The sequence below is a fragment of the Desulfococcus sp. genome (assembly GCF_050178255.1).
GTDB lineage: Bacteria > Desulfobacterota > Desulfobacteria > Desulfobacterales > Desulfococcaceae > Desulfococcus > Desulfococcus multivorans.
Genome location: NZ_JBFXGG010000023.1, coordinates 1 through 44758 on the forward strand (window position 1 = coordinate 1; position 44758 = coordinate 44758).

Below are 44758 nucleotides of genomic sequence, written 5' to 3' on the forward strand. Positions count from 1 at the left end.
TTCATCGGCTCTCCCTCGTGAGGACTATTCACCACTGCCCGCTACGGCAAAGCCTTTGGGGGTCAGCCCGGTGGAGGAAGGTGTCCCGGCGATTTGGGCGAGGTATATATCCCCCAATTTCTGAATATGTTCATTGACGCTGTCAAAATAATTGTAGTGGGTCTGCTCTTCGTCAATGATGGTTTCAAAAAGTTTTACACTGATGCTGTCCCCGTTTTCCCGGCATACCAGGAGAAACTGATTGTAGACATCGATGGTGTCGTCCTCCAGTTCGGCGTCAAAGGGGAAAACCGTTTGGACCGGTTGACCTTTCTCCACCGTGCCCTCGTAGGTCGTGACCGGTTCACCCCCCAGTTCCTTGATGCGCTCCGCGAAATTTTCAGCGTGCCGCATCTCGTCGATGGCGATCAGCTTGATTTTGGCGGCCATGTCGCCGTAATCCATGTCATCCAGATTATAGTGCTGGTTCATATACTGATGGATGGCCAGAAGCTCCATGCCCCGCGCCTTGTTCAACACTTCGATGACCTTGTTTCTTCGATCTTCTTTCGTGTTTTTGATCGCTTTCGCCATTATCGATCTCCTTTGTGGGAATGTTGAGGTTTGATGTTTTCTCCATATTTAAATCAATATACGCCAAAATGCAAAAAATCGATGAAAAAAGGGATTCATCCGTCGCCGTTTGTCGCGGCCTCGTAGCCTTCCGGTGTCAGGAAAGCGACGGTCTTCGTTTCGTTGATGTCGACCAGACCCTCCTGGAACAGCGCCTTGAGGGCGGCGAGCGTATCGCCCGGCGACAGGGGCAGGGCCGCCACGATGTCGCTGATATCCAGGATGCCGGGGGGGCCTTTCAAGTCCCACTCCCTGGCGAGAAGCGCCAGAACCTTGTGGCTGTTGGATTCGGACATGGGGTTCTCCCAATGAATTTTTGTATAATGTGATGCGCTCCGGGTCGCTCTATCTGCCGTCTGAGTGCGGATCGCAGACCCGAAAGCGACATTTCACATTGATCAGGGGATACGATTCCGGTTGAAAAAGAGTCTGAGCTTGCGATAGGCCAGAGCCCCTGAAATGAGGAGCGCGATAATAAAAACAATATTGAATACAGGATAATGTGTATAATCTTTTTCCACCGTCTTCAGGCTCACGGCATTGGGAAACATGGAAAAAATCCGGACACGCCAGCCATAGTAGGTGATCCGGACAAAGGGTTTCGCGGGGTCGGTTGCGAAGGACTGGGCCTGGGCCGTAAGATCCGCGCTGTCAAATTTGAAATACGGCGGCCACCCCCAGCCCGTATCCTCATTCCGGAACACCATGATCTTGCCGTCTCTGGACAAGGCGTTGATAAAGCGAACGTCATGGGTCCGGACAAGGGGTCCTTTCCCGGGATCGCCGGTTTGAGGGGTCACGCCTCCGGTGCCGGCGCTGTCCGCCCGTTTCACATCCGTTCCCGTGATCTGAACGACCGCGGTTCGGGGCAAATTGTAATGAAGAAACAGGGCAATCACCACGACAGCGGCAACGCCGGCTACGATCTTGACTTTCTGCATGGCACCCATGGCAACTCCTTTGTCAATGAGGAAGCGAATATCGGGTTTTTTTACTCAACGTTCGACTTTCACAGGCCGGTGCCGGGAGGATACGGCACCGCTTTCCGGTCACCACACGAAAGTCGACAGTTGAATTTTTTACATCTCGGTGTAAGCGTGTCCCCCAGTTATGATATTTCCAGTATCTATCTGAAAGTGCCGGTTCTCTATACAGGTGGTTGCCGCATTGGCACATTTTGCTGCCGAGAAAGAATGTGCCGATATTACGCCGGCTCTCGAATACCGGGGCATTCGTCCTTTGGGGGACAATTCCGATAACGGTCCCAGAACGGAAAGGTGCGGCACTGCATCGGCCGGACCGGATAGATGCGGCAGCGAGCCTTGGGTGTCATCTCCAGAAAAACACATTGGAACCCTGTCCCGACCTGCCGTTCACCAATCGAAAGCCTGTTGTCAACCCGGCGGATACAGGCCTCCATGAAATCAATGGGATTGGCGCCCAAAAAGCGAATGATGGATTGAATCTCCCGTTGGTTGACCCAGATATATCCGGAATCTCCCCTGCAGCACCGCCCCCCGCAGTCGGCGCAGGCCCCAGGATCGAACCCGAAATCAAAGCCGCTTTTCAACATCATATCAGTGGTCGTCTCTGTCTTCATTTCGGGTCGATGTGTTTACAGACCGTCCATTTCCAGACGGTTTCCCTGGGCGTGCCGCAAACCTCAGGCATCCTTCAGGCGAATACCGTCATCCCGGATCTCAATGACGCCTTTTTTGTAGAGTCCCCCGATGGTTCGCTTGAATTCCTTTTTGCTCATGGCAAAGAGCCTCTCGATCTTCTCGGGGGTGCTCCGGTCATGACAGGCGATGAAGCCGCCCGATCGTCTCAAGGCATCCATGATCTTCCGGCTCGATCCGGACACTGAACCATATCCCGGCGGTTTCAGGGAAAGGTCCACCTTGCCGTTCTCCCGGATCCGATTGATGTAGGCGACGCGCTCGTCGCCGATGGTCAACGGCTCGTAGGTTTCACTTCGGTAGAGGAGCCCCGTGTAGCGTTGATCGACAACGGCCATGATACCGATCCGGGTAAGGCTGTAAACCAGAATCCGCACCCGCTGTCCACGGACCAGGTCTCCGGGCGGCGGCTCACAGTTCGCCGCGATCCGGGTAGTACCGTAGACGCGGTTCGTCCGGGCGTCGAGGCAGACCTTGACGACATACTTCCGACCGACCTTCATTCGCGCCTGCTGCTCGCTCCTGGGGACAAGAAGGTCCTTTTCGAGTCCCCAGTCCACGAAGGTACCGAAGGGCACCGTCGACCTCGCCTCGAGAAAGGCGAATTCCCCCACGATCGCACGGGGCGCCAGGGTTGTGGCTATCGGTCGATCCTCGGAGTCGGTGTAGACGAAAACCCTCAGACGGTCCCCTACCTTCACATTTTCCGGAACGTATTTGGACGGCAGTAAAACCTCTTCCGCTTTAGGGTTGAGATAAAGACCGAAATCGACCTTTCTCTCCACGATGAGTTCGTTGTATCTGCCGATCTTGAGCATGTATCCTTCCTACCGATCTTCCAAAATATGTATCAACGCCTGAGAGAGTTGAACAGTCTCCTCGTCGGTGCCGATGGAAATCCTGATGAACTGATCGATGCGATGCCCCTGGAAGTGTCGCACCAGGATACCCTTCTCCCGCAGGCGGCCGGCCAGGACTGCGGCATCCCATTTCGGGTGGCGGGCGAAAACAAAGTTGGCGGCTGACGGCAGAACCGTAAACCCCATACCCCGGAGGGCCGCCGTCAGCGCCTCCCGTGTACGGATCACGGTCTGTCGGGTCCTGTCGAAATGGTCCTGATCTTCCATTGCCGCCACGGCGCCGGCGATGGCAAAACGGTCCAGCGGGTAGGAGTTGAAGCTGTTCTTGATCCTTTCCAGAGCTTCGATGAGCTCCGGGGATCCAACGGCAAACCCGACCCGAAGACCCGCCAGGGACCGGGACTTGGAGAGCGTCTGAATCACCAGAAGATTGGGATATCGCGCCACCAACGGAACGGCGGTTTCTCCGCCGAAATCGATATAGGCCTCGTCCACCACCACCACGGATGTAGTATTCCGAATCAAAAAGGCCTCGATAACGGAAAGCGGCATAAGCCGCCCCGTGGGTGCATTGGGGTTGGCGAAGACGACGCCGCCGTTGGGTCTCAGATAATCCTCGAGATCGATGTCGAAATCATCGGTCAAGGGAACGGTCTCATACGTGATCCCATAAAGCCCGCAGTAGACCGGATAAAAGCTGTAGGTGATGTCCGGAAACAGGAGGGGATCAGCGTGCTTCAACAAGCCCTGGAAAGCGTGGGCCAGGGCCTCGTCCGAACCGTTGGCCGCAAACACCTGGTTGGGATGAACGCCGTAATACGCGGCCACCGCTTCCTTGAGCCTATCGGCATTGGGATCGGGATAGAGGCGCAGCGTATCCGCCGCCTCGGTCCGGAGGGCCTCCAGAACCCTGGGCGAAGGTCCGTAGGGGTTCTCATTGGTATTCAATTTGATCAGGTTCGGAACCTTGGGCTGCTCCCCGGGAACATAGGGTTTGAGCTCCCGAACGGTTTTGCTCCAGAAACGACTCATGATGCCTTCAGCGATAAAGGGGTTGAAGATCTTGCCGGGATCGGCGGGGATTTCGAATACGCATGACCCCCGGCGATTCAAAAAATTTTATAATAACAAACTCAGTCTAAAAAAGCAATGTTCCAGAAACCGGACACCGCTATCCGCTCACCATCATGAAAGTCGAAAGTTGAAGATTTAAGAAAACAGACGTTCCAAGGCTTTTCGACTCTCCACCAGGGTAGTCCGATCCGGATCGAATATTTCAAGCGTCACGGTGCCGTCGTAACCGGAGCGTCTCAAGGCTTCGGCTGTCGCATTGAAGTCCAGGCTCCCCTGCCCCACCGGCAGGTGTTCATCCCGACGGCCGTTGTTGTCGCTGATGTGCAGATGGTGAATACGGTCGGCAAATGTCTTGATGAATTCCAGAATTCGCGGCATGCCGTCTTCGCCGATATGGGCGTGGCCGATGTCGAGGGTCATGGCCAGCTCCGGAAATCGTTCAAACACATCGCCGAAAACTTCCGGCGTGCTGAAAGGAGAGATTTTAGGAAACAGGTTTTCAAGGCAAAGCTGAACGCCGAAGGACTTTCCCGCGCTTACAATGCGCTCCAGGCTGTCCAGAGCATGTTCCCGCCAGAGTTCCGGTACATGGATGGAAAGACCGTTCATATAACTGGGATGAAGAACGGCTTTAGCGGCACCAAGCTCGGCGGCAAGCGCCAGGGAGGCCGTGGTCTCCTCCACCGAAACGCGGCGAAGGCTTTCGGTCAGGTCGGCCGTGGACAGGAATGTGGGGAGATGACAGACGATACCCATGCCATATCGATCAAGGGCCTCGCGAACAGCGGCCTGCTCCCGACGCACCTGGGTATGATGGGCCAGAGGGGGATCCATGGCCAGTTCAAGGTAGTCGAACCCGAGACGACCGAAGACGGCTATCTCTTCCAGAACAGGTTTTACCGGAAAATTAGTGGCACCGTATTGCATCGATGTTGTCAAAACCTCTCATGTGCCCGCCTTGAAACGTTCGACGGGGTTGGGGGCGAGTATTCGTTTTTGCGGCCCGTTATTTGACGATGGGGAGGATTCTCCGGAAAGTGTCCGTATTGGAGCGGTGCGCCCACTGAAAAATAACGGTTTCAGCCGAACTGATCACCGCGCCCGCCTGCCGCAATATATTGACGGCGATATCCCGGTTTTCGGTTGTTCGGGAGGCCACGGCATCAGCGGCGAGATGCACCTGAAAGCCTGCGTTTATCAGGTCCAGGGACGTCTGAAGAACGCATACATGCGTTTCCATGCCGACCACCACGATCTTGCGACGATGAAATCCGTGAATGGTTGACAGGAAGTCCGGTTCCAGACACGCGCTGAAAGCCTCTTTCTGAAACACCATGGGCGTTTTGATTTTCCGGATGACTTCCGGAATGGTTCCGCCGAGCCCTTTTCGGTATTGCTCCGTCAGCAGAACAGGAACGTGGACAATCTGGGCGATCTCTATCAGCCGGATGACCTCGCGGGCGATCTTTTCCCATGAGGAAATCACATTGAGCATTGCCTGTTGAAAATCGATGATCAAGAGCAGACTGTCTTCATGGGTCGCCACCAGGTCGTGTCGAATCAAAATAATGACCTCCTATCCAGTTTTTCCGCATTCACGAAATCCCGCAAATGCCGTATGCATGTCTTCCCCGCATGGAACCCGGTGACCGACGCGGCATCCCAGTCGCCGGAACATTTCTTCAAGAGCCGGATCCCTCCGCCACATCGATCTGGAGAACCTTCGCTCCCCGAATTCTCCTCGTTCTGAGCTCCATCAGGGCCTGGTTGACACCTGCCAGGGGGAATACCTGCACCTCGGGCCGAAGCGCCATTTCCGCAGCCAGGGAAAGAGATTCCACAACATCCCTGCGGGTCACGTTGGCCACGCTCTTGATCTCCTTTTCCATCCAGAGATGAGTGGGATAGTCCAGCGATAAGAGACGATCCTGATCGCCTTTTTCTTTTCCAATGGCGTTGATAACGAGACGCCCGCCGGGGGCGAGATGCTTCAACGCTTCCAGCACCGGAAACCAGGCGGGTGTGGTATCGATGATCGCGTCTGGAGGCTCCGGAGGCGCAGCCGCCGTATCTCCGACCCATGACGCCCCAAGTTCCAGAGCAAAGCTCCGCTGACGCTCGCTCCTTGCGAAAACAAAAACCTTCACGTGGGGATACCGGTACCGGACCATCTTGAGGACGATGTGGCCTGATGCGCCGAATCCGGTCAGCCCCAGAATTCGAAGGTTTTCGGGGCCCGCCAGCATCAGGGACCGGTATCCCACGGCCCCCGCACACAGGAGCGGCGCCGCCGCAATATCTGAAAGATCCTCGGGAATTCGGCAGGCAAATGCCTCGGGCACCGTCATATACTCGGCGTAGCCACCGTTTACGTCCCTGCCGGTGGCCCTGAAATTCCGGCACAGATTCTCGAGGCCCGACCGACAGTACCGGCATGTGCCGCACGCGGAATGAATCCAGGCCACGCCGACCCGGTCCCCGGGACGATAGCGACCGGCGCCGTGTCCGATCGCCGCCACCCGACCGACGACCTGGTGCCCCAACACGACAGGCAGAACAGGGGGAGGCGTGCGGCCCTCGATTTCGTCCAACTCCGTATGGCAGACCCCGCAGGCGGAAACCCGGATAAGGATCTCTCCGGCAGCGGGATCGGGAACCGGCAGTTCCGCCGGTTTCAGGGGCGCCGGATTTTCCCTGAGATCGACCAGCTGTTCCAGCAGCATTGCTTTCATCATCATGGCGCTTCTCCCATCAGCCCTGTTCCGTATCGCTTTTTTCGGTGCCCTGCCGCCCCGTCAGTCCGTCGGGTCTTCAAAGATCGTGTAACGAATCTCCCCGTTTACTTTGCAGGCCCTTGCCAGCGCCATGTGTCGCAACGTTACGAAATTGTCACGAAATTCCGCTTCAGAGATGGCGAGTTCGCCGCAGATTTGCGCCTGGCTCAAAGGGCCGCGCACCTTGATGGTTTTCAGTATTTTTTCCTGAAGGGGCGTCAGCCGCATATCCTGGGATGCCGTTCTCGTCGCGCTGTAAACGGCCCACGGGTCACAGGCTTTGGGGGCCGTCATGACATCCATGTAACAATCCTCGCACAGTTTGCTGCCGGCATGGTCATAGGTATCCTCGGGCGTCATTTCAGCCCCGCATTTTTCACATTTCATGACATTCCTCCATCACTCGATGTCCGTCACAAATTTGAGTATACCGCTTTTCCCTGCCTGAAACCTACTGGAACGAAACGCGTTTTTCAAGACAGAAATCCCCGACAGGCAAATAAACACAGTCTTATCCGCCGGCGCGACGAAACCCCCGATGGGTCCCACGGCCGTAAGCATGACCATCACCGCAAGAATAACGGCTGCAGCCATGGGGGAGAATGGATTATCCTCATTTATACAGCCCTTCAGGCCGCCTCCCGGCATGCCGATATGGTGAGGCAACCTCAAGCGAGCGTCTCCCGGGGCTTCATCTTTTCAGCATCCATGGTCTCTTTCATGTCCATGGCCCGGTCGAAGTCATGGACCTGGTCCTGGGTCAGAAGCAGGTCCTTCATGCTGTATAGCTGCATCCGACAGGATTGCGTGAAAAGTCGATTGACGAGGAGAAGGGAGGCGATTTCCATCTCGTGAATCTTCTGATCGGCCACCGCTTTTTGGGTGTTTCGGATGAATCCCTCGTCGGCCTCCTCGATCAGGGTATAAATTTTCAACAGGCTTCGATACATTTCCTCGCGGTCGGTCATGGAAAGAATGCGGAACATACCGTGGTAGAGTTCGACGAGCCGCTTGCGGAACAGCTTGTACTGGGCGTTGAGATAGGGATTTTCCGAGGCGTCGAATTCTTCCATATTCAACCGGATGCCCTTGAAATTCTTGATGGAATTCATGATATTGCGCGAGGCGTAGATCACTCGTTCCAGTTCCTTGGCTTCGGACTCGTGAAGCTTCTGGGCCTGAACCTTCGAATAGAAGGTGAATATGGCGGCGTGGAGCAGCTTGATGTTCTCGTAGAGCTCATCCAGGGTGTACTTCCGCTTCTCGTTTTTTTCAAAGGGGGTGTCCTCGTCGAACACCAGTTTTTCGTCGATCTGGAGCAGCCGGAGATTGTATAGCTGGCACTCCTGCAGGAGATGGCCGACCTCTTTCCTGAGGGCGGCATCGGCGGCATCGGTGACCTCCGCCGGGGTCTTGTCGAGATATTCGGTAAGAATCGTCTTGTAATCGGGATACAGTCGGATGAGCGCCCGGGAAAGCAGCCCTACAAAAGGAAAGAAGATGATGACCCCCAACAGATTGAACAGGGTATGAAAAAGGGCCAACGCCGTCAGGCTGTCGGCACCGACGTCCACCAGTACCCCGATGAACCGGATCAGCCCCGGCAGATTGAAAAAGGCCACCGCCCCGGTCACGGCATTGAAAACCAGGTGGCTCAGCGCCACCCGTTTCTTGGCCTGCACGCCCCCAATCGCGCCCAGAAGAACGGTGATGGTCGTCCCGATATTGGCGCCGATGACCATTGCGGCTCCGATGTCGAAGCTGATCAGCCGGCTGTGCAGTGCCGTAAGTACGATTGCGACAGCAGCGGCGCTGGCCTGCATGAGGGCCGTTGCCATAGCGCCGGCCAGAAGATAGAACCACGGTCCGTAGTCGGGGATTTGGGTCAGGCTGAAGGTCTGGGCGAAATTCTCGACGCTGCCTTTCATGTAGTCGAGACCGAGAAACAGAAACCCGAACCCGATGACCAGACGGCTGACGAAGAACAGCCGGGTTGCAGGCCTGAAAAAAATCAGGCCAACGGCCCCCATCCCGATAAACGGGAGGGCGAAACTCTCGATACTGACCTGAAATCCGACGGTGGCGACGATCCACGCCGTCAAAGTCGTCCCGATATTGGACCCCATGATGACCCCGATGGCGTTCTCCATGCGCATGACCCCTGCGCCGACAAAGGCCAGAACCATCAGCGAGACGGCCGAGCTGCTCTGCAAAAGGGCCGTCACCAAAAGGCCGCTCCCGATGGATCGCAGTCGGCCGTTGGTGTACATCCGGATAATCCGCCGGAACGCTCTGCCGGACAGGGACCTCACAGACTCTTCGATGAGGAGCATCCCGAACAGGAATATCCCCAGGCCCGCCGCCAATTTCCACACGTCCAAATTCGTCGTCATCACCGCCTCTATGCGCCCAATGCCCCCGATGAACCGGAGAATCCGTTCACGCTTACGGAAGGATACCGCTTGCCGGAAAAGAGGGTAAGCGAAAAGGGACTCAAAATCAATCCTCTCGTTGCTATCCCTGCTGGTATGCGATCAGCCGTTCCATCTTGTCACGGGCCTTTCCCTCGGCAAGGGCCTGCCTGGCCATCTCCGTTCCCTGGCGGTAGCTCTCGGCCGCCCCGGCAATATAGAGGGCGGCGGCGGCGTTCATGCAGAAGAAATCGGCTTCGGGCGTATCATACGCTCCCTGGAGGACCGCTTGGATTCGCCGGGCGTTTTCGTAGGCGGTCCGGCTGCTGGCAATGGCCGATATGGGAACCTGGCGGAGACCGAAGTCCTCCGGCGTGACCTCGTATACCTCGACAGCGCCGTTTTTGAGCTCCACGACGCGGGTGGCGCCGCTCAGGGAGAACTCGTCCATCCCCCGCTCCCTGGAGTTGCCCTCGGCCATGCCGAAGGGTGCCAGGGCGCTTTGCATGCCGATTTCCCGAAGTACGGCGATCAACTGATCACAGACGGCCGGGCTGTAAGCGCCGATGACGATAGCACGGGTCTGTCCGCAAGGCCGCGTCAGGGGACCGATGATGTTAAAGACGGAGGTAAACCTCATGGAGCGGATCAGCCGGGCCCAGCCCGATTTGAGGAAGGCCTCCCCCGACAGATAGCAGATGCCGTGGCGTTCGAGGCACTGTTGTGCTTTCATGAGGGGTGTGTTGAGGTCGATCCCCAGGATCTCCAGAATGTCCGACGCGCCGGAAACCCCCGTGACCAGACGTGCACCCTTCTTGGCGACGGCCAGACCGCATCCGGCGGCGATGACGGCCGCAGGCGTGGAGCAGTTGACGGTTTTGACGGCATCGGAGCCGGTGCCCACGATGTCCACTATCGGGCCGTCCACGGACACCTCGATCTTTGCAGTATCGTATCGGTCCAGGGCATCCCAGGCGCCGGAAAGCTCCTCGATGGTGGGTCCCCGTGCAATATGGGCCATCAGGAACGCCCCCTGCTGGAGCTCCGGCTGTTCGTTCAGGATAATCTGGCGGTAAATCTCCCGCGTCTCTTCACGGCTCAGACACTCTCCCGCCGCCACCCGGCAGATCTGGCGGCCGAACTGTCGCAACTCGATCTCTGACGTCATGACATACCTCGCTTTTCCCACGGACGGGCTGAAGTCCGGCAATGGAAACCGGGCATTTTCGGTGGCCCATCGTCCAGAGGGGATTCAAAAGTCAACAATGGTTTTCAACGCGAGACCATCGGCAACGGCAGGCAGCACCACGGGAACGGACGCCAGTGGAATCCGCGCTTCGATCAGCAGTTCCACCACATCCCTGAAATCGTCCAATATGCCGAGGGCGCTCGTCATCTGGGCACGCGTGCATCCATATGCCCCGCTCACCCGGAGCTGCCGGTAATGAATTTCGTTGAGAAGGGCAGCCGGTACGCGCCGGTCGTCGGTCAGGCCGCTGAACAGACAGAAACGGCCGCCGAAATCAAGGCGGGTCATTCCTTCGATGAAGGTTTCCGTCGAAGGCGCCGCGTTGATCACCACGTCATAGCGTTTCTGTTCACAAGGCAGCGCACCGATTCTCCGCCGGAAAGACTCGGTCCGCTGAAGCTTCTCCGGTCGGATCTCCTTCAAAAACGGCCGGCCGCCGCCGGCCTTCACGGCCATCGCCAGGAGCAGTCCCACAGGCCCGGCACCGTAAATGAGGACATTTTCATCAGGTGCCATGTCGGCCTGTTGGAGGGCGTTGACCGCACACGCCAGGGGCTCCGCGAGGACGGCGATGGATCCGGGAAGATCACCCGGTATCTCCAGAAGGCTTGAGTCGGGCACACGGACATACTCGGCAAACCCGCCGTCTTCGTGAAAGCCGATAATGCGCATCTCCCGGCACAGGTTCTCCGCACCCGTCCGACAGGGTTCGCAGCAGCCGCAGGATCTGCCCGGCCATACCACCGCGCGGCGGCCCGTTTTTTCCGAAATGCCGCAGATCTCGTGCCCCGGAATCCTCGGCAGCAAAAGATCCCGGTGGCCGATCCGCCACATCTTGGCGTCGGTCCTGCAGACGGCGCAATGGGTCACTTTAAGCACTGTTTCATCCTTGCCCGCCCTGGGCAGAGGAATTTCCGCCATCGCCAATTTACCGATCTTCTCCAATCTCAGCGCTTTCAAGACATCATCCCTTTCATCGAAGCCTATCGGTTAACATGTCCTCATGCCGCTGCTTCAAACACAATACCCGGCCGTCATGCCTCGGCAGGACAAACAGGACCTCTCCTAACGCAAAGCATCGAAAAGCGCAAAACAAAATATTTCTTGACCTGAACTTTCACGTGCACGGCATCGTCCAGGTTTTGACTCAACTTTCGACTTTCGTGACAATGGCTGGGGAGAGGTGGCGGGGGGCGTACGACCTGTCGGAAAACGTTCAGTACGAATCAGGGGATATGAGCCGGACCGTCGGGAGAAGGTTGGGGCGGTTGGCGATGCTCCGGGTGATCAACGGTATCTCGAGGGTCGCGGCATGAACACCGATGAAGGCTGATGTCGAAATCCGCCGCATTGGATTTTCGTCAGACACGATGCCTTATATCACGATTCGAATGACGAGGTACAGCTCCCAGGCGACCACCAGCGCGAACAACACCGCAAAATAGTTGAGCAGTTGCCGACCGTTCAGTCGTTGCCGCCACATAAAGGCATAATTGAGCAGCAGAACGATCACCACCGACGTCACCGTCAACCCGTATTTGACCCATATGAAAACATGTTCATTGATGTTAATGACATATGCCATTATCGGGTTGATTTCCACGGCGCCGTGGCTCAGGAGAAACAACGTCAGGAACGCATCGATGACGCTCAGGATCAACACCGCGGTAAACGTCATACCGATGGATGTGCCGTAATGATCCAGAAAAAAAAATTTATGACGGTCTTCCTCCCGACGCAGCCGGCGCCGACGACGGTATATCAGAAGCGCCTTGAAGGACGGAACGCTTTGTTGTCTCCGATCACGGCCGGATCGTCGATCCTGTTTTCCGTCATATGGTGTTCCGTCGGGAACGCGATTCATGTCAAAGGCCTTTCATACCCACCGCCATACTCACGAATTCCGTTTTTTTTATCGATCCAGGGTCTCGCCAAGGAATTCCGTGAAGCGTCTCCATGACTTCCGGTCGGCATCCTCCCGGTATCGATCCGTATCGAAAACCGTAAAGGCATGGGGGGCACCCCCATAGGTGATCATTTCGTGGGGGACGGCTTTTTCTTCGAGTTCACGCGCCAGCGTCGCAAAATCGTTCATGTCAACGCTTTCGTCCGCCGTACCGTGCAAAATCAGCAGGCTCCCCCGCGTCTTTCCGTAATCCTGGCCTTCCGGGGTGCTCAATCCGCCGTGAAAGGAAACAAACCCTTTCACGGCGGCGCCTGATCTCGCAAACTCGAGCACAGCGGTTCCACCGAAACAATACCCCATGACAACGGCGTTATCCACGGCGGCACCCTTTGATTTCGCCGCCGCCATAGCGCCGTAAATCAAAGAGCGCATCCTGGTGCGATCCTGATAAAGATCTCCGGTGTGCCGACGCTTGTCTTCCAGTTCGGTCGGTCGCACGCCCGCACCGAAAAGATCCGCGGCGAAAACCGCGTATCCCAGTTCCCCCAACATTTCGGCACGTTTCATCTCGTAGCCGGTGAGGCCGTCCCAATCATGGATCAACAAGACAAACGGGGCCTTGGGGGCCGGCATGACAAGATAACCCTGGTAAGGCTTTCCGTCGACATCGTAGGGCACATTGACACCTTCGGCTGCGGCATCGGTCGTCATCGACATCAGCTGCACTACGAGGAGAGCTGATAGAATAGATTTTATGGCTTTCATGGGACCTCCTGCAAGAAAATTTCCGTTATCGTTTGATCCGCCATGCCTGCAGGCCGTTCTTCGGTATACCGGCCGGCCGGCGCATATGACTTTACCGGGAACACAGCTGATAAAGTAATGATCCTTGTGGGTATGGGCAAGACGGATCGAACGACGCGCCGTCGGGGCGACAGGGCCCCGGGACTGTATCTGCCCGCTTCGACAGCGCCGACGGAAAAACCCTTCGCCGATGTCAAGGGGCGTTATCGATTTCCCTATTGCCGGGCGAAATAGGGCTGTTCGTAGTGGGCGACACGCCGGTCGTTTCCGAGAATCGCCACCTCCCTGAACTGGTAAATCATCGCCGCCGTAGGAGCCGCGATCCAGTTCTCACCGATGGGCATCAGCAATACGGGATGATCGCTGTCAGCAATTTTCTGCAGGATAGGGGCATCAGTACGCATAAATTCCACCAGGGGAATACGATGAATCGAAGCGACCTCGTCGGGATTGGCCTTCAGCGCAATGTTCCTTCCACCCCACACCACCACGGGCTTTATCGTGAACCCGGATCGCGTGCTGTAGTCGTCCAGTCGCCCGAGAATCCGATCCTCATGGAGCCTGAGCCCCACCTCCTCCTCGAGCTCCCGCAACGCCGTCTCCTCCGGCCGCTCCCCCGTATCCATCCGTCCGCCGGGCAGTGCCCACTGCCCGGCGTGTTTTCTCAGCTTCAATGCCCGCCTCGTCAGGAGGACGGCGGCATCCCCAGGCTGAGCGTCACTCCGGAATCTCTCGCTCACATCGGCATCATCTCCGATGTCCACCACCGTGATCGCGACCGCAGCCTGATGGTAGCCTTTTTTGTCGTGGGTTTGCCGCGTGAACCGATCCAGATTCGCACGGATATGCGCCAACAGATCCTCGTCGCAAAAAAGAGACGCCGTCGATAAACCTTCGTTCGCCACGCTGAACACCTCACTTGTTTCTGCGGCGTATTTCCCCCACCACGATATTGAACAGGGTCACCACCGTCAACGGTATCACGAAATACAGCATGACGGCGCTGAAAGTCGGCAATGCGTCATGGTGGGTTGCAGCCATCACCAGGTAAGCGGTATAGGCCGCGTAGTACCCCAACAGCAGCAAGCCTTCCCGGCGGCTGATCACGCCGCCGGTAAAAAATATGGGAAGGCATGCAAACGCCACCGCGACCATGACCGGAATATCGAAGCGGATTACCGCAGGCGGCACTTCAATGCCGGCGGGGGCGAAGGCGCTCGTCAATCCAAGCACCGCCATGATGTTGAAGATGTTGCTGCCGACGACATTGCCGACAGCGATGTCCCGTTCGCCGCGAATGGCTGCGATGACCGAGGTCACCACCTCCGGAAGGGACGTACCGGCCGCGACAATGGTCAATCCGATCACCAGTTCGCTGACGCCGATATGCCGGGCAAAGGCCACGGCACTGTCCACCATCCACCGCGAGCCGAGCACCAGCATCGCAAAACCCGCGATAATCAGTATAACATTTTTAAGACGACTCCCGGCGGCCGCGTCTTCGATCCCGAACGCCTTTTCGTATTCCCCGCTCACCGCTGCGCTTTCCCGACGACTCTGACTGATCAGAAACGAGAGATATACAACAAGCCCCACTACCAGTATGAGCCCGTCAATGCGACCCAGGTTGTCGTCCAGCGAGAAGATCAGAACAATTATCGAGAGGGCCAGCATCAAAGGGACGTCGAGCCGAACCAACTGCTGGGACACCGCGAGCGGCGATATCAACGCCGAAATGCCGAGGATCAGGAGAACGTTGAGGATGTTGCTGCCGACAACATTGCCGAGGGCGATGCCGGTCTGTCCGGAAAAAGTGGATTTGAAGCTGACCGCGAGTTCGGGGGAGCTGGTGCCAAAGGCGACCACCGTGAGCCCGATGACCAACGGTGATACGCCAAATGCGGCCGCCAGACGGGAGGCACCCCTCACCAGGGCCTCCGCGCCCACGATCAGGAGTGCCAAGCCGGCGATGAACAACACTGTCTCCATGGTGAATCGATCCTTATGTCACTTCAACTGACTGTCTTTGCCGCCGAGTCGATTGCACCCGGGAAAACTCGTCCGACGCGCTTCCGGCTGCTTCCGGCAAACGATGCACAACCGAACGCCGGGAATCGCCTTTCGGCGAGCCCCCGGAATATCATCGCCGCCCCTTCACAATACCTCATGCTTTCACCGCAGGGCAATCGATGTCCGGCCCTTGGTCTTCGGGCTGGTCAGGCTATACCTCGAGTCGATAACCGGCATTCAGCCATGCGGTAAGTCCTCCAGCCAGGCTGTGGACATGGGAAAAGCCGTCCTGCTTGAGCCGACTGGCAACAATGTTGGATCGATAACCGGTGCCGCAAACCAAGGTCACCTCCTCGTCTTTCGGCATATCCAGGCCGGTTGCCAATATATCGGTCATGGGCACATGCACCGAAGCTGCGATATGACCCTGGGCTCTCTCATCCGGTGTTCGCACATCCACGACACGGCCCGAATTCCGATGGTCCAACTGCTGCTTGAGCGCCTGGGCGGATATCGGGGACAGGCTGTCGATAGGCATACCGTGAGAAATCCATGCCGACATGCCCCCGGAAAGATATCCATAAATATTATCATATCCGATTCGATGAAGTTCAGTGGTCATCAGGTCATATTTCTCTCGATCATCCACTACCAGCAACAGATTGTCCAACGGCTCGATAACCATGCCGATCCAGTTGGCCATCTGTTTTTCGAACCCGATGTTGATCGCGCCCGGAATATGAAAACCGCCAAAGGCAGCCGTATCCCGGGTGTCAATGACGGTGGCCCCTTGTCGGCGAATCCGATCGAATTGATCCGGATTGAGCGTCTGTTCCAACGGACATCGCTCAAGAAGCGGCGCGCCTTGAATATTGGTATTGATGATATGGGTGAAGCTTTTGGGCCGCACCGGAAAAGCCCCGGCAATCTGGTCGTGAAATGCATCGAAACCCGACAGTCGAAGCACCGGCTGAGTCAGACGTTCATAACCGAGCGTACTGCTTGCCTTGGCGCTCAGCCCCTTGCCGCACAGAGACCCTTGCCCGTGGGCCGGAAAGACCTCCAGGTAATCCGGCAGACGCTGCAGTTTCATGTAAAGGGAATCGTACAGGTTTTTGACCTGTTCCTCCAGAATCTCCGCGCCGGCGAGATCGGGCCGGCCTATGGAACCGACAAACAGAAGATCGCCTGTAAGAATCATCCACGGTGCATCCGCACGTGCCTTGTCGGTTACCAGAATGGAAATGGCGTTCGGTGTATGGCCGGGGGTATAAATGATCTCGAGCTTGACCATTCCGAATTCGATCACATCGCCTTCTTTCAGCTTTTTGTGATCAAACGTCACCGGTGCATGTTCGCTGAAATAAATATCCGCTCCGGTACGGGATTTCAATTCCTGGTTTCCACTGACATGATCGGCATGTACATGGGTTTCGATAATATGGGTAATCTTCATCCCTTCATCCCGGGAGATATCCATGTAGTCCTGGACATCCCGCTTGGGGTCCACAACCACCGCCTGCCGCGCTCCCGGACAGCCGATAACATAGGAATTGCAGCCCAATCCTGGAACGGTAATCTGTTTGAAATACATTTTTCAACTCCTTGTGTTCATTATTGGATTTAAGCGCCTGTTCACAAAAGACGCCATTTGGCTGAATCTACTGTACCTGCGCATTTTGTCGGGTTAATATATTGACACATAGCGGATAAAATTTCAAGACATCGCCAATAAAGGCCTGGTGAAGAATCGTTCCTTGTAGCTTGAACGAACGCCGGGAAATGAATGAAAACACCTGCCGATGGGATGACGCCCGAACGGGCCGGCGTCATTCCTCAGCCGGCGGCAAAGGGGCTGGGTCGGGACGCGCCGGATCGCTTTTTTCGATATCCGCATCCGCTTTCGAGAATTCCGGATACAGCTTGTTGAGGCAATCCGGGCAGATGCCGTGAGAAAAACTGGCGTCCGTGTGCCTGGAAACATAATGCTCAACCTGATCCCAGTATCCCTCATCGTCTCTGATCTTTTTGCAGTTGGCACAAATGGGAAGGATTCCCCGCAGCGTTTTCACCTCCGCCAATGCAGCGCGAAGCTCCCTGACGACCTTTTCGCGCTCCGCCTCGGCATTCCTGCGATCCGTGATGTCGATGATCAGCCCTTCGATTGCCCGAACGGTGTGCGCATCGTCATAAATGAACACGCCCTGCTCGAAAACCCACTTGGTCTTTCCGTCGGCGGTAATAATGCGGTACTCCATGTGAGCCGCTTTTCCCTCGGTCTCGGCATGCGTCCAGGTCTGCCAGATCCACTCCCGCTCTTCCGGCGGAATCAGGTCTGCATAGGCCAAAACGCGGTTATGGAGCAGGTCCTCGCTTCGATATCCGGTGAGTTGAAGACAGCCCTCGGAAATAAATTCCATCGTCCATTGAGGATCAAAACGGCATCGATAGGCGATCCCGGGAAGGTTGGCCAACAGTACGGACTTGCTGCGCTCGCTTTCGTTCAAGGCGATATTGATCTTTTTCAGACGATAATTCCAGTAGAAGGAAATCCCGATGAGCAGCGCCAATACCCCTGCGATACGCAGCACAAAGGCATAATCCATCGGACGGACGATCTTCACATTGACATGCCGGTTGACGATGGACTCACGTTCCTCGTGCGTGATAGTGGCAATAGCTCGGTTAATGATGTCGCGCAGCATCGGCTCGCTTTTCAAGATACCCATGCGCAGATGATTGCCATATGACTCGGGAGCCTGACCGGCGATTTTCAGGTTGAAAAAACCTTCCTTCCGTATCGTATATGCGGCAATGATCAGCGGACGAAGGGTCAGATCCGCTTTTCGATGGGACACCGCTTCAAAGACCTCGTTTTCGGTGGGCACATTGACGATGGTGAGATTCGGAAAATCCTCACGCACCCGCTCTTCCGTCGAGGTTCCGCTCGGAAGAACGACGGATTCATCGGTCAACTGAGCCGCGTTCGTGATGAAGGGATGCTCTTCGCGGGTGATAAACACGTTCGGATCCAGGAGCAGCGGTTCGGTGAAGATCAGCCATTGCTCCCGCTTGGGCGTCTGATTCAGAAAAGGCAGGATCAACACTTCACCCGCTTTTGACATCGCAACGGCTTCATCCCAATCCCGGGCAACCACATAGGTGAAACGGATCCCCAGCCGTGCTTCTATGAGGCCCATCAAATCCTTTGCGATGCCGGTGAAATTGCCTTTATCATCCATATATTCAAAGGGCATCCAGTCTGGATCCGGACAGACCGTAATAGGCCCCGATTCGGCGAGATAGGCTTGCTCTTCTGGCGTAAGAACCACCCGCGGAAGTGATTCCATGGGTGCCGTTCCAGCCGCCTTTTTCCCCGCTTCGGGCGAACCCGCACCCGACACGACAGGATTGTAGTCATGCCATGCCCACCAAAGACATGTCGCCAGAATCAGCATCGCAGCGATGCCATGCCCCCATCGAACCGCATGCCGCATCGGTCGACGAAAGCGTGGATGGAGAATTCTCAAGGTCGTATCCAAAACCTGTCGCACTTTTTCACGCCTCAGCTCAAGTTTCTTCACTATGCCCCGCTGATATACGTCTAAAACGCTTGTGCCGATTCTTCTTGTCGTCGCAACAGGTCGGAAAAAGCATAGCGTAGACCACCTTTCCATGCTCCGGGGGCGACAGCATTCAAAGGCCTCGACACAATCCAATGCTGCGATCTGAGGTTAAGCCTACCCATATATCAGCGATCTTATCATGCCGTTCATGCCCCAGGTTAACAATGACGTCTATGCATCACCGATATACATCATGAGTATCTGCCGTCAAGGTCAATGCCGCTGATCAAGCCCGCAACTTGGCCGCCTCACCAAAATGTATTAATTGGAATTTATCATCTATTATTTTTTCAATACTACAATCTAATCGTTCAATAATTTCTTATATCCACTTATAATTACCTTTTATGACTTATACCCTTCTTGATTTAGGTTGACAATAACATGATGGGTAGCGTAACAAATCCCAATCCGTCACTATTTAATCTCGGTTATTTTAAACCGTTATAAGGTGTTTTTGAACCGTACAATCGGTTTTAATTGTTTCAGTGAAAAAAGTTTAGGTTACTACGTATAATATTTCAAAAAAACATCTATTTCCGGAAGAGGATAATCTTGAGAAAAGGAGATGCGCCATGTACAAACAGATACTCTTTATAGGTGCCTTCGCATATGGTGTCATGATCGCAGTTTTCAGCGTTGTCGCACCAACCGCGTAAGCCGCTTACCATCACATGAGAGAGATGGATTCGGATTACTTTTGTGACGGACGCAACCACAAAAATTACCCATGACCTGCTGCCCGGGATGAATGGGACAGTCCCCGGGGGCTCCGGACAACGACGGCCGGGTGGTGGATCCGACGGCGCAGCTGCGTATCTACTGGTCACTGAAGGAGTTGCAGGTGTTGATGGAGATCGGGATCGATCCTGAAAATACTTAGACGGGAAGGGAGGACAACGGCATGAAGGGAAAGTCAAATCTGATTGCGGTATTGACGGTTATATTGGCGGTCACTTTTTTCGCCACGGCGGTCAGAGCGGATCAGACCGAAAGACTGATCAAAATCCTGATCAAGAAAGGCATCATTACAAGTGAAGAAGCCGAATCCATAGCAAAGGAAATTGAGGCGGAGGAAGAACCATCAGCACCTGTAGCCAAGCAGGAAAAGCCGTCCGGTGACGAATGGACCCGGAACGTTGAGGTGGGCTACAAAAAAGGCGCCTATATCAAAACGACGGACGACCGCTATTCCCTGACCCTGAACGTTCGAACTCAAGGCCTGTTCAGTTATCGGGAACGGGAAGGTAAAGCGGACACGTCGACCTTCAGGGTGCGACGGGCGCGCGTTCTGGCCGGGGGCAACGTGTTTTATCCCTGGATGAAATACGGCACGCAAATCACTTTGGAAGGCGGTGACGCAGCCCTGCGGGATGCCTACATCGAAGCCGACTATTTTGACGCGGTTCAACCCAAGATCGGTCAGTACAAGCTCCCCTTTGACCGCGAATTCATGACATCGGCCTTCAACCTTCAGCTGATCGATCGGTCCATCGCCAGCAGCGAATTTTCCCTTCAGAGAGATATCGGTTTACAACTTTCCGGAAAATTTTTTCAGGACATGTTAACCTACCAGGCGGGCGTTTTCAACGGCAGCGGCGCCAATCAAAGCAATGTCGATCGTGATTTCATGTACATTGCCAGGTTGGTCCTGACCCCTTTGGGTCCCTATTCTTATTCGCAGGCTGCGCTGGATGCACCGGACACCCCGAAACTGGCCGTTGGTGTTGCAGGGGCGTATCTTCCCAACCTGGATCCCGGGGAAAGGAAAACACTGGCCGGCATACTGGGCGACACCGATGTCATGTCCGTGGAAAGCGATGTATATCAATTGACGGCGGATCTCGCGTTCAAGTATCAAAATGTTTCGGTGGAAGGCGGTTATCATTTCCGAAGCATCGATCCGGATGAAGCCACCCCCTTTGGAAAGGAAAGCGCTCAGGGCTTTTTTCTTCAGGGAGGCTATTTCGTCATTCCGAAGACGTTTGAGCTGGCGGCACGCTATGCTTACGTGGATCCGGATAATCCCGACAACAGCGGCGACAACGATGAACAGGAGTATACGGTCGGGCTGACCTACTATCTCAACGGTCACAACCTGAAACTCCAGGCCAATTATTCATTTTTGCAAACCGACACCGCGACCGACGATCAGGACGAACACATCGGGCAGGGAATGGTGACGCTTGCCTTCTGAACGGGGAACGAAGCAGCGTGAAAGACCGTAGACCTTTTATCGGGATCATGATATCGTTTTTCAAATCAGCTTCAACGCAATCTATTTTAACCGTTATGAAAGCAGATAAACGTGGCTAAATTGATAAAAGAGGAACCGGACAAGGGCAGGCTTCACATCGATTCGCCGTTGATGGGAGAGTCCCTGGTCAGCAAGAAACTGCTTGAACGCACCGAAGCTGCGGAATACTTCCGCATGCACCCGGATATCAACGTCATCAAAATCGGCGGGCAGAGCATCATGGACCGCGGCCGGACGGCGTTGCTCCCCATTTTGGACGTCCTGATAAAAGCCAAGGACAACCACAAGATACTGTTGATGACCGGCGGGGGAACCCGGGCGCGGCATGTCTATAATATTGGTGTCGACCTGGGCATGCCGACCGGGGTGCTGTCCAAACTGGGGGATAAGGTTTCCTGGCAAAACGCGGAAATGCTGTCGGTTCTGCTGGCAAAGCACGGCGGCGTCAAGATCGGCCATGGAGACAATCTGGAACAATTGACGATGTTTTGCCGATTGGGCTACATACCGATCACCTACGGCATCCCGCCTTACGGCTTTTTTGAACACCCGGCAGAATTTGGCTCGATTCCACCACACCGGACCGACTGCGGCGCATTTCTTCTGGCTGAAAATATCGGTGCGCGTTCCCTGATATTTCTCAAGGATGAAAAGGGCTTGTTCGATAAAGACCCGAAAAAGATCAACGAGTCCGAACGCGGAACCCTTGAATTCTTCAAACGGATATCCGCCCGGGAACTCATGGCGCTGGATCTGGACGACCTCATCGTCGAACGGCCTGTCCTGAGCCTGCTTCAGCGATCCAAATGTTTGAAGGAACTACAGATCATCGATGCATTGAGGCATCCTGAATATATACTGGATGCGCTTGAGGGAAAACACGTCGGCACCATCATTTACAAAGATTAGAAACGACAGACAACATCGGTCACATCATCTGCGCAGTTCCCTGATTCTGGGCATCCCGGACAACCGGATGCCCAGAATCATTTACACATTTCTCCATTTGCCAAATTTCAGTCCTGCCGGCCTTCACCGGTTTTCTGCCCCTGGCCGCCCTGCAGATAAATGATGTCAGCACCGGTCTCCCTGCTGATTTGATCAAGTTCAGTTTTGCGGATGTGGCTGACATAAACCTTGACATCCGAACCACTGACGCCAACGACTCGAAATCTTGGTTTTTTTTCACCCTTTTCGATTTTTCGTCTTTCGCGCACAAATATTTTTGTTGCCATGACACCCTCCCGGCTGATAAAAGATTATATGTTCTAAAAAATTAATATATCCTTAAAATACCTATGTCAAGAAAACAAAATACATCTGTTCATTTGGGTTCGAAAAAGACGGAACGGTATATACAGGCCTCTATATTGCTGTCCCTGAAAATCAAGCCGTCATACGGATACGAACTGATTCAGAAAATTTCCGTGTTCGGTTTTATAGAAGGTCAGGTGGCCCCTGGAATGATTTATCGTCATTTGAGGGAACTGGAAGAAAACGGGCTGGTGTTTTCGGAATGGGAAACGGATGGAGCCGGTCCGGCCAAAAGGGTTTACCAGCTCACATCCGAAGGTGTCGAAATCTTAAGCTTCTGGATTGATTATATGAAAAATCAAGCTCAAAAGCTTTTGCGGTTTGTCGAAATGTATGAAGAGATTAGCACTAAGCGGATTTGACCGTTTCGGTCTGCGTCAACGGTTTGTTTTTCATCGTTGAATGACCGTTTTTGATGCGCTTTCCGTCGATATTTGTCCAAATGGACTGCCCTTGAGGTCTGACGAGAAGCACAGGTCGATGACCGATCAGCCGCGGACGCAGCCAACCGTTAGTGATGACAATGTCACTGGGGACAGGAACTTTTGCATCCCGGTCAATCGACAGGGTTTCAATGCCGCTGTCTTTCAATTCGGATACGGTTGCCTGCGCAGGCCAGTCACGCAGATTTCTCAGCTCGATGAACCGCCCCGACCACCCCGAAAGGGTCAGCCCCACCGCCGCAACCGCACCGATAATACCATCATGGGTTCCGCCGTGACCCGAGAGATGGATATTCTTTGCAGTCTGAAGCGCCTGTTTCTGGGTGGATATCGTATGGGTGCAAGAACGGCCGTATTCAACGATATTTTCCAGATTCGAATCACATTCTGCCGCCACACACAAGCCGGGATCACTCCCCAAAGCGGCGTGACTTTCGATATGGGAAACGGCATCGGCGATCATCTGATCCAACATCGACAGGTCGGGTATTTCCACGATCATACATGCCGCACTGTTATGGGACGTGTACGGAATGGCGTCGCACACAAGAAGCTGTTGGCGCACGACGCCGATGCATTGAGATTCAACGGAAAGCTTTTGCTGAAACCATCTGACGAGCTTGCCCGTCCCATAAAGGGAATTGTGGGTATCCGTGTCATCAAAACCGAAATATGCTTTCATTCATACGACCTTTTAAATTTCAATAATCTTTTTAAGTTTCGACTTTCATGATGGTGACCGGCACCGGCCGATGAAAGTCGAAAGTCGAGTCATCTCTTTTAACGTTCAACCTGGCGTGCTTAAAACACCGAAAAGTGAGTTAGTATAGTTCAATATAGAGGTAAATTCAAACTGTATATCACGTATTCGAACAGAAACAATACCTATTGAGATTCTTCCCGAAGATCCCTTGATGCCGGGGGATCTGTCGCTCCTCGCGTTCTCACCATGATCTCTCGGGCTGATTTTTTGCAGACCACCAACATATCGACGATGGGTGGCATAGGAATATTGGGGCAATAAAAAAATTTTTTAAACAAAAAATCATGAAAATGCCCTGATATCAACCAATATTGACATCTATTCTTTTCCCGTGATAATGATATATAGATTAAAATGATGCTGTTTCATGATGCATGCCCCTTGAAACGTGAAAAGAATCCGAAAACCGGTCAAGGTGGCGGATTGACATTCCGATTTAACATCTAAAGGCCAATAAGGAGGTTCGAGCATGAAAAAAACAGCAACGATCACTATCCTGGTCTTTGCAGCGCTTTCCATTCTACCGTGGTCCCTGTGTAACGGCTTCGCCGAACCATCGGGAAATCTGGTCATATTTCATGCCGGAAGCCTTGCGCTTCCTTTTGAAACAATGGAAAAGGCTTTCGAGGCGAAATACCCGAAGGTTGACGTGCTGCGCGAAGCCGGCGGGAGTCAACAATGTGCGAGAAAGGTGACGGACCTCAAGAAACCCTGCGACATCATCGTCTCGGCGGATTATAAGGTCATCGACAAACTGCTCATCCCCGAGTACGCCGATATGAATATCCGTTTTGCCACCAACCAGATTGTGCTCTGCTATACGGACAAAAGCAGATACGCCAACGATATCAATGCCGAAAACTGGTACGATATCCTTCTTAAAAAGGATGTCGTATGGGGCCATTCAGATCCCGACCTCGATCCTTGCGGGTATCGATCCCTCATGGTACTCCAGCTCGCCGAAAAACACTACCAGGTGGATGGACTTTACGAGAAGATGATCGCCAACCGACCCAAAGAAAATATCCGTCCGAAATCGGTCGAACTCATCTCCCTTCTCCAGACGGGCAACATGGATTATGCATGGGAATACCTTTCCGTGGCGGTACAGCATGAGTTGAACTATATCGCTCTTCCCGACGAGATAAACCTTGGAAACTACCGTTATGACCATCTTTACCAGCAAGCGGTCGTCAAGGTCACGGGCAAGGAACCGGGTCAGTTCATGAACATCAAGGGAGAATCCGTTACATATGGGACCTGCATCATCAAGAACGCTCCGAACGCGGAAGCGGCGATCGCCTTCCTGGAATATCTGCTGAATCCGGAAGGGGGGCTCAAGATCCTCAAGGAGATGGGTCAACCGCCGTTTGTCCCCGGCAGAGTGCCAACACAAACGATGCAGGATCAACTTCCGAAGCGACTGCAGCCGCTGGTGGAAGTCAAACTCTGACGGAAGCCTGTTCCGACAATGCCGGGAAAGGAACCTTTCTTATGGATCACCATCACCTGCGGGTTTGCGGTGATGGTGTTCATTCTGCTGCCGCTCATGGAGATGGTCAAGGCACCTTCTTTGGCATTGCTCCTCGAAACGGCCGGATCAAGGGATGTATTGCGGTCGATATGGCTCAGCATCTACACCGCCGGTCTGGCCGGTCTCATATCGTTCTTCTTCGGAACCCCGCTTGCCTATCTGCTCGCCCGGCACAGTTTTCGCGGAAAAAGACTCGTGGAAGGCATTATCGATTTGCCCATTGTCATTCCCCACCCGGTCGTGGGAATCGCCATCCTCAGTGTTGCGGGAAAAAATCATTGGCTGGGACATCTCCTGTCGGAGCTGGGCATCCGCATCATGGGGAGTGTCACGGGAATCGTTATCGTTCTGACATTCGTTGGCATGCCCTTTTACATCAACGCCGCAAAAGACGGTTTTGAGAGCATACCACCCCGACTGGAGAAGGTATCCCGAAGCCTTGGGGCATCGATGGCAAGTACGTTCTTCCGGATCACCTTCCCCCTGGCGTGGCGGAGCATGATCGCGGGTGTTATCATGTGCTCCGCCCGTGCCATCAGTGAATTCGGCGCCGTCGTGGTTGTCGCCTACCATCCCATGACGGCGCCGGTAATGATATATGAACGCTTCGAGGGTTACGGGCTCAAATATTCCCAGCCGGTGGCGGTATGGCTGGTCTGCGTCTGCCTTATCCTGTTTCTGATGCTGCGGGTGGTCACCCTGCGGTCCGGACGTGAAGCTTGATTGCCATCCAGAATCTTCACATCGCACTCGGAGATTTCAGACTCAGCGGCATCGATCTTGAAATAGGGGCCAATGAATTTTTCGTCCTCATGGGACCCACAGGCGCCGGCAAAACGCTGCTTCTCGAAGCCATCGCGGGTCTCGTTCCCGTGAAGAGCGGGAAAATCATCCTCAACGAAAAAGATGTCACCCGTCTACCCCCAGAAAAACGGTTCGTCGGGATTGTATATCAGGACTATGCCCTTTTCCCCCATCTGACGGTGGAGAAAAACATCACCTATGGCCATCGGTATGCCAAACGTCAAAAGAAGGCGCTGGAAAACCGCCTGGACTATCTTCTGGACACCCTCGATCTCACCCATCTTCAACATCGATTACCCCTCAACTTGAGCGGAGGAGAACGCCAGAGGACGGCCCTGGCGCGAGCCCTGATGGTCAATCCCGGTGTTCTGCTTCTCGATGAGCCCCTCTCTGCACTGGATCCCCATTTTCGTGAAGAGATCAGAAATACGCTGAAAAAACTTCACACCGCTTCTCCAACCACCTTCATGATGGTGACCCATGACTTTGTCGATGCCCTGTCTCTGGGCAATCGCGCCGCAGTGATGAGTCGGGGCAGAATCGAGCAGGTCGGCAGGGTCGAGGAGATATTTCAAAGACCTGTCTCTCGATTTGTTGCGGATTTTGTCGGAATGAAAAATCTGTTCCGCGCAAATTTTGTCGATACAAAAGCCTTTGCGAAATCGGTGGAGGTGACGTTGGCGAAAAAGCCCGCCCAAGACAGTCGATACATAGCGTTACGGCCCGAAGATGTTGCCGTAAGCCTGAATGCGCCGGAGTCCTCCGGCGGGAAGAACTGTTACAAAGGAACCGTGATGGGGATTGTTGACCAAGGGTTCTCTTACGAGATTCACACCGCCGTCGGGGCGTTGACCTTCAAGTCTCTGATGACCAAGCGCCTGCTGTTTGAGCTATCCATCAAAGAAGGCAAAGAAGTATATCTTGCCTTCGATGCTTCGGCCGTTCATACCCTGTAACCATTCGGCGCACAAAAATCACGCATACCGAAAGCGTCAAGGTCACGTTTTTTCAATCGGATGTTCAGGCGATATCCCTGAGACGGCCACGTTTTCGAACAGGGCATCCGATTCGATCTCTACGGTGCGGTGAAGGTTACGAAATTTTTCCATGAGGGATTTCGCATAGGGGGTGAGTTGCGATCCACCACCGGACGACCCGCCGATATTCCGGACCAGGAGTGCTTTTCCCAGGCGCTCCTCCGAGGCCGTGATCCTTCCCCAGATCGCCCGATAACCCATCTTGAGCGCCTTGGCGGCGGCATTGATGGAGCCCAGACGCTCAATGGCTTCGAGGATTCTCATGCGACCCAATCCGAAAACCACATTTCCGTCTTCGTCCTCGATCCAGACCTTTGAACGGATGTAAAACGTTTTCTTTTCTTCAGTCATAATATTCAACACGTTATCATGCATCCACTCCTTCAGGCAAGACGAAACCCATCAGACCATTATGTCAATCTTGACACAATGCATTTGGGTGTGTTAATAGGCCCATGTAGTCATTAAAGGTCTGTTTGATCTGTTTTAACGACACAAAGGAACCTAAACAAACCTATAAAGATGTTTCAACCCCCGACGGAACGTATCCCCGCCGCTGTCCATCCCACGAAAGCGGGTTTTACCGCCGGTCGGATATTATCCACCCGATTGAAAGACAGAGGTAACGATGTCGGAAAACGCATTCTTTCTTAACGGCAACGAGGTGACATTCACGCCGGGGCAGACCATTCTCGAGGTCGCCGAGGCGAACGGCGTCCGCATTCCCACGCTGTGTCACCTGAAAGGTACCACGCCCACAGGCGCGTGCCGTATCTGCGTGGTGGAGGTGAAAGGCGCCCGGTCTCTGATGCCTTCCTGCGCCACCCCCGCGGCTCGCGGCATGGACGTCAAAACGGAATCCCCCCGGGTCATCAAAGCCCGGCGCATGGTCCTTGAACTGTTGCTGGCCTCGGGAAACCACAACTGCGCCGCTCCCGGCGGCGTGGCCGATGACGATTGGACCGGATTCCAGCTCGGTGTCCAGAACATGGACGGTACCGGTGATCTCTGTCCGGTCTGGGGAGACTGCAAACTCCAGGAACTGGCGTTCCAGTATCAGGTCCGGGGAAGCCGTTTCACGCCCAATCCGGGTAAATACCCAACGGAGTTGAAGAACCCTTTGATCGTGAGGGATTTTTCCCGGTGCATCCTCTGCGGCCGTTGCGTTCAGGCCTGCAACGAGGTCCAGGTCAACCGGGCCATCAGTCACGGCTACCGGGGCTATGACAGCAAGATCGTCGCCGCCGAGGACAAAGCCCTTATCGACTCCGAATGCGTATTCTGCGGTGAATGCGTCCAAGCCTGTCCCGTGGGCGCCCTGGTGGAAAAGAAATCCCGGTATGTCTGGCGTCCCTGGAAAGCGAAAAAGATCCGCACCACCTGTCCATACTGCGGCGTAGGGTGCCAGCAATGGCTCCATGTCCAGGACGGCAAGATCGTCAAGGTGACGGGGGTCGAGGATGGGGCGCCTAACAAGGGCCGCCTCTGCGTCAAGGGACGGTTCGGGTACGATTTCATCTACTCGGAAGAACGGCTCAAAACCCCGCTCATCCGGGATGAAAAAGGGGATTTCAGGCCAGCCTCCTGGGACGAGGCGCTGAACCTGGTAGCCGACAAATTCAAGCAGATCATTGCCGAGAGCGGGCCGGATGCACTGGCCGGCGTCAGCTGTGCCCGGAGCATCAATGAAGATTCCTATCAGATGCAGAAACTTTTTCGCGCAGTGTTCAAGACCAATAACATTGATCACTGCGCCCGTACCTGACACGCCCCCACTGTCGCCGGTCTGGCGGCAACATTCGGGTCAGGTGCCATGACCAACTCTTTCGACGAATTTTCACGGGCTGAAATGTTCCTGGTTGTCGGTTCCAACATGACCGAGGCTCACCCCGTGGCCGCGACGTTCCTGAAGAATGCCGTCATGAACGGAGCGAAACTCATCCTGGTGGATCCCCGTCGACACAAGCTGGCGGATTTCGCCGATCTGCACCTGCCGATCCGGGTGGGGAGCGACATCGCCTTTACCAACAGCCTGATGCAGGTGCTTATCGAAGAGGACCTCTACGACAAATCATTCGTAAACTCGTGCACGGTCGATTTCGACCTGCTCAAGGAGACGGTGGCGAAATATCCGCCGGAGAAAGCGGCGGACATCTGCGGCATCCCCGCGGAAAAGATCCGGGAAACCGCCCGCATTCTGGCATCGGTCAAGCCGCTCATGCTCTGCTACACCCTTGGCATCACCGAACATACCTGCGGCAGAAACAATGTCGTCACCATGGCGAATCTCCAGATGCTCCTCGGCAATATGGGCATGGAGTGCGGCGGCGTGAATCCCCTTCGGGGTCAGAACAACGTCCAGGGCGCCTGTGACATGGGGGCATTGCCCAACGTCTTTCCAGGATACCAGAAGGTGACCGACGCCGAGGCCCGAAAAAAGGTCGCCGAGTCCTGGGGGGTTGCAAGTCTGCCGGAGAATAACGGCCTCATGATCCCCCAGATGATGGAGGGACTTGTCGACGGCCGGATCCGCGGGTTTTATATCTTCGGCGAAAATCTGGCCAACACCGAGCCCGATATCCGGAAGGTGGAGCACGAACTGGCCTCCGCTGAATTCCTGGTTTGCCAGGACATCTTCCCCACCGAGACCACCCGTTTTGCCCACGTCGTCCTGCCGGCTGCGGCATGGAGCGAAAACGACGGAACCTTCACCAACAGTGAACGCCGGGTCAGCCGGGTCCGGACGGCCAGTGAACCGCCGGGTCAGGCCAGGCCCAACTGGTGGATTTTCCGGGAGATCGCCCGGCGCATGGGCCATCACTGGGAGTCGAACAGCGCCCAGGAGATCTGGGACAACGAGGTGTCGGTACTGGCGCCCCAGCTCTGCGGCATCAAGTACGCCCGCCTCGAGGGAGATGGACTTCAGTGGCCCTGTCCGGATGAAGCGCATCCCGGAACCTGCTTTCTCCACCGGGATGGCCAGTTCACGTGCGGTCTGGGTATTTTCACGCCGGCGGACTGGACACCGCCCGCCGAGGTGCCGGATTCGGAATACCCACTGGTGTTGAGCACCGGCCGGAGGCTCAGCCACTACCATACCCGCACCCAGACGGGGCGGTGCGAGGGCCTCAACGACATCCTGGGTGAAGAAAGCGCCGATATCTCTCTTTCGGATGCACGGACCCTGGGCATAAAACACGGTGAAATGATCAAGGTCAGCTCCCGCCGGGGCGAGATAGCGGTTCGGGCCAGGGTGACCCAGGAGGTGCCGCCGGGCATGGTCTGGATGGCCTTCCATTTCCGGGAGACCTGTGCCAACTGGCTGACCAATCCGGCTTTCGATCCCTTCACCCTGACAGCCGAGTACAAGGCCTGCGCTGTCAGGATCGACCGGATCTGAGTAAACCGAGGGATACGGCGGGAAAAAATTGCCGAACGCCCTCTTTTTTGAAACGGCACGTTACATCCACCGGTGCCGACCGTGCGTTGCACCGGTGGATTGACGGTGCCAAACGATGTCTTTGTCTATCCGATTGAAGTTGCCTTGAAAGGCCCCCCTGCCTCGACAGTTCCCGTAATGCCGTCCCTGAGTTTGGTTCACGCATGGGTCAGAAGCTGAAAAGCAGACTCACTCGCCGGGTTGGGGAACATCCGCGGGACTCACGTTCTGTTCCTTAATGATGGATTCTGCCCACGAGTGGTCATCGCTGTCGGCTTCCAAGCCGTTCTGAGCGATCCCTTCCATTGGCGTGTACGAAAGTGATGCGAGCAGCGGGAAGTGATCCGACCCGATCGGCGGCAGGCGTTCAATGGAACGCAGCGTGAAATGCCGGCTGTGGAAAAGGTGGTCCAGCGGCCAGCGAAGAAAGGGATAATCCGCATGAAATGTGTTGAACATGCCTCGACCTACTCGCGGATCCAACAGACCGCTGATCTTGCGAAAAAGTCGTGTTGTCGCCGACCAGGCGACGTCGTTGAGATCACCGGTGACGATGACCGGCTGCGCGCTGTCGGTAATGCTGCGGGCGACGATCAGCAGCTCGGCATCCCGCTCTCCGGATTCGGCATTCTCCGTAGGGCTCGGCGGCGCCGGATGCAGAAAATGAATCCGGACGCCGGCGCCGTTACGCAGTCTCAACAGGGCATGCATTGACGGAACGTCATCCTCGACCAGAAATCGGGTCTCCGCCTCATCGAGGGGCAGGCGTGAATACACGTGCATGCCGTAGAGGTTATCCAGCGGGCACTTTATGGTATGCGGCATTTCAGGCTGCAGGGTGTCCAGTCGGTCCTGCCACCATTGATCAGACTCCAGCGTAACCAGAACGTCGGGGCTGCGCTCTCTGACCAGCGCAAGAAGCGCCTCGGCATTACGATTGGGGGTCAGCACGTTGGCCGTCATAATGCTGAGATGCCGTTCAAAACGGTTTTCCTCCGCCGCCTGAACCTCGTGCGGCCATAAGCGCGTGTAGGGTGCAATCCACCAGAACTGCCAGGCGAGGCAAAAGAGCGTTGGAACAATCAGCATCCACGCGCCCGTGCTCCCAAAATCCAGAAAAATTGATTGCGCCGATAACAGGACTATTGCCGCAACCGAAAACTGCATGCGCGGGAAGTCCATCCCTCGAATGATCCAGTGCGGATGGCGCCACAGGGGCAACAGCGTCACAAGGACGAGCAGAAACGTGGCAAGACTCAACGTTACAAACATGCAAAGCCCTTTCCATTCACCTCACATCAGCCAGGGGATGGACAAACACCTGTCAGCTTTTTTCGCTGCCGATAAACCGATAGATCGCCGCTCCCAGCATACCGCCGATGATCGGGGCCACCCAGAACAGCCAAAGCTGTGAGATCGCCCAATCGCCTGCAAACAGCGCAACACCCGTGCTGCGGGCAGGATTGACCGAGGTGTTTGTAACCGGGATGCTGATCAAATGGATGAGCGTCAGGCACAAACCAATTGCAATCGGTGCGAACCCCTGTGGTGCCCGAATGTCGGTGGCGCCCATAATGACCAGAAGAAACATCATGGTCATGACCACTTCAGTGATCAGGGCAGCCGGCAAACCATACCCGCCGGGCGAGTGGGCACCGTAGCCGTTTGAGGCAAAGCCGGCGGACACATCAAAGCCTGCCTTACCGGAAGCGATCAGATACAGAACACCACCTGCCGCAACCCCGCCCAGGACCTGCGCGACAATGTAGGGCAAGAGTTCTTTTGCCGGGAAGCGGCCCCCGGCCCAGAGACCAAAAGAAACCGCCGGGTTGAGATGACAGCCGGAAATGTGCCCGATAGCGAAGGCCATGGTGAGCACGGTCAAACCGAATGCCAGTGACACGCCAAGCAGACCAATGCCGACATCCGGGAACGCAGCAGCTAAAACCGCGCTGCCGCATCCGCCAAGAACCAGCCAGAATGTTCCAAAAAACTCGGCGCCATACTTTTTCATGCTATTCTCCCTTTTATTGTTGATGATCATGCCCAATGCTCCGGCTTAGCGGCGAAGGGACGGGGCCGCCGACCGCCGGTTGACAGTACGTACCATCTATCGGCCGATTTCGGTTATGGGGAGTGATGGTATTCAATTTGCGGAAGGTTCGAATCAGCCCAATCACATCGTTTCATACCGGTATTTCCTTTGGTGAATAACGCTGCCGATCACCGGTTGCCACGCATCGGCATCGAAATCGCAATCCGGTGCACGGACAGGTATACACCCGGCATAGGCGTAACTTATGGAGGGGGGGGGGTGAAAGTTCCCTATGGATGAATCCTGCCGATATCGCGAGATATAGACATAAACATCAACCAAAAGCAAGGGCGTTTCGCAAAGCGGCCCGTTATGCCCCGGCAGCTTGGGAGATAGTGCAGTGCATAGTGTTCTGGGGGCGGATCGCCCGTTTCCGGCTCAACGCGCTCATGCCCGTTCTGCAACTCGGTATACTCTGCAATGACATGATCGGTCATTGCCTGATATTCCTGCGAAATCGCCGCGAGCCCGCAAATGACGACCCGAAATTTTTTAACTGGCGCCCTATTCTCGCTGAGCAAATCCCGAGACGTTTTACCTTCAATGAGCTGCATCCTGATCAAAGCCAAACCTTATGGGTTCAGCTGCCGTTACCTTCACCTGCCGCCCTGGGACGCCACGATATCAGCCTTCGTCGAACGAACGATGTCGAGCAGCTCCTGAGTCTCCTTCGCCGGAACGCGATGCTTCGCGAGCACTTCTTTGAAAATGGTCACCATACGCTCCCACTCCCGTTCCGTGATGTTCAGGTGGGCGTGAGACGCCTTCATCCCGCGGCCATGGTATTGACAAGGGCCGCCGGCAGCCTGGCACACCATGGCCGTCACGTGATACTTGAGATACGGCGCCGGCACACGTTTTCTCGCGGCATCGATAGCGGGATTCGCATTGAGGAAGGCATCCGGCATGAGCGCATCGATAAAGTCGCTGACAACGACCGAAATCGGTGCGAGACCACCCAGTCGCTCGTAGAGCGATTGCTGCTTTTGCGATGATTCACCTTGCGCGAACGCCGTGCACACCCCTCCTGTCACAAGGGCGATAGCGGCAAGCACCATCCAGAGCGTGTTACGTTTGAACATGATTGACCTCCTTCTGCTTGCGAGGGTTTGTCGCATGGCCCCGAAATAGAGATGCAGAGCGGTCGCCGCCAACATCGGCGCGCGGCGCTGTCCTTTGGATGCCGTTGCTGCAAACGCTCTGAATCGCTTCATGGCCTCCGGGTCGAAACCGCCGCTACTTCCTGACCGTGTAGCTCGTAATCAGGTTCCGGTAGTTCGGAATATACTCGGAGAAGAGTGCGCCGAGACCTTCGATGTCGTTTCGCCAATCCCGGTGCAACTCGCACGCCACGCCGAACCAACTCATGATCTGAACACCTGCTGCGGCCATGCGTGCCCATGCGGCGTGCCTTGTAACCTCATTGAACGTTCCGGAGGCATCGGTCACCACAAAAACGTCGTATCCAGCCTCGACGGCTGAGAGCGCCGGGAACGCCACGCACACCTCGGTGACCACCCCGGCGATGATCAACTGCTTCCGGCCGGTCTTTTGCACCGCATCGACAAACTCCTCGTTGTCCCAGGCATTGATCTGCCCGGGACGTGCGATATACGGCGCGTCGGCGAACAGCTCCCTGAGTTCCGGCACCAGAGGTCCATTCGGTCCATTCTCGAAGCTTGTCGTCAGGATCGTGGGCAGCTTGAAATACTTGACACCGGCCGCCAGAGCAAGAACGTTGTTCTTGAACTCACCCGGCGAGAAGTCCTGTACCAGAGAGATCAGACCCGACTGATGATCGATCAGCAGGCAGGCCGCGTCGTCCTTCGAAAGCCGGGTATACTTGAATGGTCTGTTCATGAGAATCCCCTCCTTTTCATAAGGCTTCTCTTCAATGACGAGATGGCCCGCATCCTCAATTATGCGGAGAATCGACTTCGGAATCATGCCGTGAAGCGCCTCTCCTCGTTCCGGCGGTATCCAACTATCCTCCCGCCCCCAGAGAATTAAGGTAGGTGTAGTGATCGTAGGATAAAGCAGCTGGCTCTCGTCACCATTAACCCCGCCGGCACGCGAGGCTTTGCAGGGAAGGCGAAGCCGAAACGAAAAAGCCGTCGCTGTCCCCGGTCTTGTTGAGCACACCCCTACAACGCCATGTGCGTTTCAGGTGCCGGTGGATGAAGACTCGACCTCCTGCAATACCCCGAATATCAGCAGGGTGAATCCGAGAAACCAGGCGATGAAGGCGGCGACATGCCCATATTCCCAGCGGCTACGCAGTTCTGGATATATCTCTATCGCATTGCCGCCACCCGCTCGAAGCGCCTCGGCCCAGGCGACATTTACCGGCTGGACGAGCAGGAACCAGATAACGAGGGATAGACCAAGGCATCCTGCCCCCAAAACCGTTGAACGGACCGCCGCCCGGCGGCGCAGAAGCCCCGCGAGTGAGACAGCGGCGAAAAAGGCGAAGATCTGAATCGGCCCACCTACAAGACCAAAGTACCGGTAAAGCGTACTTGTGACCTGCATGTAGAACCGAGCCTCATATTGCATCCGAACAGGCAGCTCGAGCACGTGAGCACCGCCCATGATGAGCCCAAGTGCGGCAAGCAGGAGCGTCACGAGCCACCAGGTACGTAACAGCAAAACATTCTCCCCTAAACGGCGCAGGCCGAATCTTAAGCCATATCAGAACTTCCTTAAATATATACCTGAATGTACATTCAAAGCGCAGCTTGTCAACCCTTACGCTGTGGGGCCAACGCAAAACTTTACGGCGCGCCCTTTACGTCATCAAACACCGCGCACTTCTTATGCGATATCGACATCTACTCTTCTTCTCTCTTTTGTTTATAGCGCCGCTGAATTGGCAGTTTCGAGCATAACGCTCCGCGTCTGCGGTGAGAAAAGCGAGTCGACCAACACGATGTTGTTGGGGCAACCCACTTTAATCTTTCTATGTTTTACGCAGTTGACATCCGTCACGTGATTGTTTACAGTAGGTTCATGATAAAAACATTTGCCGATAAAGAAACCCAGCAATTATTTGTTTCCGGCAAATCGAAACGCTTACCATCCGATTTATTACGAAGGGCAATAAGACGTTTAGAATTTATTCACTTTGCAAATGACATAAAAGACCTTTTGGTGCCACGCAGCAACAGGCTCCATGCGCTTAAAGGCGACAGGAAAGGGCAACACTCAATATCGATAAATGACCAGTGGCGAATATGTTTCCGTTTCATTGAAGGCGATGCCTACGATGTTGAGGTTACCGATTACCATTAAGGATAAGAGCAATGGCTATACCCAATACGACAAAGCGTGAAATTAAGCCGACTCATCCCGGTGAAATGCTTAGAGAGGATTTCATGCCGGACTATGATCTGAACACGGCTTCCATGGCAAACGCATTAGGCGTGTCACGCCAAACAATTAATGAAATTTTGAGAGAACGACGTGCTATCAGTCCGGCTATGGCGCTAAGATTATCTCGACTTTTCAGCAATTCACCGGAATTCTGGCTGAATGCCCAGCATTCGTGGGACCTTTGGGATTCGGAAAAACGCTACAGTAAAGAATTGTCTCAAATCCGACCCTTGAATGCCGCATGATCTATCCCCAGATTCCGATAGCCCCAACGCCAAGGGTAACCGAACCCGCTGGGTTGAACACCGGTTTGATTCTGAAACGCCGTCGGCCCGGAATCCGCAGGGCCGGTATAATTTGATGGTCAGGACATCTATCGTTTCAGCGGGCGGACAGCCGTCCGCCCCTACGGGGATCTCTCCGAATATGCATTCCCTGTTCTACGTGCAGACTGTGATAAAATATTTGGGTACATCTTCCTCGGCGTCTGCTCAACGCCTATCTTATGCCATTCTATTCATAATGGGTCCACATTCGTAGCACTTTCACAACATTGGCTTCATCGATGATTTGATAGATCAGCCGGTGTTGTATGTTGATTCGACGTGCATACGCGCCCGCCAAATCGCCGATGAGCTTTTCAAAAGGAGGAGGGGTCTGGTAGGGATTTTCTCGCAGGATATCAAGAAGTGTCTCGGCTTTTTGGCGCAAACCCGCGAAGGATAATTTTTTAGCGTCTTTTCGAGCCTGTTTCGTGAAAACGACCCGCCACATTACCATTCGATGTCGTCAGTGCACTCTTCGATGGGCGTTGCCAGCCCTTCCCGTATCGACTCGCGCATGCCCGGGATATTCAGCAAGTAGAGCGTTTCCTGTATAGAGCGCCAGTCATCCTCTGAAATAAGAACGGCACTTCCTCGCTTGCCGGTTATGACAATCGGTTCATGCGAAGACGATGCCTCGTCGATAAGACGGTAAAGCTTCGATCTCGCTTCGGTTGCCGTTAAAGTGGGCATAATACACCTCATTTGTTTACAGTTGATGGCCCCTTAACGGTACGTCATTACGTACGTTTTGTCAAGTGTGGTATATCGAGCATGACTTAAAGCTCAGTTCCGCCGCTACCCTTTGGCGGTCAACTGAAGCGACTGGTTGTATGCTGTCCGGAAATTTTATTTTTTTCCAGTTCCCTTGTGACGCAATACACCCCGTGGCCTTCAAAGCCCGGGGTGAAGCACAAGTTGTCGGATTTACATTCGGCTTTACGCAGATCGCCGTTTTTCCAACGGTTGATCAAATCAGGCTCCCGAATAAACGGCCTGCTCATGGAAATGTAATCGGCAATCCCTTCGGCAACTATTCTGTCGGCGATCGTGAAAGATCGCAAACCGCCAACCAGGATCAACGGTGTTTTTATATTGCTTTTGAAGTGTGTTGCATATTCTTCGAAGTAGGCTTCCTTATCTTCTGTCGTAATACCGGGTCTGCTTGGCGAAAGCTTACCGGTTCTGATGATGCCGCCACTGACTTCAATGGCATCGAAGCCTGCATCGGCAAAGAGTTTGGCGGCCTTCAATGAATCTTCTCTGGTTAGTCCGTTCTCAATAAAGTCCGAACCATTCATCTTTACCATTATGGGATAATCTGTTCCGACAACTTCTCTTATGGCCTGATATATTTGCAGATGAATTCTGACCCTGTTCTCTATCGCCCCGCCGTATTCGTCCTGTCGCTTATTGTAGGCAGGGGAGAGAAACTGGCTTAGTAAATAGCCATGCCCGGAATGGATTTCAAGACCATCAAAACCGGCCACCTGGGCCCTTTTTGCCGCTTGTGCGTACGATGAAACAAGGCGCTGGATTTCAACGGGTGTTATGGTCTTGATGTTTCCTTCCGGAAAACCGGCAGGATCCGACACGGCTAATGCCGGCCGACCTGTTAACGCCACCTCGGCATACAGGCCGGCATGCGCAAGTTGCATAACAATTTTGCCGCTGTTTTCATGAACGGCTGAAGCCATCGCTTCCAGTTTCGGAATGAGTTTGTCATCATAAACGCCAAGCTGCCAGGGAGTCCCCTGCCCTTCCTGCGAAACATAAGAATGGCTTGTTATAATCAAGCCGACACCTCCCTTGGCGAGCGATGCCATCATTTCCATCAATTCAGGGGTGGCTTCACCTTTTTCGGTTGCCAGTCCTTCCCATGTAGCCGCCCGAACAAATCTATTTTTCAAGGACATCTGATTAATTGAGCTTTCTTCAAACAATCTACTCATGCGCGATCTCCGTTTTTGTCACATATAACGTGGCCTTCACCGGCGGGAACGGAGCTCAGCGGAGTTCCCGTCCGAGTGAAAGGCAACGTTATCCAGATTCCATAAACAATTGACAAGGCCCCATATAATGTGTATTGTTACACACTATGGACAGCCGGAAAATCATTCAGATACTCAAACAGAACGGCTGGTATGAGATCGCCAAAGTTGGCTCTCATACACAATTCCGGCATCCACAAAAAAAGGGACGCGTAACCGTACCACACCCTGAAAAGGATATACCGATCGGCACATTAAAGAGTATCGAGCGCCAGTCGGGAATTAAGTTCACGTGAGGCAATATCATGGCAAATTATATAGCTGTCGTTCATAAAGCGTCCAAAACTGACTTTGGCGTATCTTTTCCAGATTTTCCGGGTTGTATTACCGCTGGGCAAACCGTGGACGAAGCCAAGGATTTAGCCCAAGAGGCGCTTGCACTCCATGTTAAAGGAATGATTGAAGACGGCGATGAAATGCCGGCTCCATCCAAACTCGAAGATATAATGGCTGATGCGGACTACGCTGATGTCATCGCTTATCTGGTAGTTTCTATTCCGGATACCAAACCTCGCACCGTAAGGATCAATATTACCGTGCCAGAGATGACCCTTAAGCAAATTGATGCAGCAGCCAAAAAAAGGGGAATGTCAAGATCCTCCTTTCTCGTTCATCTCGCGCAGAACGCGATTCATTCAGATCATTCTCAACCATCGGCATAGCACTCATTTCGATTGGATAACGGTTGAGCTCACTGGTTTTCACGAAGCGCAGCGGAGTGAAAATCCAGTGAAGCGATTTGTTGGGCGGTTATTACGGATTGACGCCGCACTCGATTACACAACCTTCCTTCGACATTACTCTGCCTCAATCGGAACCGCAGTACCTCTTACCACAATTCCTCCTGTAGCAGGTATTTCGACTGTCAGTCGACTCGGACGGCCCATCGCTTCCCCTTGACGGATGAAAATGGTGGCGGGCACAGCAATGAGTTCGGCTTCTCGGAGATACCCGCCAAGCGCAGCTGCCGCCGCACCCGTGGCCGGGTCTTCCACAATCCCACCTACTGGAAATGGGTTGCGAGAGTGAAATACATTCGTACTCTCTCGCCACACCAATTGTAGCGTAGTAAGTCCTTCTCGAAGCATAAGCGCCTTCAGTCTCTCAAAGTCATAATTTAACCTGGCCAGTCTATGCGGATCATTGATGGCCAACACCAAGTGCCATGCCCCAGCGTAAGCTCTGGCAGGAGGAATTGAGCCATCGACATCACTCGATTGCCAGCCAAGCGCGGAGAGCGCTTCGTTGACAAGTACATCGGAAGCACCTGTGTACCTTGGCTCCACTGAAGTCAACGAGGCTTCACGCACCTCACCTTGGGAATGAACGGTGATTGAGACCTCCCCCACAGCAGTTGTCAATCGATATGTACCGTCCCCTTCAGTCTCGCCGAGCACTACACCTGTAGCAATAGTAGCGTGACCACAAAACGGCACCTCCATCTCAGGACTGTAATAACGAATCGTTCGGTTCTGTCCGAAAGTCGGCGCCACAAAGGCAGTTTCGGAGTAACCGACTTCAGCCGCAATTCGCTGCATAACATCTGCAGATGGCAAGGTCTCACCAACCCAAACGCCGGCGGGATTACCACCCTTGGGGTTGTCCGTAAACGCTGCCCGACGATAAAGTTTTCCAGAATTCATTATGCATCCTTATTGAGTGTCAGTAATCCCGTCTGACATCGCGTTTGGCTTGTATGCAACCGCATCAATCTCGACTGCAGCTCCACGTGCTAAATCGGCTCCACCAACCGTGATACGTGCGGGAGGATCACTGCCCATCACTTCAAGGTAGGCCTCGTTCATTTCCGGGAAAGTCTTTATATCAGCCAGAAAAACACTGATTTTTACAAGATCGGAAAAAGAAGCGCCGCATTCCTTTAAAATGAGGCCAATATTTTGAAGAGCCTGAGCGGTTTCCGCCCTGGTTCCACCCTCTACAAGCTCCTTTGAGTCTGGTTTAGTTCCCAGTGTACCTGAAACATATATAAAATCCCCAGCAATCACTGCATGACAAAAGGAAGGGAGACGACCAAGACCAGATACGTTTATTTTTTTGTCTTCATTTTTGATCCCCTGAGAAGATGCTTGCGCACCTATTATCATAGTTTACGAGCTGATTACTATATGAGCCCAACGTTGGCGTTGAGCGGCGGGCGAGCGTATCGTCAATGTCCTCTACCGTGAACATGACGCGCAGGTAACCGAGAGCGTTCACTGGGGCATTGCGGTGATCGGCGACCACTGCCGGGGCAAGAAATCGAGGCAGCGCGATAGCGCCGTCCGCTGCAACTGGTTGTTCGGCAGCCATACCATAATCTGTGCGTCAGTTACGTTCAGTAGCGACCCAATTCATCACTGACCGAGCCGTGATTCCATGTACAAACACGGAGATGGTTACTACGGCAATTACTATCGCCCAGACAGACATGGCTTCTGGAAAGTGCGCATGATAGACTCCGTAGGCTAGGTAATAGAACGAGCCTATGCCACGAATGCCGAAGAAAGAGATCGCAAGTCGCTTGCGACGCGGAAGATCCGAGCCAACGAGTCCTATCAACCCGGAAATCGGACGAACTAAGAACACGATACATACCACAAGGCCCCACATGGGTAGTGTCATGTGACCCAAGAGGCCGGAGGCCGCATAGGCGCCTAGGAGATACATCAAGACCGCAACAAAGACACGCTCGAATTCCTCGGAAAGTTCGTGAAGTGCGGCATGGTATTCATGGCTGCACTCGACGTCACGAAATACGCAGGCGCCTACGAATACCGCGATGAAGCCGTAGCTGGATAACAGCTCGGCAAAACCATAAGGGACCAGCGTAAGGCTAAGCACCGCAATACCCGTCATGGTCTTCGGCAGGCCTCGGGTGGCCGGAAACCTAAAGAACAACTGAGCCATCAGCCAGCCGCTGACGGCACCGACCAGCACGCCGACGATGATTTTGTAGAAGACATCAATAATCAGCCAGCCGAGTAACCATTCCGAAGGTGCCAGTCCGACCAAGGCCACCGCAATCGCCAGGTTGGTGAAGGGGAAAGCCAGTCCGTCATTCAGTCCGGCCTCTGTGGTCAGCGCAAGTCGGGTACTGGAATCATCGGGCTGTCCCGGCGCCGTGGTCTGCACATCGGAGGCCAGTACCGGATCGGTAGGTGAGATTACAGCGCCAAGCAGCAGCGCGGCCGCCGGCATCAATCCTGCTAGCCACCATCCCAACCACGCAGCAAAGGCAATGCTCAGCGGCATCGTAACCGCGAGTAGCCGCCAACTGACCGTCCAGGTCGTGCGGGCGAACGGGCGGTTAATCTTCAGTCCGGCCGAGGTAAGCGCGATAATCACCCCCAACTCGGTCAATCGTTTTGGCCACCATGCATCGTCGACCAAATCGGGCAGGGTTGGTGCCCACGGCAACAGAAACAGGAGCGCGCCGGTGGCCATGTAGACAAGGGGCGCAGTAACCATTAACCGGTCCGAGACGAGCCGGGGCAGGATGACCGCTATCAAGACGATCAAGCCGAGAACCAGTAGGCCCACATCATACAACTCGACGGTAAACAAACCTGGATCATTGAATTCGATAAGTTGCTGCGCCTTGTAGGGCGAATTGGTGTATGTAAAGGAGAGCTGAGTCATATTCTTCTTAAGTAGATCTCCACCTTCTTGCCGTTGAATCCCTGAGGGTCTCTGACGATGAGCCGCTTGTTCGTGAAGATGGCAGCATCCCGAAACGTCTTGTATGCGGCAATCGCTGTCTCGCCCGACACGAGCAGATCGGTCACGTCTCCCGAAATTGGACACTCGGACACAAGTGTCCACCCTAGGATCGCGTTTGTTTCAGCCATGAAATCCCCCCTGGGCTGGTTAACCTATGTTTCTGTTATTAATATAATAATTTAGTTCAAAAAAACTTTTATCTATTGATTTTTTTGCTGTATCTATAATTACTCTATCTTCTTTCCATTCATGATATTCTCGGTCTACAACTTCTTGCCAACTTGGAAGAGCGAAGTTTGGAATGTTTGAGGATCTTGATTCAACCCTTTGCTTATGAATTTTATGATTAGAGCAAATAATTTCGATGTTCATGAAAGCTGCATCTGCTGAACATGCAACCTCTTGCCATTCATCCCTTGTGAGTTGAATTGGGTTGCAGGAGTCTGCAATTACGCTATTACCAATTTGTAGATTGTCTTTTGCTACTCTGTAAGATAATCGGTAGCCTTCACCTTGGACATTTAAAGAACATAAATCTCTTAAGGCTTGTTCTATCGTGTCGATGCTTAAATAGGTGGCGTTTGTATAGCTAGCCAGCATTTTAGCCAACGTCGATTTTCCAACACCTGGAAGACCAGAGAATACGTATAAAGTTGGCCTTGTTTTCATTTCAATAGGTTAACGCCCGCATTTGCGGCTGGTTTGGAGCGCAGCGGAAACCAGTCCGACAACATGCGATTGTTATGTTTGAAGCCACTTATACATGACCAATGCATCTACAAGCCCTTTTTCTGGGTGATTAAACGCTTTGGGGAGCCTGCCGACCGTCTCAAACCCGAGCTTGCGCCACAAACGAACCGCCCCTTCATTGCTTGACGCTACGAAATTGAACTGCATTGCTGCGTAACCAAGTTCTAATGCAACTTTTTGCGAATGTTCGCACATGGTTGTTGCTATACCCCGACCTCTTGTTTTCGAAGAAACCATATAGCCACAGTTACAAACATGACTTCCCGGCCCGGCTTGATTTGTTTTCAAATAGTACGTGCCCAGGATTTCACCGCTCTCTTCGAATACAAAGCTCTTACGTGGAGCCTCTATCCATAGTTTCTCTGCCTGATCCATGGTCGTAGCGGGATCATATGCATAGGTTTCGCCAGCTTTAACAATTTCATGGAATATAGGCCAGATTGATTCCCAATCTTCTTTCAATGCCTCTCTAATGTTCATGCTGATTTTTGACACTTGATTTTCGATTCCACCTTTATTTCAACGGATTACTGCAGTCAAAAAAGGTCTTGGCACTACCGCACGGGTTTATCCGCACAGGCTCACACCTCCCGGATCGTCGGCGGCATGGCGACGCCGACCGCCTGGAAGATTTTGCCGCAAACGCTCTTGCTTCTACTCCGGATCGCGAGACGTCTATCGCCTTCTTCGATGGTCACCTGCTGCAGTGCTTTCAGGTCCTGTTTGACATCCGCCCAGCGGACTTCCCGGTATCTGCCCGGATGCGAGAGTATGGCCTCCCGAATCGTCCTGACCCGACGCATGCGGGTGCCCAGGATGTTAAGGGATGGTATTTTCCGGATCCGCCAACGTCTTCAGGGTATCCGCACTGATCATCCCGCGATCGGCGACAATGCAGAGACGGCCGATGTTGAAACGGTTTCGCAGTCTCGCCACAATCGGCAGCAGCGTCTTGACGTCGGTGGTGTTGCCGGGCCACATCTCGCAGCAGATCGGCTGCCCCTTGTCATCAGGGAACGAATCAGGGTCTCGACCCGGCCCTTGTCATGCAGATGGTCCATACGACGCAATGTGGCAATCACGCGTTGTCTGACCCTACCGGTCCCTTTGCGATTTTCGACAATCTGCAGGTATTGATATCTGCCGGACTTTTTGATGCGTGCAAACATGGGAGCCTCCATTCTCAGCGTCACTCCCATGATAGCTGCTTGAAAACCATGCATCAAGCATAAAAGCGCGATTCTGTGGCACTACCTTTTTCGGACTTTTCAAAAAGCGGTATCGTGATTTCAGGGTGTTATGTTCATTGAACGATCGCTCACTGTTAAAGATTAGTTTAAAGATTCCTTCATCGGCAGAAACGGAGTGCTGCGGAGTTTCTGTCCGGGTGTAGGGCAAGTTTCTACCGCTCCCTTCCTTCCCGAATAATATCCACTATTTCTTGTGTGGTAATTTTTGCTTTAATTGAAGGCACATCCAATGGGGAAGAAACGACTTTTTCCGGAACCAGCGCAAAGGTTCTGCCGTCCTTCCTTCGGATTAGTACTTTTCCCGTGTTTTCTGCCTGCTCAAGAAGCATGGCAAGTTTTTGTCGTGCTTCAGAATATGTAAAAACCTGCATTCTAAACCTCCAGAGTTTCAACATTAAAATTTGAGGCAGATGCGATCAGCTTTCTATCCAATGTCAATAACGGAGCCTTATATCAACCCGGCAATTAAAAAACCGAACATACTGCATAGTGAATTTTAGGATGCTTGAAGTACTTCATCACTCGATTCGGCAGTTTTTGAAGCTTCCGCAAGTGTGATATCGCTTTTTTCTTCAACTGCTTTTTAGTTCTTGCCGGCACG

50 protein-coding genes and 3 pseudogenes are annotated in these 44758 nt (G+C 54.0%); 12 read left to right on the forward strand and 41 right to left on the reverse strand.

The features are described from left to right. Positions 1-24 precede the first annotated feature (24 nt). From AB7S84_RS06595 to AB7S84_RS06690, 20 genes and pseudogenes are all read right to left on the reverse strand, one after another. Positions 25-573 carry a bacterioferritin gene (locus tag AB7S84_RS06595; RefSeq protein ID WP_020875597.1) on the reverse strand — a complete coding sequence of 183 codons (549 nt, stop codon included), beginning with the start codon at positions 571-573 and terminating at the stop codon, positions 25-27. A gap of 95 nt (positions 574-668) precedes the next feature. Further along, a complete protein-coding gene (locus tag AB7S84_RS06600) occupies positions 669-908 on the reverse strand; it encodes a hypothetical protein (RefSeq protein WP_020875596.1) in 240 nt (79 codons plus the stop codon). Positions 909-1010: 102 nt separating this feature from the next. After that, positions 1011-1553 carry a DUF1523 family protein gene (locus AB7S84_RS06605; protein WP_040414337.1) on the reverse strand — a complete coding sequence of 181 codons (543 nt, stop codon included), beginning with the start codon at positions 1551-1553 and terminating at the stop codon, positions 1011-1013. A gap of 263 nt (positions 1554-1816) precedes the next feature. Beyond that, entirely contained in the window at positions 1817-2188 is a 372-nt protein-coding gene (locus AB7S84_RS06610) for a YkgJ family cysteine cluster protein (protein ID WP_428153551.1), read from the reverse strand. Between the two features lie 87 nt (positions 2189-2275). After that, a complete protein-coding gene (locus AB7S84_RS06615) occupies positions 2276-3109 on the reverse strand; it encodes a CvfB family protein (RefSeq protein ID WP_020875593.1) in 834 nt (277 codons plus the stop codon). 9 nt (positions 3110-3118) lie between these two features. Then, on the reverse strand, positions 3119-4183 hold the full coding sequence (gene hisC, locus AB7S84_RS06620; protein ID WP_020875592.1) for a histidinol-phosphate transaminase: 1065 nt from the start codon (positions 4181-4183) through the stop codon (positions 3119-3121). Between the two features lie 177 nt (positions 4184-4360). Beyond that, positions 4361-5164 carry a sugar phosphate isomerase/epimerase family protein gene (locus AB7S84_RS06625; RefSeq protein ID WP_200809281.1) on the reverse strand — a complete coding sequence of 268 codons (804 nt, stop codon included), beginning with the start codon at positions 5162-5164 and terminating at the stop codon, positions 4361-4363. 67 nt (positions 5165-5231) lie between these two features. Further along, on the reverse strand, positions 5232-5789 hold the full coding sequence (locus AB7S84_RS06630; RefSeq protein WP_020875590.1) for an isochorismatase family protein: 558 nt from the start codon (positions 5787-5789) through the stop codon (positions 5232-5234). 118 nt (positions 5790-5907) lie between these two features. Then, positions 5908-6963, reverse strand: a complete 1056-nt coding sequence (locus AB7S84_RS06635; RefSeq protein WP_020875589.1) for an arabinose dehydrogenase — start codon at positions 6961-6963, stop codon at positions 5908-5910. A 57-nt stretch (positions 6964-7020) separates the two neighbouring features. After that, on the reverse strand, positions 7021-7386 hold the full coding sequence (locus tag AB7S84_RS06640; protein ID WP_020875588.1) for a hypothetical protein: 366 nt from the start codon (positions 7384-7386) through the stop codon (positions 7021-7023). 281 nt (positions 7387-7667) lie between these two features. Next, a complete protein-coding gene (locus AB7S84_RS06645; protein WP_428153556.1) occupies positions 7668-9392 on the reverse strand; it encodes a Na/Pi cotransporter family protein in 1725 nt (574 codons plus the stop codon). Positions 9393-9513: 121 nt separating this feature from the next. Beyond that, positions 9514-10578, reverse strand: a complete 1065-nt coding sequence (gene trpD, locus AB7S84_RS06650; RefSeq protein ID WP_020875585.1) for an anthranilate phosphoribosyltransferase — start codon at positions 10576-10578, stop codon at positions 9514-9516. 84 nt (positions 10579-10662) lie between these two features. Continuing rightward, positions 10663-11619, reverse strand: coding sequence for an arabinose dehydrogenase (locus tag AB7S84_RS06655; RefSeq protein ID WP_020875584.1), 957 nt, complete (start codon positions 11617-11619; stop codon positions 10663-10665). 415 nt (positions 11620-12034) lie between these two features. Beyond that, positions 12035-12523, reverse strand: a complete 489-nt coding sequence (locus AB7S84_RS06660; protein WP_020875583.1) for a DUF5658 family protein — start codon at positions 12521-12523, stop codon at positions 12035-12037. 48 nt (positions 12524-12571) lie between these two features. Further along, positions 12572-13330 carry a dienelactone hydrolase family protein gene (locus tag AB7S84_RS06665; protein WP_020875582.1) on the reverse strand — a complete coding sequence of 253 codons (759 nt, stop codon included), beginning with the start codon at positions 13328-13330 and terminating at the stop codon, positions 12572-12574. A gap of 254 nt (positions 13331-13584) precedes the next feature. Beyond that, positions 13585-14274, reverse strand: a complete 690-nt coding sequence (locus AB7S84_RS06670) for an NUDIX hydrolase (protein ID WP_020875581.1) — start codon at positions 14272-14274, stop codon at positions 13585-13587. A gap of 10 nt (positions 14275-14284) precedes the next feature. Then, positions 14285-15358: a calcium/sodium antiporter gene (locus AB7S84_RS06675; protein ID WP_020875580.1), complete on the reverse strand. Its 1074-nt coding sequence runs from the start codon at positions 15356-15358 to the stop codon at positions 14285-14287. An 18-nt stretch (positions 15359-15376) separates the two neighbouring features. Further along, positions 15377-15511: pseudogene (locus AB7S84_RS06680) on the reverse strand (hypothetical protein); the annotation flags it as partial. 79 nt (positions 15512-15590) lie between these two features. Continuing rightward, positions 15591-16973, reverse strand: coding sequence for an MBL fold metallo-hydrolase (locus AB7S84_RS06685; protein ID WP_020875579.1), 1383 nt, complete (start codon positions 16971-16973; stop codon positions 15591-15593). Positions 16974-17208: 235 nt separating this feature from the next. Continuing rightward, on the reverse strand, positions 17209-18933 hold the full coding sequence (locus AB7S84_RS06690) for a transporter substrate-binding domain-containing protein (RefSeq protein ID WP_428153562.1): 1725 nt from the start codon (positions 18931-18933) through the stop codon (positions 17209-17211). Positions 18934-19756: 823 nt separating this feature from the next. Between AB7S84_RS06690 and AB7S84_RS06695 the strand changes: the two genes are divergently transcribed. The 3 genes from AB7S84_RS06695 (at position 19757) to AB7S84_RS06705 (ending at position 22171) form a co-directional block, all read left to right on the forward strand. Beyond that, complete coding sequence (locus tag AB7S84_RS06695) at positions 19757-19888, forward strand: hypothetical protein (protein WP_257785906.1); 132 nt, start codon at positions 19757-19759, stop codon at positions 19886-19888. Between the two features lie 21 nt (positions 19889-19909). Further along, complete coding sequence (locus tag AB7S84_RS06700; RefSeq protein ID WP_020875577.1) at positions 19910-21202, forward strand: phosphate porin; 1293 nt, start codon at positions 19910-19912, stop codon at positions 21200-21202. Positions 21203-21313: 111 nt separating this feature from the next. Then, a complete protein-coding gene (locus tag AB7S84_RS06705; RefSeq protein WP_020875576.1) occupies positions 21314-22171 on the forward strand; it encodes an aspartate/glutamate/uridylate kinase in 858 nt (285 codons plus the stop codon). 107 nt (positions 22172-22278) lie between these two features. Here the strand turns inward: AB7S84_RS06705 and AB7S84_RS06710 are convergent, their stop codons facing one another. Next, positions 22279-22497 (reverse strand): hypothetical protein, encoded by a 219-nt coding sequence (locus AB7S84_RS06710; protein WP_020875575.1) that lies wholly within the window; start codon positions 22495-22497, stop codon positions 22279-22281. 135 nt (positions 22498-22632) lie between these two features. Between AB7S84_RS06710 and AB7S84_RS06715 the strand changes: the two genes are divergently transcribed. Further along, complete coding sequence (locus tag AB7S84_RS06715; RefSeq protein ID WP_428153566.1) at positions 22633-22938, forward strand: helix-turn-helix transcriptional regulator; 306 nt, start codon at positions 22633-22635, stop codon at positions 22936-22938. Here the strand turns inward: AB7S84_RS06715 and AB7S84_RS06720 are convergent. Next, positions 22925-23701, reverse strand: coding sequence for a hypothetical protein (locus tag AB7S84_RS06720; RefSeq protein WP_020875573.1), 777 nt, complete (start codon positions 23699-23701; stop codon positions 22925-22927). The two genes, AB7S84_RS06715 and AB7S84_RS06720, sit on opposite strands and share 14 nt — an antisense overlap. Positions 23702-24251: 550 nt before the next feature. Here AB7S84_RS06720 and wtpA point away from each other — a divergent pair. The 3 genes from wtpA to AB7S84_RS06735 are packed head-to-tail and all read left to right on the forward strand — an operon-like array spanning position 24252 to position 27076. Continuing rightward, positions 24252-25235, forward strand: coding sequence for a tungstate ABC transporter substrate-binding protein WtpA (wtpA, locus tag AB7S84_RS06725; protein ID WP_020875572.1), 984 nt, complete (start codon positions 24252-24254; stop codon positions 25233-25235). An 18-nt stretch (positions 25236-25253) separates the two neighbouring features. Further along, entirely contained in the window at positions 25254-26039 is a 786-nt protein-coding gene (locus AB7S84_RS06730; RefSeq protein ID WP_020875571.1) for an ABC transporter permease, read from the forward strand. Then, complete coding sequence (locus AB7S84_RS06735; RefSeq protein WP_020875570.1) at positions 26036-27076, forward strand: ABC transporter ATP-binding protein; 1041 nt, start codon at positions 26036-26038, stop codon at positions 27074-27076. Before AB7S84_RS06730 ends, AB7S84_RS06735 begins: the two co-directional genes overlap by 4 nt. Before the next feature lie 42 nt (positions 27077-27118). Here AB7S84_RS06735 and AB7S84_RS06740 read toward each other — a convergent pair whose 3' ends face one another. Continuing rightward, on the reverse strand, positions 27119-27532 hold the full coding sequence (locus AB7S84_RS06740; protein ID WP_020875569.1) for a winged helix-turn-helix domain-containing protein: 414 nt from the start codon (positions 27530-27532) through the stop codon (positions 27119-27121). Positions 27533-27785: 253 nt separating this feature from the next. Between AB7S84_RS06740 and fdhF the strand changes: the two genes are divergently transcribed. Next, positions 27786-30557, forward strand: a complete 2772-nt coding sequence (fdhF, locus tag AB7S84_RS06745) for a formate dehydrogenase subunit alpha (RefSeq protein WP_078081236.1) — start codon at positions 27786-27788, stop codon at positions 30555-30557. 228 nt (positions 30558-30785) lie between these two features. On the opposite strand, the gene AB7S84_RS06750 is transcribed toward fdhF, so the two are convergent. From AB7S84_RS06750 to AB7S84_RS06780, 7 genes and pseudogenes are all read right to left on the reverse strand, one after another. Next, a complete protein-coding gene (locus AB7S84_RS06750) occupies positions 30786-31868 on the reverse strand; it encodes an endonuclease/exonuclease/phosphatase family protein (protein WP_020875566.1) in 1083 nt (360 codons plus the stop codon). Between the two features lie 52 nt (positions 31869-31920). Further along, the gene (gene aqpZ, locus AB7S84_RS06755; protein ID WP_020875565.1) at positions 31921-32640 is read right to left on the reverse strand and encodes an aquaporin Z; all 720 of its coding nucleotides are present in this window, start codon (positions 32638-32640) and stop codon (positions 31921-31923) included. Between the two features lie 281 nt (positions 32641-32921). Beyond that, positions 32922-33245, reverse strand: coding sequence for a hypothetical protein (locus tag AB7S84_RS06760; protein WP_428153573.1), 324 nt, complete (start codon positions 33243-33245; stop codon positions 32922-32924). Positions 33246-33287: 42 nt separating this feature from the next. Next, complete coding sequence (locus AB7S84_RS06765; protein WP_020875564.1) at positions 33288-33773, reverse strand: group I truncated hemoglobin; 486 nt, start codon at positions 33771-33773, stop codon at positions 33288-33290. Positions 33774-33927: 154 nt separating this feature from the next. Continuing rightward, complete coding sequence (ycaC, locus tag AB7S84_RS06770) at positions 33928-34551, reverse strand: isochorismate family cysteine hydrolase YcaC (RefSeq protein WP_040414325.1); 624 nt, start codon at positions 34549-34551, stop codon at positions 33928-33930. A 33-nt stretch (positions 34552-34584) separates the two neighbouring features. After that, a pseudogene (locus tag AB7S84_RS06775) lies at positions 34585-34833 on the reverse strand (alpha/beta fold hydrolase); the annotation flags it as partial. 21 nt (positions 34834-34854) lie between these two features. Continuing rightward, positions 34855-35340: a DUF1772 domain-containing protein gene (locus AB7S84_RS06780; protein WP_020875562.1), complete on the reverse strand. Its 486-nt coding sequence runs from the start codon at positions 35338-35340 to the stop codon at positions 34855-34857. Positions 35341-35700: 360 nt separating this feature from the next. Between AB7S84_RS06780 and AB7S84_RS06785 the strand changes: the two genes are divergently transcribed. After that, the gene (locus AB7S84_RS06785; protein WP_078081377.1) at positions 35701-35982 is read left to right on the forward strand and encodes a type II toxin-antitoxin system RelE/ParE family toxin; all 282 of its coding nucleotides are present in this window, start codon (positions 35701-35703) and stop codon (positions 35980-35982) included. 11 nt (positions 35983-35993) lie between these two features. Further along, complete coding sequence (locus AB7S84_RS06790) at positions 35994-36308, forward strand: HigA family addiction module antitoxin (protein ID WP_020875561.1); 315 nt, start codon at positions 35994-35996, stop codon at positions 36306-36308. 268 nt (positions 36309-36576) lie between these two features. On the opposite strand, the gene AB7S84_RS06795 is transcribed toward AB7S84_RS06790, so the two are convergent. From AB7S84_RS06795 to AB7S84_RS06805, 3 genes are all read right to left on the reverse strand, one after another. Continuing rightward, a complete protein-coding gene (locus AB7S84_RS06795) occupies positions 36577-36837 on the reverse strand; it encodes a Txe/YoeB family addiction module toxin (RefSeq protein ID WP_020875560.1) in 261 nt (86 codons plus the stop codon). Next, entirely contained in the window at positions 36837-37079 is a 243-nt protein-coding gene (locus AB7S84_RS06800; protein WP_020875559.1) for a type II toxin-antitoxin system Phd/YefM family antitoxin, read from the reverse strand. Before AB7S84_RS06800 ends, AB7S84_RS06795 begins: the two co-directional genes overlap by 1 nt. 119 nt (positions 37080-37198) lie before the next feature. Next, positions 37199-38338: an NADH:flavin oxidoreductase gene (locus AB7S84_RS06805; RefSeq protein WP_428153578.1), complete on the reverse strand. Its 1140-nt coding sequence runs from the start codon at positions 38336-38338 to the stop codon at positions 37199-37201. A gap of 146 nt (positions 38339-38484) precedes the next feature. On the opposite strand from AB7S84_RS06805, the gene AB7S84_RS06810 reads away from it, so the two are divergent. Both AB7S84_RS06810 and AB7S84_RS06815 read left to right on the forward strand, forming a co-directional pair. Continuing rightward, complete coding sequence (locus AB7S84_RS06810) at positions 38485-38673, forward strand: type II toxin-antitoxin system HicA family toxin (protein WP_078081235.1); 189 nt, start codon at positions 38485-38487, stop codon at positions 38671-38673. Positions 38674-38682: 9 nt separating this feature from the next. Continuing rightward, positions 38683-39099: a type II toxin-antitoxin system HicB family antitoxin gene (locus AB7S84_RS06815; protein ID WP_020875557.1), complete on the forward strand. Its 417-nt coding sequence runs from the start codon at positions 38683-38685 to the stop codon at positions 39097-39099. A gap of 135 nt (positions 39100-39234) precedes the next feature. Here AB7S84_RS06815 and AB7S84_RS06820 read toward each other — a convergent pair whose 3' ends face one another. The 8 genes and pseudogenes from AB7S84_RS06820 to AB7S84_RS06855 all read right to left on the reverse strand — a co-directional run bounded on the left by AB7S84_RS06820 (position 39235) and on the right by AB7S84_RS06855 (position 44528). Beyond that, entirely contained in the window at positions 39235-40080 is an 846-nt protein-coding gene (locus AB7S84_RS06820) for a PhzF family phenazine biosynthesis protein (protein WP_020875556.1), read from the reverse strand. Between the two features lie 9 nt (positions 40081-40089). Beyond that, positions 40090-40542, reverse strand: coding sequence for a RidA family protein (locus AB7S84_RS06825; RefSeq protein WP_078081234.1), 453 nt, complete (start codon positions 40540-40542; stop codon positions 40090-40092). Between the two features lie 220 nt (positions 40543-40762). Then, positions 40763-42076 carry a cation:proton antiporter gene (locus AB7S84_RS06830; protein WP_020875555.1) on the reverse strand — a complete coding sequence of 438 codons (1314 nt, stop codon included), beginning with the start codon at positions 42074-42076 and terminating at the stop codon, positions 40763-40765. Beyond that, complete coding sequence (locus tag AB7S84_RS06835; protein WP_020875554.1) at positions 42073-42285, reverse strand: PH domain-containing protein; 213 nt, start codon at positions 42283-42285, stop codon at positions 42073-42075. Before AB7S84_RS06835 ends, AB7S84_RS06830 begins: the two co-directional genes overlap by 4 nt. Positions 42286-42304: 19 nt before the next feature. Next, positions 42305-42826, reverse strand: coding sequence for an AAA family ATPase (locus AB7S84_RS06840; RefSeq protein ID WP_020875553.1), 522 nt, complete (start codon positions 42824-42826; stop codon positions 42305-42307). A gap of 72 nt (positions 42827-42898) precedes the next feature. Continuing rightward, positions 42899-43402, reverse strand: coding sequence for a GNAT family N-acetyltransferase (locus AB7S84_RS06845; protein WP_234979112.1), 504 nt, complete (start codon positions 43400-43402; stop codon positions 42899-42901). 86 nt (positions 43403-43488) lie between these two features. After that, positions 43489-43918 (reverse strand): annotated as a pseudogene (locus AB7S84_RS06850) (hypothetical protein); the annotation flags it as partial. A 391-nt stretch (positions 43919-44309) separates the two neighbouring features. After that, positions 44310-44528 (reverse strand): type II toxin-antitoxin system Phd/YefM family antitoxin, encoded by a 219-nt coding sequence (locus AB7S84_RS06855; RefSeq protein WP_020875550.1) that lies wholly within the window; start codon positions 44526-44528, stop codon positions 44310-44312. Between the last annotated feature and the right edge of the window lie 230 nt (positions 44529-44758).

Excerpts from the sequence above, each read along its gene's own strand:
- AB7S84_RS06645 (WP_428153556.1), bottom strand. The coding sequence starts at position 9,392 with ATGACGACGAATTTGGACGTGTGGAAATTGGCGGCGGGCCTGGGGATA.
- AB7S84_RS06605 (WP_040414337.1), bottom strand. The coding sequence starts at position 1,553 with ATGCAGAAAGTCAAGATCGTAGCCGGCGTTGCCGCTGTCGTGGTGATT.
- AB7S84_RS06610 (WP_428153551.1), bottom strand. The coding sequence starts at position 2,188 with ATGATGTTGAAAAGCGGCTTTGATTTCGGGTTCGATCCTGGGGCCTGC.
- AB7S84_RS06795 (WP_020875560.1), bottom strand. The coding sequence starts at position 36,837 with ATGTGGCGGGTCGTTTTCACGAAACAGGCTCGAAAAGACGCTAAAAAA.
- AB7S84_RS06710 (WP_020875575.1), bottom strand. The coding sequence starts at position 22,497 with ATGGCAACAAAAATATTTGTGCGCGAAAGACGAAAAATCGAAAAGGGT.
- AB7S84_RS06750 (WP_020875566.1), bottom strand. The coding sequence starts at position 31,868 with ATGTTTGTAACGTTGAGTCTTGCCACGTTTCTGCTCGTCCTTGTGACG.
- AB7S84_RS06660 (WP_020875583.1), bottom strand. The coding sequence starts at position 12,523 with ATGAATCGCGTTCCCGACGGAACACCATATGACGGAAAACAGGATCGA.
- AB7S84_RS06685 (WP_020875579.1), bottom strand. The coding sequence starts at position 16,973 with ATGTATTTCAAACAGATTACCGTTCCAGGATTGGGCTGCAATTCCTAT.
- AB7S84_RS06805 (WP_428153578.1), bottom strand. The coding sequence starts at position 38,338 with ATGAGTAGATTGTTTGAAGAAAGCTCAATTAATCAGATGTCCTTGAAA.
- AB7S84_RS06635 (WP_020875589.1), bottom strand. The coding sequence starts at position 6,963 with ATGATGATGAAAGCAATGCTGCTGGAACAGCTGGTCGATCTCAGGGAA.
- trpD (WP_020875585.1), bottom strand. The coding sequence starts at position 10,578 with ATGACGTCAGAGATCGAGTTGCGACAGTTCGGCCGCCAGATCTGCCGG.
- AB7S84_RS06700 (WP_020875577.1), top strand. The coding sequence starts at position 19,910 with ATGAAGGGAAAGTCAAATCTGATTGCGGTATTGACGGTTATATTGGCG.
- AB7S84_RS06820 (WP_020875556.1), bottom strand. The coding sequence starts at position 40,080 with ATGAATTCTGGAAAACTTTATCGTCGGGCAGCGTTTACGGACAACCCC.
- AB7S84_RS06730 (WP_020875571.1), top strand. The coding sequence starts at position 25,254 with ATGCCGGGAAAGGAACCTTTCTTATGGATCACCATCACCTGCGGGTTT.
- AB7S84_RS06695 (WP_257785906.1), top strand. The coding sequence starts at position 19,757 with ATGGGACAGTCCCCGGGGGCTCCGGACAACGACGGCCGGGTGGTGGAT.
- AB7S84_RS06815 (WP_020875557.1), top strand. The coding sequence starts at position 38,683 with ATGGCAAATTATATAGCTGTCGTTCATAAAGCGTCCAAAACTGACTTT.
- AB7S84_RS06720 (WP_020875573.1), bottom strand. The coding sequence starts at position 23,701 with ATGAAAGCATATTTCGGTTTTGATGACACGGATACCCACAATTCCCTT.
- AB7S84_RS06675 (WP_020875580.1), bottom strand. The coding sequence starts at position 15,358 with ATGGAGACAGTGTTGTTCATCGCCGGCTTGGCACTCCTGATCGTGGGC.
- AB7S84_RS06825 (WP_078081234.1), bottom strand. The coding sequence starts at position 40,542 with ATGATAATAGGTGCGCAAGCATCTTCTCAGGGGATCAAAAATGAAGAC.
- AB7S84_RS06855 (WP_020875550.1), bottom strand. The coding sequence starts at position 44,528 with ATGCAGGTTTTTACATATTCTGAAGCACGACAAAAACTTGCCATGCTT.
- AB7S84_RS06760 (WP_428153573.1), bottom strand. The coding sequence starts at position 33,245 with ATGCAGCTCATTGAAGGTAAAACGTCTCGGGATTTGCTCAGCGAGAAT.
- AB7S84_RS06840 (WP_020875553.1), bottom strand. The coding sequence starts at position 42,826 with ATGAAAACAAGGCCAACTTTATACGTATTCTCTGGTCTTCCAGGTGTT.
- AB7S84_RS06640 (WP_020875588.1), bottom strand. The coding sequence starts at position 7,386 with ATGAAATGTGAAAAATGCGGGGCTGAAATGACGCCCGAGGATACCTAT.
- AB7S84_RS06615 (WP_020875593.1), bottom strand. The coding sequence starts at position 3,109 with ATGCTCAAGATCGGCAGATACAACGAACTCATCGTGGAGAGAAAGGTC.
- AB7S84_RS06600 (WP_020875596.1), bottom strand. The coding sequence starts at position 908 with ATGTCCGAATCCAACAGCCACAAGGTTCTGGCGCTTCTCGCCAGGGAG.
- AB7S84_RS06765 (WP_020875564.1), bottom strand. The coding sequence starts at position 33,773 with ATGTTCAAACGTAACACGCTCTGGATGGTGCTTGCCGCTATCGCCCTT.
- ycaC (WP_040414325.1), bottom strand. The coding sequence starts at position 34,551 with ATGAACAGACCATTCAAGTATACCCGGCTTTCGAAGGACGACGCGGCC.
- AB7S84_RS06830 (WP_020875555.1), bottom strand. The coding sequence starts at position 42,076 with ATGACTCAGCTCTCCTTTACATACACCAATTCGCCCTACAAGGCGCAG.
- AB7S84_RS06785 (WP_078081377.1), top strand. The coding sequence starts at position 35,701 with ATGATAAAAACATTTGCCGATAAAGAAACCCAGCAATTATTTGTTTCC.
- AB7S84_RS06800 (WP_020875559.1), bottom strand. The coding sequence starts at position 37,079 with ATGCCCACTTTAACGGCAACCGAAGCGAGATCGAAGCTTTACCGTCTT.
- AB7S84_RS06740 (WP_020875569.1), bottom strand. The coding sequence starts at position 27,532 with ATGCATGATAACGTGTTGAATATTATGACTGAAGAAAAGAAAACGTTT.
- aqpZ (WP_020875565.1), bottom strand. The coding sequence starts at position 32,640 with ATGATCATCAACAATAAAAGGGAGAATAGCATGAAAAAGTATGGCGCC.
- AB7S84_RS06835 (WP_020875554.1), bottom strand. The coding sequence starts at position 42,285 with ATGGCTGAAACAAACGCGATCCTAGGGTGGACACTTGTGTCCGAGTGT.
- AB7S84_RS06595 (WP_020875597.1), bottom strand. The coding sequence starts at position 573 with ATGGCGAAAGCGATCAAAAACACGAAAGAAGATCGAAGAAACAAGGTC.
- AB7S84_RS06665 (WP_020875582.1), bottom strand. The coding sequence starts at position 13,330 with ATGAAAGCCATAAAATCTATTCTATCAGCTCTCCTCGTAGTGCAGCTG.
- hisC (WP_020875592.1), bottom strand. The coding sequence starts at position 4,183 with ATGAGTCGTTTCTGGAGCAAAACCGTTCGGGAGCTCAAACCCTATGTT.
- AB7S84_RS06810 (WP_078081235.1), top strand. The coding sequence starts at position 38,485 with ATGGACAGCCGGAAAATCATTCAGATACTCAAACAGAACGGCTGGTAT.
- AB7S84_RS06790 (WP_020875561.1), top strand. The coding sequence starts at position 35,994 with ATGGCTATACCCAATACGACAAAGCGTGAAATTAAGCCGACTCATCCC.
- wtpA (WP_020875572.1), top strand. The coding sequence starts at position 24,252 with ATGAAAAAAACAGCAACGATCACTATCCTGGTCTTTGCAGCGCTTTCC.